General features: G+C 72.9%; 51 protein-coding genes (1 of these 51 only partly in view). 20 read left to right on the plus strand and 31 right to left on the minus strand.

Annotated features, from left to right (window positions below; genetic code table 11):
- Positions 1-17: 17 nt before the first annotated feature.
- Positions 18-1,526: a lysine--tRNA ligase gene (gene lysS, locus ACQP03_RS32325; protein ID WP_357128648.1), complete on the minus strand. Its 1,509-nt coding sequence runs from the start codon at positions 1,524-1,526 to the stop codon at positions 18-20.
- Positions 1,527-1,613: 87 nt separating this feature from the next.
- On the opposite strand from lysS, the gene ACQP03_RS32330 reads away from it, so the two are divergent.
- Positions 1,614-2,354 (plus strand): class I SAM-dependent methyltransferase, encoded by a 741-nt coding sequence (locus tag ACQP03_RS32330; protein WP_357128645.1) that lies wholly within the window; start codon positions 1,614-1,616, stop codon positions 2,352-2,354.
- 4 nt (positions 2,355-2,358) lie between these two features.
- Here ACQP03_RS32330 and ACQP03_RS32335 read toward each other — a convergent pair whose 3' ends face one another.
- The 8 genes from ACQP03_RS32335 to ACQP03_RS32370 all read right to left on the minus strand — a co-directional run bounded on the left by ACQP03_RS32335 (position 2,359) and on the right by ACQP03_RS32370 (position 9,835).
- On the minus strand, positions 2,359-3,117 hold the full coding sequence (locus ACQP03_RS32335) for a type III pantothenate kinase (protein WP_357128642.1): 759 nt from the start codon (positions 3,115-3,117) through the stop codon (positions 2,359-2,361).
- 17 nt (positions 3,118-3,134) lie between these two features.
- Positions 3,135-4,031 (minus strand): carboxylating nicotinate-nucleotide diphosphorylase, encoded by an 897-nt coding sequence (gene nadC, locus ACQP03_RS32340; RefSeq protein WP_357128639.1) that lies wholly within the window; start codon positions 4,029-4,031, stop codon positions 3,135-3,137.
- Complete coding sequence (locus ACQP03_RS32345; RefSeq protein ID WP_433459548.1) at positions 4,028-5,722, minus strand: L-aspartate oxidase; 1,695 nt, start codon at positions 5,720-5,722, stop codon at positions 4,028-4,030. Before ACQP03_RS32345 ends, nadC begins: the two co-directional genes overlap by 4 nt.
- A 94-nt stretch (positions 5,723-5,816) precedes the next feature.
- Positions 5,817-6,713, minus strand: a complete 897-nt coding sequence (locus tag ACQP03_RS32350; RefSeq protein WP_357128633.1) for a septum formation family protein — start codon at positions 6,711-6,713, stop codon at positions 5,817-5,819.
- 96 nt (positions 6,714-6,809) lie between these two features.
- Entirely contained in the window at positions 6,810-7,238 is a 429-nt protein-coding gene (gene panD / locus ACQP03_RS32355; RefSeq protein ID WP_357172582.1) for an aspartate 1-decarboxylase, read from the minus strand.
- Positions 7,239-7,282: 44 nt separating this feature from the next.
- Complete coding sequence (gene panC, locus ACQP03_RS32360) at positions 7,283-8,131, minus strand: pantoate--beta-alanine ligase (RefSeq protein ID WP_396832470.1); 849 nt, start codon at positions 8,129-8,131, stop codon at positions 7,283-7,285.
- Positions 8,128-9,102: a Rossmann-like and DUF2520 domain-containing protein gene (locus ACQP03_RS32365; RefSeq protein ID WP_357392297.1), complete on the minus strand. Its 975-nt coding sequence runs from the start codon at positions 9,100-9,102 to the stop codon at positions 8,128-8,130. The genes panC and ACQP03_RS32365 overlap by 4 nt, the downstream gene beginning before the upstream one ends.
- Before the next feature lie 136 nt (positions 9,103-9,238).
- Entirely contained in the window at positions 9,239-9,835 is a 597-nt protein-coding gene (locus ACQP03_RS32370; protein WP_357392296.1) for a TetR/AcrR family transcriptional regulator, read from the minus strand.
- A 119-nt stretch (positions 9,836-9,954) separates the two neighbouring features.
- Here ACQP03_RS32370 and ACQP03_RS32375 point away from each other — a divergent pair, with 119 nt between their 5' ends.
- The 3 genes from ACQP03_RS32375 (at position 9,955) to ACQP03_RS32385 (ending at position 13,479) form a co-directional block, all read left to right on the plus strand.
- Entirely contained in the window at positions 9,955-10,866 is a 912-nt protein-coding gene (locus ACQP03_RS32375) for an SDR family oxidoreductase (protein ID WP_357128619.1), read from the plus strand.
- Between the two features lie 94 nt (positions 10,867-10,960).
- Positions 10,961-12,295, plus strand: a complete 1,335-nt coding sequence (locus ACQP03_RS32380; protein WP_433459553.1) for an SAM-dependent methyltransferase — start codon at positions 10,961-10,963, stop codon at positions 12,293-12,295.
- Positions 12,292-13,479, plus strand: coding sequence for an NADH-quinone oxidoreductase subunit D (locus tag ACQP03_RS32385; protein ID WP_357172599.1), 1,188 nt, complete (start codon positions 12,292-12,294; stop codon positions 13,477-13,479). Before ACQP03_RS32380 ends, ACQP03_RS32385 begins: the two co-directional genes overlap by 4 nt.
- Before the next feature lie 6 nt (positions 13,480-13,485).
- On the opposite strand, the gene ACQP03_RS32390 is transcribed toward ACQP03_RS32385, so the two are convergent.
- The 4 genes from ACQP03_RS32390 to ACQP03_RS32405 form a co-directional block, all read right to left on the minus strand.
- Positions 13,486-15,336: a hypothetical protein gene (locus ACQP03_RS32390; protein ID WP_357172602.1), complete on the minus strand. Its 1,851-nt coding sequence runs from the start codon at positions 15,334-15,336 to the stop codon at positions 13,486-13,488.
- Positions 15,337-15,443: 107 nt separating this feature from the next.
- Positions 15,444-16,448 carry a glycine betaine ABC transporter substrate-binding protein gene (locus tag ACQP03_RS32395; protein WP_357132754.1) on the minus strand — a complete coding sequence of 335 codons (1,005 nt, stop codon included), beginning with the start codon at positions 16,446-16,448 and terminating at the stop codon, positions 15,444-15,446.
- A 221-nt stretch (positions 16,449-16,669) separates the two neighbouring features.
- Complete coding sequence (locus ACQP03_RS32400; protein ID WP_357172605.1) at positions 16,670-17,407, minus strand: ABC transporter permease; 738 nt, start codon at positions 17,405-17,407, stop codon at positions 16,670-16,672.
- Positions 17,404-18,090: an ABC transporter permease gene (locus ACQP03_RS32405; RefSeq protein ID WP_357132758.1), complete on the minus strand. Its 687-nt coding sequence runs from the start codon at positions 18,088-18,090 to the stop codon at positions 17,404-17,406. The genes ACQP03_RS32400 and ACQP03_RS32405 overlap by 4 nt, the downstream gene beginning before the upstream one ends.
- A 2-nt stretch (positions 18,091-18,092) precedes the next feature.
- Between ACQP03_RS32405 and ACQP03_RS32410 the strand changes: the two genes are divergently transcribed.
- Entirely contained in the window at positions 18,093-19,088 is a 996-nt protein-coding gene (locus ACQP03_RS32410; RefSeq protein WP_357132760.1) for an ABC transporter ATP-binding protein, read from the plus strand.
- Positions 19,089-19,202: 114 nt separating this feature from the next.
- Here ACQP03_RS32410 and ACQP03_RS32415 read toward each other — a convergent pair whose 3' ends face one another.
- The 7 genes from ACQP03_RS32415 to folP all read right to left on the minus strand — a co-directional run bounded on the left by ACQP03_RS32415 (position 19,203) and on the right by folP (position 23,777).
- Entirely contained in the window at positions 19,203-19,703 is a 501-nt protein-coding gene (locus ACQP03_RS32415; RefSeq protein ID WP_357132762.1) for a hypothetical protein, read from the minus strand.
- A 56-nt stretch (positions 19,704-19,759) separates the two neighbouring features.
- Complete coding sequence (locus tag ACQP03_RS32420) at positions 19,760-20,068, minus strand: hypothetical protein (protein WP_357132764.1); 309 nt, start codon at positions 20,066-20,068, stop codon at positions 19,760-19,762.
- Positions 20,069-20,120: 52 nt separating this feature from the next.
- Positions 20,121-21,335 carry an ABC transporter permease gene (locus ACQP03_RS32425; protein WP_357172607.1) on the minus strand — a complete coding sequence of 405 codons (1,215 nt, stop codon included), beginning with the start codon at positions 21,333-21,335 and terminating at the stop codon, positions 20,121-20,123.
- 118 nt (positions 21,336-21,453) lie between these two features.
- Positions 21,454-21,984, minus strand: coding sequence for a DUF3180 domain-containing protein (locus ACQP03_RS32430; protein WP_357172610.1), 531 nt, complete (start codon positions 21,982-21,984; stop codon positions 21,454-21,456).
- Positions 21,985-22,003: 19 nt separating this feature from the next.
- Positions 22,004-22,531 carry a 2-amino-4-hydroxy-6-hydroxymethyldihydropteridine diphosphokinase gene (gene folK, locus ACQP03_RS32435; RefSeq protein ID WP_433459559.1) on the minus strand — a complete coding sequence of 176 codons (528 nt, stop codon included), beginning with the start codon at positions 22,529-22,531 and terminating at the stop codon, positions 22,004-22,006.
- Positions 22,528-22,893, minus strand: a complete 366-nt coding sequence (gene folB, locus ACQP03_RS32440) for a dihydroneopterin aldolase (protein WP_357132772.1) — start codon at positions 22,891-22,893, stop codon at positions 22,528-22,530. Before folB ends, folK begins: the two co-directional genes overlap by 4 nt.
- A complete protein-coding gene (gene folP / locus ACQP03_RS32445) occupies positions 22,890-23,777 on the minus strand; it encodes a dihydropteroate synthase (protein WP_357132774.1) in 888 nt (295 codons plus the stop codon). Before folP ends, folB begins: the two co-directional genes overlap by 4 nt.
- A gap of 345 nt (positions 23,778-24,122) precedes the next feature.
- Between folP and ACQP03_RS32450 the strand changes: the two genes are divergently transcribed.
- Genes ACQP03_RS32450 through ACQP03_RS32480 form a run of 7 tightly spaced genes read left to right on the plus strand, consistent with a single transcriptional unit; the run spans position 24,123 to position 32,491 of the window.
- Positions 24,123-24,437 carry a hypothetical protein gene (locus ACQP03_RS32450; protein ID WP_053654780.1) on the plus strand — a complete coding sequence of 105 codons (315 nt, stop codon included), beginning with the start codon at positions 24,123-24,125 and terminating at the stop codon, positions 24,435-24,437.
- Positions 24,438-24,450: 13 nt separating this feature from the next.
- Positions 24,451-24,813: a hypothetical protein gene (locus ACQP03_RS32455; protein WP_204942430.1), complete on the plus strand. Its 363-nt coding sequence runs from the start codon at positions 24,451-24,453 to the stop codon at positions 24,811-24,813.
- Positions 24,814-24,859: 46 nt separating this feature from the next.
- On the plus strand, positions 24,860-28,198 hold the full coding sequence (locus ACQP03_RS32460; protein WP_396832477.1) for an ATP-binding protein: 3,339 nt from the start codon (positions 24,860-24,862) through the stop codon (positions 28,196-28,198).
- Position 28,199: 1 nt separating this feature from the next.
- Positions 28,200-30,152, plus strand: a complete 1,953-nt coding sequence (locus ACQP03_RS32465; RefSeq protein WP_396832478.1) for an MFS transporter — start codon at positions 28,200-28,202, stop codon at positions 30,150-30,152.
- The gene (locus ACQP03_RS32470; RefSeq protein WP_357132781.1) at positions 30,149-30,706 is read left to right on the plus strand and encodes a hypothetical protein; all 558 of its coding nucleotides are present in this window, start codon (positions 30,149-30,151) and stop codon (positions 30,704-30,706) included. The genes ACQP03_RS32465 and ACQP03_RS32470 overlap by 4 nt, the downstream gene beginning before the upstream one ends.
- Positions 30,703-31,878: a M23 family metallopeptidase gene (locus ACQP03_RS32475; protein WP_396832479.1), complete on the plus strand. Its 1,176-nt coding sequence runs from the start codon at positions 30,703-30,705 to the stop codon at positions 31,876-31,878. The genes ACQP03_RS32470 and ACQP03_RS32475 overlap by 4 nt, the downstream gene beginning before the upstream one ends.
- 13 nt (positions 31,879-31,891) lie before the next feature.
- Positions 31,892-32,491: a hypothetical protein gene (locus tag ACQP03_RS32480; protein WP_357132785.1), complete on the plus strand. Its 600-nt coding sequence runs from the start codon at positions 31,892-31,894 to the stop codon at positions 32,489-32,491.
- A 3-nt stretch (positions 32,492-32,494) separates the two neighbouring features.
- Here ACQP03_RS32480 and ACQP03_RS32485 read toward each other — a convergent pair whose 3' ends face one another.
- Positions 32,495-33,052 carry a hypothetical protein gene (locus ACQP03_RS32485; RefSeq protein ID WP_396832505.1) on the minus strand — a complete coding sequence of 186 codons (558 nt, stop codon included), beginning with the start codon at positions 33,050-33,052 and terminating at the stop codon, positions 32,495-32,497.
- Positions 33,053-33,246: 194 nt separating this feature from the next.
- Here ACQP03_RS32485 and ACQP03_RS32490 point away from each other — a divergent pair, with 194 nt between their 5' ends.
- Positions 33,247-35,898 (plus strand): FtsK/SpoIIIE domain-containing protein, encoded by a 2,652-nt coding sequence (locus ACQP03_RS32490; RefSeq protein ID WP_433459567.1) that lies wholly within the window; start codon positions 33,247-33,249, stop codon positions 35,896-35,898.
- A 7-nt stretch (positions 35,899-35,905) separates the two neighbouring features.
- On the plus strand, positions 35,906-36,625 hold the full coding sequence (locus ACQP03_RS32495) for a hypothetical protein (RefSeq protein WP_433459570.1): 720 nt from the start codon (positions 35,906-35,908) through the stop codon (positions 36,623-36,625).
- A gap of 36 nt (positions 36,626-36,661) precedes the next feature.
- Here ACQP03_RS32495 and folE read toward each other — a convergent pair whose 3' ends face one another.
- The 4 genes from folE to ACQP03_RS32515 all read right to left on the minus strand — a co-directional run bounded on the left by folE (position 36,662) and on the right by ACQP03_RS32515 (position 40,675).
- The gene (folE, locus tag ACQP03_RS32500; protein ID WP_357132965.1) at positions 36,662-37,327 is read right to left on the minus strand and encodes a GTP cyclohydrolase I FolE; all 666 of its coding nucleotides are present in this window, start codon (positions 37,325-37,327) and stop codon (positions 36,662-36,664) included.
- A 35-nt stretch (positions 37,328-37,362) separates the two neighbouring features.
- Complete coding sequence (gene ftsH / locus ACQP03_RS32505) at positions 37,363-39,384, minus strand: ATP-dependent zinc metalloprotease FtsH (protein ID WP_357132793.1); 2,022 nt, start codon at positions 39,382-39,384, stop codon at positions 37,363-37,365.
- A 464-nt stretch (positions 39,385-39,848) separates the two neighbouring features.
- Complete coding sequence (hpt, locus tag ACQP03_RS32510) at positions 39,849-40,424, minus strand: hypoxanthine phosphoribosyltransferase (protein ID WP_357132795.1); 576 nt, start codon at positions 40,422-40,424, stop codon at positions 39,849-39,851.
- Between the two features lie 101 nt (positions 40,425-40,525).
- Entirely contained in the window at positions 40,526-40,675 is a 150-nt protein-coding gene (locus ACQP03_RS32515; RefSeq protein ID WP_355052605.1) for a hypothetical protein, read from the minus strand.
- 138 nt (positions 40,676-40,813) lie between these two features.
- Here ACQP03_RS32515 and ACQP03_RS32520 point away from each other — a divergent pair, with 138 nt between their 5' ends.
- Entirely contained in the window at positions 40,814-41,794 is a 981-nt protein-coding gene (locus tag ACQP03_RS32520; protein ID WP_357132797.1) for a GlxA family transcriptional regulator, read from the plus strand.
- Here ACQP03_RS32520 and tilS read toward each other — a convergent pair.
- The 3 genes from tilS to dacB all read right to left on the minus strand — a co-directional run bounded on the left by tilS (position 41,781) and on the right by dacB (position 45,535).
- Positions 41,781-42,773 carry a tRNA lysidine(34) synthetase TilS gene (gene tilS, locus ACQP03_RS32525; protein WP_357132799.1) on the minus strand — a complete coding sequence of 331 codons (993 nt, stop codon included), beginning with the start codon at positions 42,771-42,773 and terminating at the stop codon, positions 41,781-41,783. The two genes, ACQP03_RS32520 and tilS, sit on opposite strands and share 14 nt — an antisense overlap.
- A gap of 10 nt (positions 42,774-42,783) precedes the next feature.
- Positions 42,784-43,854, minus strand: a complete 1,071-nt coding sequence (locus tag ACQP03_RS32530; protein ID WP_357132801.1) for a zinc-dependent metalloprotease — start codon at positions 43,852-43,854, stop codon at positions 42,784-42,786.
- Between the two features lie 136 nt (positions 43,855-43,990).
- Positions 43,991-45,535: a D-alanyl-D-alanine carboxypeptidase/D-alanyl-D-alanine endopeptidase gene (dacB, locus tag ACQP03_RS32535; protein WP_357132967.1), complete on the minus strand. Its 1,545-nt coding sequence runs from the start codon at positions 45,533-45,535 to the stop codon at positions 43,991-43,993.
- Positions 45,536-45,990: 455 nt separating this feature from the next.
- Between dacB and ACQP03_RS32540 the strand changes: the two genes are divergently transcribed.
- Positions 45,991-46,497, plus strand: coding sequence for an inorganic diphosphatase (locus ACQP03_RS32540; RefSeq protein WP_355052506.1), 507 nt, complete (start codon positions 45,991-45,993; stop codon positions 46,495-46,497).
- Between the two features lie 31 nt (positions 46,498-46,528).
- On the opposite strand, the gene eccD is transcribed toward ACQP03_RS32540, so the two are convergent.
- A complete protein-coding gene (eccD, locus tag ACQP03_RS32545) occupies positions 46,529-47,932 on the minus strand; it encodes a type VII secretion integral membrane protein EccD (RefSeq protein WP_357392931.1) in 1,404 nt (467 codons plus the stop codon).
- Positions 47,933-48,033: 101 nt separating this feature from the next.
- Here eccD and eccCa point away from each other — a divergent pair, with 101 nt between their 5' ends.
- From eccCa to ACQP03_RS32565, 4 genes are all read left to right on the plus strand, one after another.
- Entirely contained in the window at positions 48,034-52,017 is a 3,984-nt protein-coding gene (eccCa, locus tag ACQP03_RS32550; RefSeq protein ID WP_357392929.1) for a type VII secretion protein EccCa, read from the plus strand.
- 74 nt (positions 52,018-52,091) lie between these two features.
- On the plus strand, positions 52,092-53,423 hold the full coding sequence (gene mycP, locus ACQP03_RS32555) for a type VII secretion-associated serine protease mycosin (RefSeq protein ID WP_357132807.1): 1,332 nt from the start codon (positions 52,092-52,094) through the stop codon (positions 53,421-53,423).
- A gap of 52 nt (positions 53,424-53,475) precedes the next feature.
- Complete coding sequence (locus ACQP03_RS32560; RefSeq protein ID WP_357392925.1) at positions 53,476-54,267, plus strand: phosphatase PAP2 family protein; 792 nt, start codon at positions 53,476-53,478, stop codon at positions 54,265-54,267.
- Between the two features lie 37 nt (positions 54,268-54,304).
- On the plus strand, positions 54,305-55,000 hold the full coding sequence (locus tag ACQP03_RS32565; RefSeq protein ID WP_357132811.1) for a phosphatase PAP2 family protein: 696 nt from the start codon (positions 54,305-54,307) through the stop codon (positions 54,998-55,000).
- A gap of 13 nt (positions 55,001-55,013) precedes the next feature.
- Here the strand turns inward: ACQP03_RS32565 and ACQP03_RS32570 are convergent, their stop codons facing one another.
- On the minus strand, positions 55,014-56,192 hold the full coding sequence (locus tag ACQP03_RS32570) for a MarP family serine protease (protein ID WP_357132813.1): 1,179 nt from the start codon (positions 56,190-56,192) through the stop codon (positions 55,014-55,016).
- Between the two features lie 64 nt (positions 56,193-56,256).
- Positions 56,257-56,926, minus strand: the 3' portion of a protein-coding gene (locus tag ACQP03_RS32575; protein ID WP_355052513.1) for an NUDIX hydrolase. Its footprint extends 23 nt past the window's final position; the window shows 670 of its 693 coding nt (coding positions 24-693); its start codon lies off the right edge, out of view — the gene reads right to left on this strand; its stop codon occupies positions 56,257-56,259.

The raw sequence follows: 56,926 nt of genomic DNA on the forward strand, positions 1-56,926 counted from the left end.
TGGGAGTCGGCGGACGACTACTCCGGGCGGACCAACGGGAAGAGGATCGTTTCCCGAATTCCGAGGCCGGTCAGGGCCATCAACAGGCGGTCGATTCCCATTCCCATACCCCCGGCGGGCGGCATTCCGTACTCCATGGCCCGGAGAAAGTCCTCGTCGAGACGCATCGCCTCGTCGTCGCCCCGGGCCGCGAGCTGCGCCTGGGCGACCAGCCGTTCCCGCTGCACCACGGGGTCGACCAGCTCGGAGTACCCGGTGCCCAGCTCGAAACCGAGGACGTAGAGGTCCCACTTCTCGGCCAACCCCGGCTCGCTGCGGTGCGCCCGGGTGAGCGGGCTGGTCTCCTCCGGGTAGTCGCGTACGAAGGTGGGCGCCTGCAGGCCGGGGACGACCAGTTCCTCGAACAACTCCTCGGCCAGCTTGCCTGGGCCCCACTTCGGGTCCACGGCCAATCCCACCTTGTCCGCGTACTCGACCAGCCGAGCGTGTTCGGTACGGACCGTGACCTCCTCGCCGAGCGCCTCGGAAAGGACCCCGAACAGCGACACCGATCGCCACTCGCCGCCCAGGTCGAACTCCCGCCCGTCGGCGTGGGTCACCACCGTCGAGCCGCTCACCGCGATCGCCGCCTGTTGCACGAGATTGCGGGTCAACTCGCCGATCGTGTCGTAGTCCCCGTACGCCTGGTAGGTCTCCAGCATCGCGAACTCCGGCGAGTGCGAAGAGTCGACACCCTCATTACGGAAGTTGCGGTTGATCTCGAAGACGCGATCCACGCCACCGACGACGGCGCGCTTCAAAAACAGTTCCGGCGCGATTCGCAGATACAGATCGGTGCTCAACGCATTGCTGTGGGTCACGAACGGTCGGGCCGCCGCACCACCATGCAGGAGTTGCAGCATCGGAGTTTCCACCTCGATGAAACCCTGACCGTGCAGTGAATCGCGCAGGCTGCGTACCGCCGCCGCGCGGGTACGGACCATCTGCCGGGCCTGCGGGCGGACGATCAGGTCCACGTAGCGCTGCCGGACCCGCGCCTCCTCGGAGAGCGGCTTGTGCGCCACCGGCAACGGCCGCAGCGCCTTGGCGGTCATCTCCCAGCGCTGCGCCAGCACCGACAGCTCGCCCCGGCGGCTGGTGATCACCTCGCCGGTCACGCCGACGTGGTCACCCAGGTCGACGAGGCGCTTCCAGGCCTCCAGCCGCTCCGCGCCGACCCGGTCGAGGGAGAGCATCGCCTGCAACTCCGTGCCGTCGCCGTCCCGCAGGGTCGCGAAGCAGAGCTTCCCCGTGTTGCGTACGAAGATCACCCGGCCGGTGACCGAGACCTCGTCGCCGGTGGCGGTGTCGGTGGGCAGCTCGGCGTAGCGGGTACGGATCTCGGCCAGCGTGGTGGTCCGCGGGAAACCGACCGGGTAGGGCTCGACGCCCTCGGCGAGCATCCGGTCCCGCTTCTCCCGGCGGACCTTCATCTGCTCGGGAAGGTCGTCGGCGGGGTCCACTGGCACGGCGTTCTGCTCGCTCACGGCACGCTTCCTCGTCACGGGAGATACAGGGGGTCAGGCCCGAGCGTACTCAAGCGCTCCGGGGGCCGTTACCGGATACTGCCCGTCATGGTCGATCCCACTCACGCCCTCTCCTTCGGTGCCGCGGCGAGCGATTACGACCGGTTCCGACCCACCTATCCCGCCGCGGCGCTCCGGTGGGCCCTCGACGGCCTGGGCGAGGGCGGGCAGGTTGTCGACCTGGGGGCCGGCACCGGCATCCTGACGCGCGCCGTGCAGGCTCTGGGCTTCCACGTCGTACCCGTGGAGCCTGATCCGGGGATGCGGACGCAACTCGCGGTCTCCACGCCGGGCACGACGGCGCTGGCGGGCAGCGCGGAGGCCGTGCCGCTGCCCGACGGCGTGGCGGACGCGGTGCTGGTGGGGACGGCGTACCACTGGTTCGACCGGGAGCCCGCGCACGCCGAGATCGCCCGGGTGCTGCGCCCCGGCGGCCTCTTCGCCCCCATCTGGAACATCCGGGACGACAGCGTCGAATGGGTGGCGGAGCTGGGCAGGATCGCCCACCTCGACGACAAGTCGGCCGAGCTGGTCCAGCACAACACCGACTTCGGAAACGGGTTCACGGCCGTCGAGGCGCGCGAGTTCGGGCACCGCACGGTCCTCACCCCGGACGAGGTGCTGGGCATGATCCGCACCCGTTCGTACTGGCTCACCGCCTCGGCCGACGATCAGCGGCGGGTCGCGCGCGAGCTGGCCGACCTGCTGGACAGCCACCCCGCCCTGGCCGGCCGGGAAACCGTCGAGCTGCCGTACCGGACGTTGGTGCTGCGCGCCCGACGCCGCTGACCGGTCAGAGGTTGCGCTCGTAGACCATCCGCAGGCCGATCAGCGTGATCATCGGCTCGTGGTGGGTGAGGCTGCGACATTCGTTCATCACCAGGGAGGCGAGGCCGCCGGTGGCGATCACCGCCCGCACCTCGCCCAACTCCTCGGTCATCCGCTCGACGATCCGGTCCACCTGACCGGCGAAGCCGAAGTACAGGCCGGACTGGAGGCACTCCACGGTGTTCTTGCCGATCACCGAGCGGGGCTTGGTGGCCTCGACCTTGCGGAGCTGGGCAGCACGGGCGGCCAGCGCGTCGAAGGAGATCTCGATGCCCGGGGCGAACGCCCCGCCCAGGAACTCGCCCCGGCCGCTGATCACGTCGAAGTTGGTGGTGGTGCCGAAGTCCACAACGATCGACGGCCCGCCGTAGAGGGTGAACGCCGCAAGCGTGTTCACCACCCGGTCGGCGCCCACCTCCTTCGGGTTGTCGATCGCCAACTGCACCCCGGTCCGCACGCCCGGCTCGACGATCACGCTCGGCAGGTCGGCGTAGTAGCGGCCGAGCATGGTCCGCAGCGAGCGCAGCGCCGCCGGCACCGTGGAGCAGGCGGCCACGCCGGTGATCTCGACGTTGTCCCCGGCGAGCAGGCCCCGGAACATCAGGCCCAGCTCGTCCGCCGTCGAGCGGGCGTCGGTCTTGATCCGCCAGGAGTGCACCAGCTTGTCGCCGTCGAAGGTCGCCAGCACGGTGTTGGTGTTTCCGATGTCGATGCAGAGCAGCACTGTCGCAGCCTAGACAACTACTCGGTGCGCAGGTCCATCGCGATGTCCAGGATCGGCGACGAGTGGGTCAACGCGCCCACCGAGAGGAAGTCGACGCCGGTGGCCGCGTAGCGGGCCGCCACCTCCAGGGTCAGCCCGCCGGTGGCCTCCAGCTCCGCCCGGTCGCCCACCGCGGCCACCGCCTCGGCCAGCAACTCCGGAGTCATGTTGTCGCAGAGCAGGAAGTCGGCCCCCGCCTCCACCGCCTCCACGGCCTCGGCGACGGTGGTCACCTCGACCTGCACCGGCACCTCCGGGAACGACTCCCGGACCCGCCGGTACGCCGCCGTGATGCCCCCGGCCGCCAGCTTGTGGTTGTCCTTGATCATGGCCACGTCGTAGAGGCCCATCCGCTTGTTGGTGCCGCCGCCGGCCCGCACCGCGTACTTCTCCAGCGCCCGTAGGCCCGGCGTCGTCTTGCGGGTGTCCAGCACCATCGCCTTCGTGCCGGCCAGCGCGTCCGCCCAGGCCCGGGTGTGGGTGGCCACCCCGGACATCCGGCAGAGCAGGTTCAGCGCCGTCCGCTCGGCCGTCAGCAGCAACCGGGTCGGGCCGGCCACCGTCGCCAGCACGTCGCCGCGGGCCACCCGCTCGCCGTCGCGGGCCGACATCGACACCTCGACGGTACGACCGAAGCCCGTCACCTCGCCCACCAGCTCGAACACGGCGGCGGCCACCGCCAGCCCGGCCACCACACCGTCGGCGCGGGCCACCAGGTCGGCGGTGTCGGTCTGCTCGGCCGGGATGGTCGCCACGCTGGTCACGTCCAGGAAATCCGGCCCCAGATCCTCGACCAGTGCGGTCTCGACCACCCGACGTACCTGGTCCGGGTCCAGTCCGGCCGTCCGCAACGCCACCCGAGTCGACTCGATCATGAATTTTCCTCCCACTGCTGCGTCACCGCGCCCTGCGCCCCGACCGACCCGACGAGGTGGCCCCGCCACCGCTCGTCGGCCGTCGGGAAGTCCTCCCGCCAGTGGCACCCTCGCGTCTCGGCGCGCGCGTACGCCGCCGTGACCAGCGTCGACGCCACCGTGAGCAGGTTCGTCGCCTCCCAGTCGGCGGTCCGGGGTCGACCCCGCGCCGCGCCCAGCTCGGTGAGCGTCGCAGCCGTCCCGGCCAGCGTCGCGGCCGAGCGCAGCACCCCGGCGCCACGCGTCATCGCCCGCTGCAGGGTCGGCGTCGCCTCGGCCGGCACCACCCAGCCCGCACCGCCGCGCCACGCGCCGACGTCCGCCGGCTGGGCCTGCTCGGGCAGGCCGGCCGCGATGTCGTCGGCGATCCGCCGGGAGAACACCAGCCCCTCCAGCAGCGAGTTGCTGGCCAGCCGGTTCGCGCCGTGCACGCCCGTGCAGGCGACCTCGCCGCAGGCGTACAGACCGGGGATCGACGTGCGGCCCCGCAGGTCGGTGCGGACCCCGCCGGAGGCGTAGTGGGCGGCCGGAGCGACCGGGATGAGGTCGGTGGCCGGGTCCACGCCGATCGCCAGGCAGGACGCCACGATGGTCGGGAAGCGCGCGGCCAGGAAGTCGCCGCCCAGGTGCCGGGCGTCGAGGAAGACATGGTCCGCGCCGCTGGCCAGCAGCACCCGGTGGATGCCCTTGGCCACCACGTCCCGGGGGGCCAGCTCGGCCAGCTCGTGCTGGCCCACCATGAACCGCTTGCCGTCGCCGTCCACCAGGTACGCGCCCTCGCCGCGCAGCGCCTCGCTGACGAGCGGCTGCTGCGCGTGCCCCGCGCCGGGCACCCCGCCGCCGGAGGGGGTGATCAGCGCGGTCGGATGGAACTGCACGAACTCGACGTCGGTCACCGCCGCGCCGGCCCGCAGCGCCAGCGCCACCCCGTCGCCCGTGGAGACCGCCGGGTTGGTGGTGGCCGCGAAGACCTGCCCCATCCCGCCGGTGGCCAGCACCACCGCCCGGGCCAGCAACGCGCCCACGCCGTCCTCGCTGCCCTCACCGAGCACGTGCAGGGTGATCCCGCAGGCCGGGCCGAGGCCGTCCGGGCCGTCACCGGGCGCGCGCAGCAGATCCAGCACGAGGGCGTGCTCGACCAGCCGGATCCACGGGTCGCGTTGCACCGCGGCGTGCAGGGCCCGCTGCACCTCCGCGCCCGTCGCGTCGCCGCCCGCGTGCACGATCCGGTCCGCCCGGTGCCCACCCTCGCGGGTCAACATCAACGAGCCGTCCGGATGGCGGTCGAACTCGGCGCCGATCCGCATCAGCTCCCGCAGCCGGGTCGGTCCCTCCTCGACGAGGACCCGTACGGCCGCCGGGTCGCAGAGCCCCACACCGGCGATCTCGGTGTCCCGCGCGTGCGCCGCCGGCGTGTCCGCCGGGTCGAGCACCGCCGCGATGCCGCCCTGCGCCCACCGGGTCGAGCCGTCATCGATGTTGACCTTGGTGACGACGGTGACGTGCAGGCCCGCCTCCCGCAGGTGCAGCGCGGCGGTCAGCCCCGCCACCCCGGACCCGACCACGATCACGTCGGTGGTCTCCACCCAGCCGGGCTCGGGCGCGGCCAGCAGTCTGGGCAGGGCCGGCAGGTCGACGGTCGGAAGGTCCATCCCACCAGTCAACCCGAACGATCCTCGCCCGGGGCGGCGGGGGCTCAACGAGTGGTTTGGGCAACCCCGTCCGATCGGGACCGCGCCGAGCCGCTCACTTCGTCCGCACCGGCAGGCCGGCCGGACCCGCGCCCTTCAACGACGCGGTGACCGTACGGTCGCTCAACCACAGGTAACAGCGGACCCCCCGGTCACCGACACGCCAGCGCCCCGCGCCGGGCGGGCGCACCACGACCCCGCTGCGGAACCGCAGGTCGGAGTCGTCCGGCACACCCACGTAGCGGCCGAGCACGCTGCGACAGCCGTCGTAGAGGGGCGCCCAGTCGGCGTTCTTGGCCGGGTACGGCTTGTCCGGCGCGCGCCACACCCCGACGAACTCGGCGTCGTGCCGGCCGGCGCACTCCACCGGGACCAGCGTCTGCACACCGCGTCCCGCCCCGGCGCGGGTCTGCTGACAGCCCAACCGCAGCCCGCTGGCCCCCTTCAACGCGTTCCGCAGGCTGCCCGAGCGAACCACCACCGTGGCCGCCGTCTCGACCGTGGTCAACTCGGTGAGGTCGCACCGGTACCAGCGGGCGCCGGCCGTCCAACCCGGCCCGGAGGGCAGCGCCACCGACAGCCGCAGTCGCCCGGCCCGCCAGTCGTCGCCCACGTACGCAGAGGCCCGGGTGTCGCACTCGGCGAACGCGCCGCGCAACTCCACCGAGCCGGTGGCCGGCGCGGCGGGCCGTTCGGTGGGGAACGCCCCCACGTGCACGGTCTCCACCCGGTGCGGGCCGGCGCAGTCGATCGGCTGGTACGCGGCCAGCGTGACCACCTCGACGAAGTCGGCGGCCTGGCACACCCCGGCGGCCGGCGTGAAGGCCGTGGCGGGCGGCAACGCGGCCCAGTCGTCGGTCAGGTCGCCGTCGAGCCCACCGGAGGTGGCACAGCCCACCAGCAACACTGCCGTGACGGCAGTGGCGAACAGGGTCGTCATGGCACGGCGCATCGCGGCCTCCCCCAGCCACCTACCGGCTTCCGCCAGCGTGCCCAGGGTAACCGGAAATGACCTTCCGGTGACAGACCGGAATCTCCGCGCGCGAGATCAGACTCCGGACAGCGCGAGCGGGTTGGGTACCGGGTCACCGGCCGTGCCCGGCGCTGCCGTCGCCGGATCGGTGCCCAGCTCGACCACCCGGTTGTCGGCGTCCACGTGCACCACCCGCGGCCGGTACGACCGGGCCTCGGCGTCGTCCATCTGCGCGTACGAGATCAGGATGACCAGGTCACCGGGGTGTACGAGGTGCGCGGCAGCACCGTTGATGCCGATCACGCCGCTGCCCCGCGCACCCGGGATGACGTACGTCTCCAGTCGGGCGCCGTTAGTGATGTCCACGATCGCGACCTGCTCGCCGGGAAGCAGGTCGGCGGCGTCGAGCAGGTCCTCGTCCACCGTCACCGAACCGACGTAGTGCAGGTCGGCCTGGGTCACCGTGGCGCGGTGGATCTTCGACTTGAGCATGGTCCGCAGCATCGGACTGGCCTTTCGCAAAGGTGGTGGTGGGGGTACGGACGAGGTCAGGGACGAGGAGCGAGACGGATCGCCGCGTTGTCGATCAACCGGGTGGTGCCCACCCAGGCGGCGATCACCAGGCGGGCCGGCCCGGACACCGGCCCGGGCTCCAGCTCGGGATCGGTGAGCACCAGGTAGTCGAGCTGGGCCCCGGGCGTACCGGCGCCGAACGCGGCGTGCGCGGCGGTCAGCACCTCGCCCGCGTCCAGGCCGTCGTCGGCGGCCCGGGCCCCCGCCCGCAGCGCGGCGGACAGGCTCAGCGCCGCCGCGCGCTCGGGCTCGCTCAGGTAGCGGTTGCGACTGGACAGCGCCAACCCGTCCGGCTCCCGGACCGTCGGTACGCCGATCACCTCGACCGGGACGTCCAGGTCCCGGGTCATCCGCCGGACCAGGGTGAGCTGCTGGTAGTCCTTCTCGCCGAAGAACGCCAGGTGGGGGCGCGTGAGCTGGAGCAGCTTCAGGACCACCGTGAGGACACCGTGGAAGAAGCCGGGACGGCTCGCGCCCTCCAACTCGGCGCCGAGCTGCCCCGGGTCCAGCCGTACCCGGGGCTGGCCGTCCGGATACATGTCGGCCACCGACGGAGCGAAGACCAGGTCGGCGCCGGCCCGCCGGCACACCTCCAGGTCGGCGTCGAGGGTGCGCGGATAGCGGTCGAAGTCCTCGTTCGGCCCGAACTGCAACGGGTTCACGAAGATCGTCACCAGGACGTGGTCGGCCTGTTCCCGGGCCGCGCGCAGCAGCGTCTCGTGCCCCTCGTGCAGGGCACCCATGGTCATCACCACGCCGACGGTGCCCTTCAGCGCGCCCCGGGCCTCGTCCAGCTCGGCACGGGTGTGCACCACCTGCGTCATGCCGCCACCTCCCGATCCGTCCCGGCGAGCACCCCGAGCAGCGACTGCGCGTCCACCGGTCGGAGCCGGCCGGCGGCGATCGCCCGGTCGGCCGTACGCCGGGCCAGCGCCAGGTAGGCGGGGACCGACTCCGGCGCGGTGGCGGTCAGCCGGGCCAGGTGCCGCTCGACCGTGCCCGCGTCGCCCCGGGAGACCGGACCGGTCAGCGCGTCGTCGCCGAGGCGTAGCGCGTTCTCCAGAGCGGCCCGCAGCAGCGGAGCGAGCACCTTCTCCGGACGGGCCACCCCGGCGTCACGCAGCCGGTCGGTCGCCTCGTTCACCAGGGTCACCAGGTGGTTCGCACCGTGCGCGAGCGCGGCGTGGTACAGCGGGCGGTCCGCCTCGGCCACCCACTCGGGGACGCCGCCCAGGTCGGTGACGAGCCGGGCGGCCAGCGGGCGCAGGTCGGCCGGGGCCGTGACCCCGTACGAGATTCCGTCGAGGCGGGCCAGGTCGTCCGGCGTACCGGTGAAGGTCATGGCGGGGTGCAGGGCCAGCGGCCGGACGCCGAGCGCGGCGGCCGGCGCCAGCACGGCCAGACCGTGCGCGCCGGAGGTGTGCGCGACCACCTGACCCGGGTGCAGGGCGCCACGCTGGGCGAGATCGGCGACCACCTCGGCCAGCGCGTCGTCCGGCACGGCGATCAGCAGCAGGTCGGCGGCGACGCGGGCGACGGAGGTGACCGGGCGGCGGGGCACGTCGGGCAGCAGCAGCGCGAGGCGGGCGCGACTGGCCCCGGATTCACCGGCGACGGCGGCCACGTGATGCCCGGCGGCGGCGAGCGCCGCGCCCAGCACGGCCCCGACGCGGCCCGCGCCGACGACACCGACGGTGAGTGGGCGGGAGGTGGCGCGGACGCCGGTGTCGGCGCGATCCCACGACCCGGCAGGCCCGTAGGGGGCGGCCGGACGCGGGCGCAACGGTGCGCTCATGACGACGATCCAGTCCTCGAGAAGGGGTACCGGTCGATCGCAAGTATGCGCCCGGCTCGCCGAACCGGGACAAGCATGTGTGAAAACCTTCACCACCCCGGCACGGCGGGCAGATCGTGGGCAGCTCCGTTAGCGGCTAACGGAAACCGTCCACGATCTGTTGAACCGAGCCCGAGGGTGACGTGATCGCACGCAGTTCGGCGGCCACCTCGGCGATCAGGTCGCTGAGCGAGGCGTCGCTGCCGGGCGCGATCCAGCGGGCGTACGCGACCCGGAAGACCGTGGCACCCGACACGGTGGCCAGGGTGGCCGTGGTCTCGGCGAAGCCCTTGGCGCGGAGGGCGGCGGTGACCGCGGCAACCAGCGAATCCGTCTTGCGCAGTTCGCGCTCCCGGAGCTCCGGACTGCTCTCGATGATGGCCTGTCGGGCCCGGACGAGTTCCAGGCGGTCGGCGAAGACCTCCTCGGCCACCCGACCGAAGGCCGCCACCACTGCGTCGAAGGGGCCGGCGTCCAGCTCTGCCACCGCCTTGACCAGCACCTCTTCCAGGTGCCCGCTGCCGCTGAACAGGGCTTCGCGTTTGTCGCCGAAGAGTCGGTAGAAGGTGCGCTTGTCGAGACCGGCCCGCTCGGCGATGTCGGCGACGGTGGTCTGGTCGAAGCCGCGCTCCCGGAACAGCTCGAAGGCGGCCGCCTCCAGGCGGCCACGGGCGTCGGGTTGCCAGCGAGCCATGCCCCGATGGTATCCGATGTCACATTGCGACATTGCTGCGCTTGGCGATGTCGCACGATGACATCAGACGCGGTACGGTGATGTCGCAATGTGACATCGGCACTCACGAAGGACCCACCATGCGCGTATTCGTCACCGGCGCCTCCGGCCACCTCGGCTCGGCGGTCGTACCGGAACTGCTCTCCGCCGGGCACCACGTCGTCGGCCTGGCCCGCTCGGACACCTCCGCCGCCGCCATCGAGAAGCTCGGTGGTGAGGCCCGCCGGGGCGACCTGTCCGACCTCGACGTGCTCCGCGACGAGGCGGCCGCCTCCGACGGAGTGATCCACCTGGCGTTCCGCCACGACCTCATGCTCAACGGCGACCTCGCCGGCGCGGCCTCGGTCGACCTGGACGCCCTCACCGCACTCGCCGACGGCCTGGCCGACTCCGGCAAGCCCCTGGTCGGCACGAGTGGCACCGCCATGCTGGTGATGGGCGGCATCGTCGGTCGCCCCGGCACCGAGCGGGACACCTTCCCCGGCGGCGGCTACCGGATCGACGCGGAAAACTTCGTGGTCGGCCTCGCCTCCCGTGGAGTGCGCTCCTGCGTCGTCCGCCTCGCGCCCACGGTGCACAGCTCACTCGACCGGTACGGCTTCATCGCCGCCATCATCGCGAGCGCCCGACAGCACGGGTACGCCGCGTACGTCGGCGACGGGGCCAACCGGTGGCCGGCCGTGCACACGCTGGACGCGGCCGTGCTGTACCGACTCGCCCTGGAGAAGGCGCCGGCCGGCGCACGCCTGCACGGCACCGCCGATGAAGGAGTCTCCTTCCGGCAGCTCGCCGAGACGATCGGCCGCAACCTCGACATCCCGGTCCGGAGCATCGACGCCGACGAGGCGGGCGAGTACTTCGGCTTCCTGGAGCGATTCGCGCAGATGGACAACCCGACCTCGTCCACCGTCACCCGCGACCTGCTGGGCTGGACCCCGACCCACCCCGGGCTGATCGCCGACCTCGACGAGGGGCACTACTTCCGGGCGTGAACCCGCACGGCCGCGCGACGGGGATCGCAAGCCGGCACCGGACCGGTGGCCGTAGGGTCGGCACGGTGACGCCCTCCGCACTCCGCACTCGCTGATGCCGATCCCGTGGCGGGACGCGATGAGCCAGGCCCTCTACGGGCCGGACGGCTTCTTCGTGGCCGGCACCGGACCGGCCGACCACTTCCGGACCAGCGTGCACGCCTCCCCCGCCTTCGCCACCGCGCTGCTGCGCCTCCTCGCGCAGGTCGACTCCGCCCTCGGCCATCCACCACGGCTGGACGTGGTCGACGTCGGGGCTGGGCGCGGGGAGCTGCTGCTAGCCCTGCGCCGCCTTGTCGCGTCCGAAGACGCCACCGGGGCTTCCGGGGAGCCCGCCCACTCCGCCGGGGGCGCGGTCGGGGTTTCCGGGGAGCCCGCCCACTCCGGGCGGTCAGGCTTGATCCCTGCGTGGGCGGGCTCCCCGGAAACCCTGACTCCTGCGGCCGCCGTCCGTCGGTCACCCGATGGGCCGTCGTGGGTCGCCGGTCGTCGGTCGCTCGCGGAACGGATCCGCTTCACCGCAGTCGAGTACGCCAGCCGCCCGGAGAACCTGCCCAAGGAGATCCACTGGACCACCGAGATCCCCGACGGCATCACCGGACTGTTGCTGGCGACCGAGTGGCTGGACAACGTGCCGCTCGACGTTGCGGTGCACGCCGACGGTGGCTGGCGGTATGTGCTGGTCGAACCGTCAACCGGGGTGGAGACGGTTGGTGGGCCGGTCAGCACTGCTGATCTTGATTGGCTGACCACCTGGTGGCCCAGTCCGGCGAGCCCTCGCGGTGCGGACCGTGACGTGACCGGTGGTCCGGCCTCGACGGACGCGACGAGCGGAAGCGGGTCGGGCTTCGGGGCAGCCCGGCCGGCGCAGGGATCAAGCCTGACCGCCCGGAGCTGGCCGGGCTGCCCGGAAACCCCACACACCGACCACCGCGCAGAAATCGGCAGACCACGCGACGAAGCCTGGGGGTACGCGGTGGGCAGGATCAGGCGCGGGTTGGCGGTGGCGGTCGACTATGGGCACCTGCGGGAGGGGCGGCCGGTGGATGGGACGTTGACGGGTTACCGGGGTGGGCGGCAGGTGCCTCCGGTGCCGGACGCGTCGAGCGATGTCACCGCGCACGTGGCCATGGACTCGGTCGCCTCCGCCGGCGCAGCGGTCGCCCGGTGCGCGTACTCCCTGAGCTTGCAGACCGAGGCGCTGCGGGCGCTCGGGGCCGACGGCGGTCGACCGCCGCTCAGCCTGGCCGGCACCGACCCGGCCGGCTACGTGCGGGCGCTGGCCGCGGCGTCGGCGGTGGCCGAGCTGACCGACCCGGCCGGGCTCGGCGGGCACTGGTGGCTGCGCCAACCGGTCGGCATCGGGCTACCGACGGCCGTGGCACGATGACGGGCATGAGCACCGACGCCGGGGACCTCCGTGAACTGACCGTCGGCACCGGGGCCGGGCTGGTCGCCGGCACCGGCGGTCAGCAGCTCGGCACCGACATGGTGCTCAACATCGGCCCGCAGCACCCGTCGACGCACGGCGTGCTGCGACTGAAGCTCGTGCTCGACGGCGAACGGGTGGTCGCCTGCGAACCGATCGTCGGCTACATGCACCGGGGTGCGGAGAAGCTCTTCGAGGTACGCGACTACCGGCAGATCATCGTGCTGGCCAACCGGCACGACTGGCTGTCGGCGTTCTCCAACGAGCTGGGCGTGGTGCTCGCCGTGGAACGCCTGATGGGCATGGAGGTGCCCGAGCGGGCCACCTGGCTGCGGATGGCCCTCGCCGAGCTGAACCGGGTGCTCAACCACCTGATGTTCCTCGGCTCGTACCCGCTGGAGATCGGCGCGATCACACCGGTCTTCTACGCGTTCCGGGAACGGGAGACCATCCAGGCGGTGATGGAGGAGGTCTCCGGGGGCCGGATCCACTACATGTTCAACCGGGTGGGCGGCCTCAAGGAAGAGGTTCCGTACGGCTGGACGGGACGAGCCCGTGCGGCCATCGGCGAGGTACGCGGACGGCTGCCCGACCTGGACCACCTGATCCGGCGCAACGAGATCTTCCTGGCCCGTACCGTCGGAGTGGGCGTGCTGTCCGCCGCCGACGCCGCCGCGTTCGGCGCGTCCGGGCCCGTCGCCCGCGCCTCCGGCCTCGACCTGGACCTGCGCCGCGACGACCCCTACCTGGCGTACGACGAGCTGGACGTCCCGGTGGTCACCAAGACCGCCGGGGACTGCCACGCCCGCTTCGAGGTGCTGCTCGACCAGGTGTACGCGTCGCTGGACCTCGCCGAGCAGTGCCTGGACCGGGTGGACCGGCTCACCGGGCCGATCAACACCCGCCTGCCGAAGGTGCTCAAGGCGCCGGAGGGCCACACGTACGCCTGGACGGAGAACCCGCTCGGCATCAACGGCTACTACCTGGTGTCGCGGGGTGAGAAGACGCCGTGGCGGTTGAAGTTGCGCACCGCGTCTTACGCGAACGTGCAGGCGTTGGCCACCCTGCTGCCCGGCTGCCTCGTACCGGACCTGATCGCCATCCTCGGCTCGATGTTCTTCGTGGTCGGCGACATCGACAAGTGACCGGGATCAGCGCCAGCGGTCGGTGATCGGGGCGCCGCCGGCACGGGGCGCGTCGTCCTGCGGCGGGTAGCCGTACCGTTCCTCGACCCGGCGGCGGCCACCCCGCTCGGGGGCGGGTTCCGGCTCGTGGCCGCGCTGACGCGGCGGACGCCACTCGTCCGGTACGGCCACGCCACCGACCGGCAACGCCGGCCGAGGTTCGTCCTGCCGGCGCGGATCCTCGTGGCGGCGGGCGTCCTCCTGCCGGCGCGGATCCTCGTGCCGGCGCGGATCCTCGTGCCGGCGGGCGTCCTCCTGCCGGCGCGGATCCTCGTGGCGGCGGGCGTCCTCGTGGCGGACGGACGCCCAACGGTCCGCCATCCGGTACTCGGTGCCCGTGGCGTCGGCGTGCACCTCGGCCCGGCGTTCCCCGACGTGCAGCTCACGGCCGTTGTCGTCGTCGCGGACGGCCGCCCACCGGTCGCCGGCCCGAAGCTGGGACCAGTACTCGCCGGTGTCGTCCGCGCGCAGGGCGGGACCGGGCTGCGGGGCGCCGGCGCGCTCCGGCTCGGCCTGTTCCGACCAGCCACGGCGCTGCGAACGACCGTCCCACGCGGACTCGTCGGCCGGCGCGTAGGCGTCGCGCTGGTCGGTCCACTCCGGCTCGTCGGCGCGAGCCGTCCTGCGGGGCACCTCGTCGCCACGATCGGGCCCGCCCCATCCCGAACCGTCGCGGGGGCCAACCGGGGCCGGCTCCCCCCGAGAGGCGTGCTGCGTACCCCAGGACCGGTCGTCGGCGCGGCGCTCGCGGTCGTCGTCGGCGTACTCGGACCGGGGCTCCTGCGCGTCGTCCCAGGAACGGGCACGCCCCTGGGCGCCGCCGCCCCGGGTCCATTCCTGGGCCGGCGGGGTCCACTGGCCGCCGTACCCGGCGCCGTAGCGCCCACCCGACTCGGCGGGACCGCCGTCGACGACGGTGTGCCGGGTCGTGACGTGCACGGTCTCGGTGTGCCGGACCACGCCGACCGGCCGGTGCGTCGACTCCGGGCGGTCGCGCTCACGCGGGCGGTCGTACTCGCGCGGCGGGTTGTACTCCCGCGCCCGGTCGTGCTCCGGCGGGCGCGCAGTGGCGCCGTACACGCTGCCGGCGGTGGGCTCGGGAGCATCCGCGGCGCGGTGGCGGTACGCCGGTTCGTCGTCGGCACGGTCGTCGCGTCCCCACCGACCGGCCGCCTCGTCCGGTGCCGGCACCCGCACCCGAGGGGCGTCCTCGTCCGTGGCCGGGGCCGGAATCCGACCGGCGGCCTCGCCCGGAGCCGGTACCCGCACCCGGGCGGCCGGGATGTCGCCGGGGACCGGTACCCGGCTGCGGGCGGGTGGGGTGTCGCCGGGGACCGGTACCCGGCTGCGGGCGGGTGGGGTGTCGTCCACCGGCTCGACGGACGGCACGCGGGCCCGGCTGGCCGCCGCCGGCTCGGCGGCCGGGGCGGCGCCAGCGAGGGCCGCACCGGTGGCGTCGAGGCGGCGACGGACCGCGGCGATCCCCTCCTGGGCGCGCTGCGCCTGGTCGAGCGCCTGGTTACCGCGCTGCGCGGCGGCCACGATCTCGGCGCGCAACTCCCGGCGCAACTCCTCGATCTCCTCCAGCAGCTCGTCGGCCCGCGCCGATGTGCCGTCCCCATCGGGGCGCAGCGCGATGGAGAGGCCGATCAGGACCACCGCCACGATGGCGAGCACCGCCGCGAGACGCAGCGGACCGTTACCGTCAGCCACCAGGAGAATCAACGCCGCGACGGGCGCCAGCGCCACGCCGCCCCAGAAGAGCACGGTCAGCAGAAGCGGTTGACGCCGGGCGTCGGAGGTGACCGGGGCTGGCATGGGAGTGCAGCCTACCGACGATCCGCACCGGAGGGAACGGTTCCCGGACGGACGGACGCCCCCGCCCCTGCGGGGCGGGGGCGTCCGTCACACGCCGTAGCAGAGCGTCAGCTCGTGGCGAACGCACTGTCCGAGGAGAAGACCAGGCCCACACTGATCTTGCCCTCACGCAGACCGTTCTTGGTCAGCGGTCCACCCTGGTCCAGGGAGGAGAACGAACCCACCGAGAGGCCGTAGGTCTTCTCCAGGCCCGGCTTGCAGAACGGCCGCTGCTGGCACTCCGGCGGGCCGCCCAGCACGGTGGCGCTGCCGGAGCACTTCGCGGCCAGCTCGGAGAGGGTCCGTACGCCGTACTTGTCGGCGAACTCCTGGGTCACCGCGAAGGCGTTCTGGTCCTGCGCGGCGGCCGGGGCACCGAAGGTGATGCCCACCTTGTCGCCCTCGGCCTTGAGCGCCGTCACCGTGGTGTTGATGTCGGGCGAGGAGACGGGCGGGGGGTTCTGGCCGTTGGCCTTGGTGTTGAGGAACTCGGCCATCGTCGACGCGTACTCCGGGACGACCTGGACCTCGCCCTTCTCCAACGCCGGCTCGTACAGCTCCCGGTTGCCGATCTGCTGCACCTTGACCTGGTAGCCGGCGCCGGTGAGCGCGATGCGGTACAGCTCGCCCAGGATCTGGCTCTCGCTGAAGTTCGCGGCGCCGACCACGATCTCGCCACCCGGGCCCTTGGCGATGCCCGCGGTGAGGTTGTTGGCGCTGGCGAACTCCTCGGCCGCGACCTTGGGGGTCTTGCGGTCGACGTCGACCGCCTTGTTGAGCTGGACCAGCTTCGGCGTGTCGAGCGTCGCGGAGACCTTGTCGAGCGCGGCGATCAGCTGTGGGTTGGCCACCTTGCTGTTGATCGCCGGGAGGACGTTGTCGGAGTTCTGGAGCTTCTTGTCGTCGGTCAGCGCGATGAGCTGCTTGCCGGCGACCGGTGCGCACCCGGCGCCCGAGGCGCTGGTCTGGGGAGCGTCGGTGCCGGACGAGCCGGCGTCGCCACACCCGGTGAGAAGTGCTGCCCCGGCCACGACGCCGACGGCGCCGATCGCGAGACGTGTACGTGCGCGCATATGTGCCGCCCGCCTTCCGTGTCCCGGCGCGACCCGTCCCGGGCCGGCCGCGTGTCCGACGGGCGATCCTGGATGTTGGTCGCCCGCAATTCCCACCCAACATGGTCCACGGCCGACCGACAACTCGGGATGGGCTTCGTCACCGCATCGTCACCGACCGGCCCGCCGCTGGTCGCCGCTTCGGCGTCCACTCACCCGGACGGAGCACGCCCGGTGACCTGTCAGGCGCGGCCGGTGGCGTCGGCGGGTCGCGGACGGCCCGCGCGCCGCCGGCCCTGGCGCAGCGGACGCGGGGTGACCATGCGTTCGACGATCCCGAGCAGCAGCTCGGCCAGCAACGCCAGCCCGGCCACCAGCACACCGCCGGCCACGATCTGCCCACCGCCGACGGCGATGCTCAGACCGAACCCGGTACGGATGATCTCGCCGAGCCCGCCGCCGTTGACGAACGAGGCCAGCGCCGCCGTGGCGATGACCTGCACGGCCGCCGTCCGGAAGCCGGCGGCCAGGTACGGCACCGCCAACGGCAGCTCCACCCGCCGCAGCAACTGCCCGCCGGACAGGCCCATCCCCCGGGCCGCGTCGCGCGCCTCCGGGTCCACCTGGCGTACGCCGGTGTAGGCGTTGGCCAGCAGCGGCGGTACGGCGAAGACGGCGAGCGCCACCACCACCGGCGTACGCCCGAAACCGAGGAACGTCAGCGGCAGGATGGTCAGCAGCGCCAGGGTGGGGATGGCCAGCGTGGCGTTGGACACGAGCACCACCAGGCCGCCGCCCCGACCGGCGTGCCCGAGCCAGAGCCCGACCGGCCAGGCCACCAGGCAGCCGAGCGCCACCGCCAGGGCAGAGATCGTCAGGTGCTCGCCGAGGCGCTCCAGGATGCCGCCGGGGTTGGTCCAGTTCAGCGGGTCGTTGAGCCAGAGCACCCCCTGCTGCAGGGGGTTCGCGGCGGCGCTCACCGGACGCCCCGGGCGGCCCAGGGAGTGACCAGCCGGCCGACGAGCACCAGCAGCAGGTCCAGCAGCACCGCCAACGCCACGCAGAGCACCGTCCCGGTCATGATCTCGGCCTTGTAGAGGTTGTTCTGGAAGCCCGCGAAGATCAGTTGCCCGAGGCCGCCGTGCCCGACCAGCACCCCGACCGTGACCAGCGCGACGGTCGACACGGTGGCCAGCCGCAGCCCGGTCAGGATGCCGGGGATGGCCAGCGGAAGGTCGATCCGGAACAGCCGCCGCCACCGGCCGTAGCCCATGCCCTCGGCGGCCTCGCCGACCTCCGGCGGCACCTGGTTGAGCCCCGCCACCACGTTGCGGACGATCAGCAGCAGCGCGTACAGGACCAGCCCGACCAGTACGGTGGTGGCGCCGGTACCCAGGTACGGCGCGATGAAGGCGAACAGCGCCAGCGACGGAATGGTGTAGATCACTCCGGTGACGCCGAGGATCGGGCCGGCCAACGGACGGAACCAGTACGCGAGCACGGACAACGGCAGGGCGATGAGCACCGCGATCAGCACCGCGCGCCCGGTGAGGGAGGCGTGTTCGCGCACGGCGGCAAGGATCGTGTCAGAGTTGTCCCGCACGTACTGCCAGGAGAACCAGGGGTTACCCGGGTCGGCCCGGTAGCTCAGGCGGAAGGACATACGTGGACGTTACCCCGGAGGCCCCCGGCGCGGCCGAATCCCCTCGCGCGGCGTCGATCTCCCTGCAGGGCATCCAGAAGCGCTACCCGAACGGCACCGAGGCCGTTAAGGAGCTGAGCCTGGACGTCCGGGCCGGTGAGTTGGTGGTGCTGATCGGCCCGTCGGGCTGCGGCAAGTCGACCGTGCTCCGCATGATCAACCGCTTGATCGAGCCGACGGCCGGTCGGATCATGCTCGGTGACGAGGACGTCACGGACGCCGACCCGGTGCGGCTACGCCGCCGGATCGGCTACGTGATCCAGAACGTCGGCCTCTTCCCCCACCAGACGGTCCGGGCCAACGTGGCCACCGTCCCGGGCCTGCTCGGCTGGTCCCGCCAGCGGACCCGCGCCCGGGTGGACGAGCTGCTCGACCTGGTGGGACTGGACCCGAACCAGTTCGGCCGCCGCTATCCGCACGAGCTGTCGGGCGGTCAGCGGCAGCGGGTCGGCGTGGCCCGCGCGCTCGCCGCCGACCCGGTGGTGCTGCTGATGGACGAGCCGTTCTCGGCCGTGGACCCGATCGTCCGGGCCCGCCTGCAGGAGGAGTTCCTTCGCCTGCAGGCCGAGGTCCGCAAGACGATCGTCCTGGTCACCCACGACCTCGACGAGGCCGTCCGGCTCGGCGACCGGATCGCGGTGCTGTCCGAGGGCGGGCATCTCGAGCAGTACGACACGCCGGCCGCGCTGCTCGGCGCCCCCGCCACCGCGTTCGTCCGGGAGTTCGTCGGCGCCGACCGGGGCATCCGCCGGTTGGCGGTCACCCCGCTCGACCGGGATTCCCTGGAGCCCGTGCCCGGCGACGCCCCCGCCGACCTGCCCACCGTGGGGCTCGACGGCACGGCGTACGACGCCCTGGCGGCACTGCTGACGTCGGGACAGGATCGCCTCCTGGTGACCGACGACGGCCGCCCGGTGGGCGCGCTCAGCCGCCAGAGCCTGCTCGACCCGGGTCGCTAGCGGCCGGCCCACCCGGCCCCTGGCTGAGTCCGCTCGGCGTGGCGGCTGGACCCGGTCCGCTGGGCTGGCCGGCTGGCGGTCCGGTCCGCTGGGTCCGGTCTGCTGGGCTGGCGGCTAGGCCCGGCCGCCGAGGCTCGCGGTGCCGATGATCCAGCCGGTGAGGAAGCCGTAGCCGGCGCCGCTGCTCGCATCCTGCAGCGCCTTCAGCAGCGACGGGTCCGGGCCGAGGAGCGCCGCCAGCACGGCGGCGAGCCCGCCGGCCAACACGTACGCGGCCCAGCCGGAGAAGAACTGGCTGACCGGCCCGGGTACCCGGGCCACCTGCGCGGCGGGCAGCAGGTAGAGCAGCGCCACCGCCAGGAGCACCAGCGCGACGGCCCGCAGGTCGGCGGCGAACAGGCCGCCGGCCTGCCCGTCCGCGTCCAGTCGCCAGGCCGGCCAGGCGAGCAGGCGCAGGTAGAAGCCGCCCGCCGAGGTCGGGTCGGTAAGCGTCGCGGCGGCCCAACCGGTGTACGCCGGGCTGCCACAGATGCCGACCAGCAGCAGTACGGCGAGCGCGCCGGTGCCGGCGGCCGTCCCGTAGCCGCTGACCGGGCCCGTACGGACCAATCCCATGATCCGCCCAGGGCCCCTGCCGGCCGACCGGGCGGACCTGGGCTGCGTCGGGCGGCTCAGTGCTTCAACAGATAGTCGATGAAGGCGGCCCGCAGCAGCGGTGCCGACTCCTCGTAGCCGTGCCCGGTCAACTCCCGCCACAACGCGTTCGCCTCGTCGATGGTCGGGCCGATCGAGTTCGGCGCGCCGTCCAGCACCGTGGCCTCGTCCGCGTTCGGCAGATGGCGCAGCACCGACCAGTAGAAGCCCACGTCGCGGCGCTCCCGGGCCAGGGCGAACGCCCGCTCCCGCAACTCCTCCGTGGACAGCGCGTCGAGTTCCTCGAACGAGGTTCCGCCGGGCGCGGCGGGTGGTGTGTCGGTCATGCGGCGAGCCTAACGGTCGAGATCACCGCCGGCTCGGCGGACGCCACACGGCTCACCGGTCGCCGACATCCCAGCGCCGCGGGCCGTCCTCCCAGCGGGGATCCCGCCACGGGTCGGCCGGTTCCGGCGCGGGCGGCGTCGGCAGGGTCGGCGGCCAGTTGTCGGCCGACTGGGGCCGGGGCACGCTCCAACCCGAGCTGATCGTGCCGTCGCCGACGGGCTCCGGCTTCTCCACCACACCCGGCCGGGGCCGCCCGAACGTCTCGACCAGTCGGGTCGCCAACAGCCCGACACCGAGCGCCACCCCGCCCACCGCCCAGCGGCTCACCGACCAGTCGCGCTCCGGCGCGTACGCCTCGAAGACGGTGACCAGGCCGACCGCCAGCACCGTGCCGAACACGCCGCCGCGCCGGCCGTACGCGCTGGTGCCGCCGAGCAGGGACACACCGATGGCCAGCACGGTCCAGTCCAGCCCGGAAGTGGGCGTGACGACGCCGGGAGGGTTGGCGGCGAGCAGGACCCCGGCGAGCGCGGCCAGCACGGTGGAGCCGACGAGCGCCAGCGCGGTGACCACGGCGGCCAGCGCGCCCCGGCGCCGGGCCGGATCGGCAACCGGCCGGTACCGGCCCACCAACCGGCGGATCGCGCGGATCGCGCCGAACAGACCGCCGAGGACCGCGACGGCGGCGAACCCGGCGAAGAGGTAGCCGGCCGTCCGCCTCGGGTCGTAGTCCCCCTGCACCAGCACCGGCGCAGACCGGCGTTCGATGTACACCACCACGCCGGCGGCACCGGCCAGGCTCGCCGCCCACGCGGGCACCTGCAGTGCCACCACGGCGAGCGCCAGCACGAGACCACCCACCGCGGCGACCACGACCGCCGACCCCACGGACGCGGCCAGGCCCCGGTCACCCTGCTCCGCGTAGTGCAGCGCGGCGGCGACCGCCACCGGCCCGATGGCCAGGTTGGGGGCGGCGGTGCGCAGACTCAGCCCGGCGGCGAGAGCGAGCAGCCCCAGGCCGACCGCGTCGACCAGCAACGTGCGCAGGTCGGCACCGCGCAGCGCGTCCGGGTCGGCCCGCCAGAGCAGCCAGCCCAGGGCAGCCAGACCGGCCAGCAGCAGGAACTCCCAGAACACGTGCACGCCGACGCGGTCGCGGCCCGGCTCGCCGTGGGTGGGATCGTCGAAGACGTTCTCCAGGACGGCGGCGGGAACCGCGGGCGTGGGGTCGACCGACCGCTCCCGGCCCGTGTCTTCGTACCCCATGGCACCGCCTCCCCAGTGGCCGGCCGCTTCCGTCCCGGCACCCGGATGGACCGGGGCGGCCGTTGCTCTCCGATCGGAGGCACCGTACCCGCGGTGGGAGCCGGACGTAACCCCCTGCTCAGCGCTGGCCGGGGCGGCTCTCGCGCTGGTCCTGCTCGTGCTCGTCGTCCGGGCGCTCCGGGACGCGGCAGGAACGTTCCAACCACAACGCGGCGCCCACCAGCGCCAGCGACGCCAGCAACCCGCCTCCGGCGGCCGGCCGGTCCTCGGTGGCCGCCCGGGTTGTCTCCACGAAGAGCCACCCGCTGAGCCCGGCGTAGAAACCGGCGAAGATGGAGCCCGCCAGCGCCGACGCCTTGGCCAGCACCACGAACCGGGCGACCAGCAGCGGATTGACCGGATCCCGACCGGGCTTCCGGTCGATGCGGCCGCGCGTGTTGACGGCCGCGTACGCCTCCAGGACCGCGAGCGCGGCCAGCGTCACCACCGGCAGCCACGGCAGGCGGGGGATGCCGCTGTAGTAGAGCGCGCTGATCAGCAGCCAGGCCACCGCCGCCGCGGCCAGGGCCGCCACGACCAGCGTCGAGATCCGGGTGGGGCCCATCCGCGACCCGTCGGGGCCCGGCGGTGGGGACTTCGCCTGACTCATGCCGGCCGGCTCCACTGGGTCATGTCGTCGACTCTAACGTCAGTTCCGGCCGGGAACGCAGTTCCAGCGCGTCGTCGGCGGCCGGGCCGGAGGTGAGCAGGTCGGTCAGCCAGCCATGGCCGGGCAACCGCCCGTACGGTTGGATGTCGATCCACGGCCGCAGCACGAACGCGCGCAGGTGTGCGCGGGGATGCGGCAGGGTCAGCTCCTCCTCGTCGCTGAGCACCGGCTCGTCGTCGTCGCCCCACACCGCGATCACGTCCACGTCGAGGGTGCGCGGCCCGAACCGCCGCCCCGGGTCACGGACCCGACCGGCCGCGCGCTCCGCGTCGTGGGCCCGCGCCAGCCAGTCGCGCGGGGTCGCGCTCCCGTCCTGGGCGAGCACCACCGCATTGAGGTACGCGGGCTGGTTGGCGTCTCCCCACGGTGGAGTCTCGTACACCCCGGAGACCACCAGCACGGCGTCACCCAGCGTCGCGACGGCCGTCCGGAGGTGGTCCAGGCGATCGCCGAGGTTGCTGCCGAGCGACAGCACGGCCCGGGTCATCGGGTACGCGTCCGGGTCATCGTGACGGCCACGTCGGTGAACGTGTGCGGCACCGGCGCCTCCGGCTTGTGCACGGTGACCGTCGCGGTGACGACCCGCTCGTCGGCCAGACAGACCGTGAGCAGCCGGTCGGCCAGGGTCTCGATCAGGTTGACCGGTTCTCCGGTCACCACCGCCACCAGCCGCTCGGCCAGTTCGCCGTAGTGGACCGTGGCGGTGACGTCGTCGCTGGCGGCGGCCGGGCCGAGGTCCAGTTCGAGGACGGCGTCGACCACGAAATCCTGCCCCTGCTCCCGCTCGAAGTCGTACACCCCGTGCCGGCCGTGGGCCCGCAGGCCGGTCAGCTGGATCCGGTCATTCATCGGATGGCCTCCGCACGGCCGACCGGCCGGCCGTCGGGACGGACGGGCGTGAGGCGCGGCCGGCCGGTGGCGGTCCAGACGGCAAGCGCGTCCGCGGTGGCCCGCACGTCGTGCACGCGTACGCCCCACGCACCGGCCGCGACGGCCAGCACGCTGGTGGCCACGGTGGCGGCCTCGCGTTGGGCGGTTGGCCGCGGTGTGCCGTCGGCGGCGGCGAGCAGGCGACCGAGGTAGGACTTGCGGCTGGCGCCGAAGAGCAGCGGGTATCCGAGGTCCAGCAGCTCCGGTAGGCGCGCGCTGAGTTCCCAGTTGTGGGCGGCCGTCTTGGCGAAACCGAGGCCGGGGTCGACGACGATGCGGTCGGCGGCCACCCCGGCGGCCAGCGCCGCGTCGACGCGCTGCCCGAGCTCCACGCGTACGTCGGTCACCACATCGGTGTAGCTGGCCAGGTCACGCATCTGCCGGGAGTGGCCACGCCAGTGCATGAGGACCCAGGGGCAGCCGGCGTCCCGCACGACGCGGGCCATGTCGGGGTCGGCCAGTCCGCCGGAGACGTCGTTGACCACCACGGCGCCGGCGTCCAGCGCCGCCTCGGCCACCCGCGCGCGGCTGGTGTCGATGCTGACCGGCACCCCGGCGGCGCTCAGCTCGCGGATGACCGGCAGTACGCGTTCGGCCTCGGTCGCCGCGTCGACCCGGTCGGCGCCCGGGCGGGTCGACTCGCCGCCGATGTCGACCAGGTCCGCCCCGGCCTCGCGCAGACGGACGCCGTGTCCGACGGCCGCGTCGAGGTCGGCGTACCGTCCGCCGTCGGAGAAGGAGTCCGGCGTGACGTTGAGGACGCCCATCACCACCGGGCCCGGAGCCCGTACCAGATCGGTCACGACTAGACCGTACCGGTCATGACGACGGAGCTCGGCCACCCGGGTCGACCATCCCTGACGTGCGCATTGGAACAGGTGTACGATCGGTCGTCCGGGCAGCAACAGGCAGTCCCTTCGCGGCTTGTCGCAATCCGGGGCGGCCCGTACGCTTTGGAATTGGCCAGCATGGAGATGGCGAAGTCTGGAGGGAGGGCCGAAGCGGGTAAAAACCGCCCAAAGCTCGCCACCCTCCGTGGTGAGTAACGAACACAGGGTCGAAATCGCTCCGCCCTGTGAGCAGATTTCCCGCCAGGCTTGCCTACTGCACCGCCGCGGCTCCGCCGGCCGCGATATGGGGAGGTTCCAGTGATCGCCTTCGAGCTCATGGAGACGGCGTCGTCCGGCGTCGCCCACGCGCTCTCCACCCTGGCCTCGGCTCCGCTCGCGGAGCCGGCACCGAAGGGGATCGACACCAACGGTGTGGTCACCTTCTTCGCCAGCAAGATCGCGCCGATCCTGCTCGCGGTCCTGGGCGTCATCTTCATCGGTCGCGCCAGTCGGGGCGAGATTTCCAAGGTCCTGACGAGCTCGGCGATCGCCATCGTCGGGCTGGCCTTCATCGCCGGCGCGGCAACACTCTTCTTCGTCGGCGATTACCTGATCGACCTGATCTTCGAATAGGCGCGGTCACCAGATGCGGCTGCGCACCGACGACGACATCTACCGGGCCCGCCTGGTCTACCTCGGGCCGCCCGGCTACACCCTTCCGGTCCACCTGCCCTACGCCCAGTACGGGCTCTTCATCCTGCTCGTCCCCCTCTACATGTTCATCCACTGGCTGTTCACGTTGACGGTCGACCTCTTCCCTGCCTGGGAGATCGCGCTCGCCATCGTGACCACGTCGTTCATCTTCCGGCACGTTGATCCAGACCGGCCGGCGCGGGTGGTCATCCGCACCGCGCTGACCGACTGGCGACGCACCCGGGAGCCGGCGATCGAGCAGCGCGACCCGCGCCTGGTCGGCAGCCGGATCAGGATCCGGGAGGAGCTGGCATGACCGGGGGCACGTCGATCGGTCTGTTTCACGCGGGTGAGGCGGTCGCATGAGTCGCTCTTCCACGCCGGGCTCCCCGGCCGGCCGCCCGGCCGTGCCGGCCAGTCACCGTTCGCAGTCGTTTGACTACCCCGAGACCGAGGATGACGTCGCACTCGATCCCGCGCTGGTGACCTCGCCCGGTCACGGCGCGGTCGGCGTGTTCCAGGCACCCCGGCCGGTCACCCGCCGGACGCCTCCCACCGAGCCGAGCACGGTCTCGGCCGGCGACAACGCCGACATCGACTCGCCCTTCCTGGACCTGTTCGGTGGCGCGCGGCCCCGGGCCGTGACGGCGGCTCCCGCCAGCCGGCCCCAGCCGGCGATCCCGCAGCAACCGCCGACGCCGACCCGGCCGGCTCCCGAGCTGGAGCCACCGTGGACACCGGACGACCCCTCCAGCAGTGGCCACCGGATCGACACCCGTCCGACCGTCGAGCCCCGGTTGCCACACCAGGCGGGCGACCGACGGCCGATGCCGCAGCCCACGGTCGAGGTCGAGCAGACCGCCCCAGCCGCGCCCGCGCCGCCGTCCAGCGGCCCGGCGAGCCGGGTGTCCAGCAGCACATCGGCCGGGCAGACGGCGGCGCCGGTGCAGCGTCCGAGCGCCCCGGCAGAGCAGCCGACCGCGCCGGTCGACCGGCCGGCCCTGGAACGCGGGCCGCACCGGACCACCCGGACGGAGCGACCCACCGGCGCCGGCAGAGAGGTCACCACGCCCCGCCAGCGGGCCGCGAACCGTCAGGACCGGCCGATCAAGCCGGTCCGGGTCCGCGCTCCGAAAATCAAGTTCGGTGACCGGGACCCATCGGTCGAGCTGGCCATCACCGAGATCGCCGGCCACCTGACCTTCACGCCGAACACGGTGACCGCCTGGTACTGGCTGCCCGAGGTGCGCTGGGCCTTCCGCCCCGACGCCGAACGCGAGGCGCTGCTGTCGGCGATCTCCGAGCAGTACGCGGGCCTCGCCGGCTTCCGGCTGCACCTGCGCCGGACCACCCGGCCGTTCCCGGCCGACGAGTGGGCACGCACCATCGACACCCACACGGCCGCGCCGCTGCCCGACGTGCCTGGAACGACCGGCTGGGCGGACCACCTGGTCGCCGCCCAACGGCACCTGATGGCGGTCAACCACGCCGAGGGGCAGACCTACCTGGGCGTCACCTTCGCCCGGCGTTCCCTCGGCGACTCCATGACCGAACGGCTGCTCCGCACCTTCGGCCGGGGCACGGCGGAGGGCGAGCGTCGCAAGCTGGGTCGCACGGTCGAGCAGTTCGACGAGGTGCTCGGCGCGTTCGGCATGCGTGGCCGACGGGTCACCGCGCAGGAGCTGGAATGGCTGCTCTACCGCTCGGTCGCGCTGTGCATGGCGCCCCCGGGTCGCCTCTCGCCGGTGACCGACGGGCAGTGGGAGCGCGGTGACCTGCTCGCCCTGACCGAACAGGTCGAGCGCTACCGCACCCCGTACGGCTCGACCGTCAAGCTGGTCAACCGGATGACCGGCGAGGAACGGCACGTGGCCGTGCTCGCCGTCGGCCGGATGGAACCGCTGGAGATCCCGGAACGGCACGAGCCGTGGCTGCACTTCCACGAACGACTGCCCTGGCCGATGGAGATCTCCACCCGGGTCGACATCCTCGGCTCCGGTGACTCGTTCCGTAACCTCGAGCACCGGCTCCGCATGATCCGCTCCCAGCAGCTCGACTACGCCGAGCACGGCATCGACGCTCCCCCGGAGCTGGAACGCCTCGCCAAGCGGGCGCTGGTGATCGGCGACGAGATGACCACCGGCCTGCCCGTCGACTCGGCGCGCGCACACGGCTGGCACCGCATCGCCGTCGGCGGCCGGACCAGGGAGGAGTGCCTGGAGCGGGCCCGCCGGCTCATCCAGCTCTACTCCCGCGAGCTGCGCATCTCGCTGCAGCACCCGAAGAACCAGGACTGGCTGGCCCGCGAGTTCATCCCCGGCGAACCGATCGCCAACACCGGCTACGTCCGCCGGATGCCCGTCCCGCTGCTCGCCGCCGCGCTCCCGCAGGCCGCCTCCACCGTCGGCGACCGCCGGGGCGACCTGATCGGGCGTACCGCCGGCACCTGCCGTCGTCCGGTCTTCCTCGACCTGCACTTCCCCATGGAGGTACGCGAACGCTCCGGGCTCGCGGTGTTCGTCGCCGAGCCGGGTGGCGGCAAGTCGACCCTGCTCGGCGCGCTGGGCTACCTCGCCGCCCGACGGGGTGTGCAGGTGACCCTCCTCGACCCGTCCGGGCCGCTGGCCCGGCTCTGTGCCATGCCCGAGCTGCGCCCGTACTCCCGGGTGTTGAACCTGACCGGCTCCGAGCACGGCACCCTGGCGCCCTACTCGCTCATCCCCACGCCCCTGCGCAGCGAGTTCGCCAGCGGGGCCGCCGGCGACCGTGAGTTCGAGATCGCCGTCTCCAACGCGCGGGCCGAACGCCGCATGCTGGTCCAGGACATCTGCATGATGCTCGTGCCGCCGCAGGTGGCCCGGGAGGCGTCGACCGCCACCCTGTTCCGGCACGCCGTCCGGCAGGTACCCGCCGAGGAGACGTCCACCCTGGACGACGTGGTGAGCTGCCTCGGGCGGCTCGACGACGACGCCGGCAAGGAGTTGGCGAACCTCCTCCTGGACACCGCCGAGATGCCGCTCGCCATGCTGTTCTTCGGCCGGCCGCCCGAAGGGCTGCTGGGCGCGGACGCGGCGCTCACCGTGATCACCATGGCCGGGCTCCGGCTGCCCGACCTCAAGATCGAACGTGAGTACTGGTCGGCCGAGGAGGCCCTCGCCCTGCCGATGCTGCACACCGCGCACCGGCTCGCCGTCCGCCGCTGCTACGGCGGGTCGATGTCGTCCCGCAAGCTGGTCGGCCTCGACGAGGCGCACTTCATGGAGGGCTGGCGGTCCGGGCGTTCGTTCCTGGTCCGGCTCGCCCGCGACTCCCGGAAGTGGAACCTCGCCGCGCTGGTCGCCTCGCAGAACCCCCGCGACATCCTCGGCCTCGACGTGCAGAACCTCGTCTCCACCGTCTTCGTCGGCCGGATCGCCGAAGACGCCGAGATCGCCTCCGAGGCGCTGCGACTGCTGCGGGTACCGGTCAACGACGGGTACGAGGCCACCCTGGCCTCGCTCTCCGCCGCCGACAGCAACTCGGCCTCCCGCCTCGGCTTCCGGGAGTTCGTGATGCGCGACGTCGACGGCCGGGTGCAGAAGGTCCGGGTCGACGTCTCGTACGTCGACGGCCTGCTGGACCACCTCGACACGACACCCGCCGCGATCGCCGCGGCGGCCGGAGTCCTACCGAGCATCTCCCTGCCCGATCTGGAGGCGTGACATGGCTGGGGCCCGGGTTCGGATCACGTCGTTCCTGCTCGCGCTCGGCGTCCTGGCAGGGGCCACCCTCAGTTGGCCGCTGCTCGGCGCGGAAGCGGCCGCAGCCGCCCCACCCGTCACCCAGGCCCGAGCCGAACTCTGCACCACCGCCGAGTGGCAGGCCGACTTCCGGGCCTGCGTGGGGAAGCTCCAGGCGGTCAGCGAGGACGAGGTCAAGTGCCGCAACGCGCCGACCCCGGGCACACCCGACTCCGGCCTCGCCGGCTGGTTCGCCGCAGCACCACCGGCTGAGGCGGCGAACGGCATAGCCGGTCGCTACAGCCTCTATGGGTACGCGGGTTACAGCTACAACACTTACGACATCGACGGTGGCTGCGCATCGAGCGTCCTGCATCCGGATTACAAGTTCACGACGACGGTGGCCAACGGGGAGTTCATGGTCGCCACGGCGGTCATCGGCGCATCGAACGCGTTGCGCGAGCGTGCCTGGGATCCCCGTTCCATGTGGGGCTGGGCGGACCCGCTGGTCGAGAAGGCGACGAAGTCCGTCTACGAGAAGGTGTTCAGCGTCTTCGGGATCGTCACGCTGTGCGTGGTGGGCCTCTACCTACTCTGGCGCTCCCGCCAGTCGGACATGAGCAACGCGATGACCACCGCGGGTTGGGCTCTCCTCGTGATGGTCGCCGTCACCGCGCTGGCCGCCTGGCCGGTGAAGTCGGCGAACATCGCGGACGGCACGCTGATCACCAGCCTCGGTGTGGTCCACGACGCGGTAGGCCCGCAAGCAAAAGAGCCCGACCCAGGGCGATGCATTGATCCAGACCGCTGTAAAGACCTGCGCACGCCGGCCGTTCGCGCGAGCGACACCGCTACCGAGACGATGCTCTACCGAAACTGGGTCCGAGGTGTCCTCGGGTCGGCCGACAGCGAGACGGCTCGCAAGTACGGACCGGCGCTGTACGACGCCAAGGCGCTGTCGTGGGACGAGGTTGAGAAGTTGCGCGCCAACCCGGCCACCCGGGAGGCGACGATCAAGGCGAAGCAGCAGCAGTGGGCGCGGGTGGCCCAGCAGATCCAGACCGAGGACCCGGAGGCGTACGAATACCTCCAGGGCGTCCGGGACATGGACCGGGTCGGGGCGGGGTTCATCGCGGTGCTGGCCTCGGTGCTGTTCGCCATGTTCGACCTGACGGCGTCGCTTCTGGTCCTGCTGGGGTTCCTCATCTTCAGGTGGGCGGTGATCGCGGCGCCCATCCTGGGCACCGTGGGGCTGCTCCGACCGGCCAGCGCCGGTCTGCGACGGCTGGCGAACGCCGTCGTCGCCGCGATCTTCAACATCGCCATCTTCGGCACCGGGGCCGCCATCTACCTGTTCGCGGTCGATTTGATCATGAGTACGCCCACCCTTCCCGGATGGCTCCAGGTGGTCCTGGTGTGGTTGTGCGGAGTGGTCGGTTGGCTACTGCTACGGCCGTACCGGCGGATCACCCAGCTTGGCGGTAAGGACAGCAGCGAGGCGGTCAGTTCGGCCGGCTCCTGGCACCGCCGCTTCTTCCGTGACATGCGGGTCGCGGCGCGACTCGATGTCGTGGAGCCCGGCGGCACGGTGGAACCGGTGGGCGGGCGCCGCCGGTCACCAGACGCCGAGCAGACCCGGCTGCGCCCGGAGGCCCGCCGGGAAGACGCGGGCCCGACGCCGACGCCCACCCCGGCCGGCAGCCGACGCACCGACGACGTTCGGCCCGATGGTCACGAACGCGCCGACGAGGCACCGATCGGGGAGACCGGCGGTCGAGACCGTCCCGTGCCGCCGCAGCCTCGTCGCCGGCAACCGGCGACGTGGACCGAACCCGACGTTCCGGCCGAGAACCCGTCGTTCGTGGTCTATCGGCCGGGCTCCACCGAACGTGCGCCGGATCGCACCGGACCGCGGGTGCGTTCCGAGGCTCGGTGACAGCGATGCGACGGGCGCTGGAGTTTCTCTTCACCCGGGCACTGCGATCCCGGCTGGGGATGGCCGCGCTGATCGCGGTCCTCATCTTCGGGGTGATCGGAGCGGCGCGCCTGGTGTCCGGTCCGACCGACCCGACGGACGGGTTGAGCAACCGGCCGAACCGGCCGATCACCACGGTCGACCCGACGGCTGGTGACGATGGTCTGATCGCCACCGAGGCACCTCCATCGCCGGTCACTCCACCCGGTGCTCGTTCGCCCGAGCAGATCGCCGACCGGTTCGCCTCGGCCTGGATCGGCCGGCCCGGCATGACTGCCGACCAGTGGCAGGCCGGGCTACGGCCGATGTCGACGCCGGCGCTCACCGAGAAGCTGGCCGGCGCCGAGCCCGGCGGGGTGCCGGCCGAGGAGGTGACCGGCCCGCCGACGGTGCGGTCACGCACCGAGACCTTCGTCGAGGTGCTGCTACCGCTCAACACCGGCCGTCTCCGTTTGGAGCTGGTGATGGCGGACAAGAGTTGGCTGGTCGACGTCATCGACTGGGAGCGACAGTGACCGCCGGCAGAGCAGGCCGCGCTCTTCGTCGGCCGGTCCGGGCCGGCGTGATCGCCTCGGTACTCACCGGCGTACTGCTCCTGCTCTGCTGCACCGGGGGGACGGCGGCATTCTTCCTCAGTGGTCTCGGCGGCGACGAGGAGAATGGGGACGCCCTGGCCGGCTGGGGCTGCGGGCCGGTGCGTCCCGTCGACATCACCGGCGAGCTACCCCGGTTCAGCGAGTACGGTGACGCGCAGGTCCGCAACGCGGCGATCATTATCAAGGTCGGTCAGGACATGGGGGTTCCCTCGCGTGGTTGGGTGATCGCCCTCGCCACGGCGATGCAGGAGTCCGCCCTGCGCAACCTGGCCAACAGTGGCGTGCCCGAGTCGCTGTCCCTGCCACACGAGGGCGTCGGTGCCGACCACGACTCGTTGGGCCTCTTTCAGCAGCGTCCGGGTTGGGGCTCGATCGCCGAGCGGATGACACCCGCGTACACCGCCCGGAAGTTCTACGAGAAACTCGTCAAGGTGCGCAGCTGGCAACGTCGACCGCTGACCGTCGTGGCACAGCAGGTCCAGGTCAGCGCCTATCCGGACGCGTATGCCAAGCACGAGGAGCTGGCCGGCAAGATCGTGGACGCACTCGCCGGTGGTGCGGCTCGCACCGTTCAGATCAACGGCAAGGCGGTGTGCGACGCGGCCGAGCGCGGCGAGATCGCCGCCTCCGGCTGGACGGCGCCGATCTCCGGCGACGTCGGCTCCGGTTTCCGGACCGCCGATCGACCCAGCCACAACGGTGTCGACATCGGAGCGGCGAAGGGCACCGAGATCCGTGCCGCGGCCACCGGCCGAGTGCTCGTTGCCCGCTGCGACCCGGACAACAAGGGGCGCCGGAGTTGCGACGTGGACGGTTATCCGGGCAAGGGTGGCTGTGGTTGGTTCGTCGACATCCTGCACGCCGGTGGTTACATCACCCGTTACTGCCACATGGTGGTCCAGCCGCGCGTTTCGCCGGACCAGATCGTCCCCGCCGGCGAGGTGATCGGACAGGTCGGCAGCAGCGGGAATTCGTCCGGACCGCACCTGCACTTCGAGGTGCACCTGCGCAGCGACCGGTCCAGCCGGGGCGCGACCGACCCGATCCCCTTCATGCGCCAGCGGGGCGCTCCGCTGCGCGCCGCGGAGTGAGGCGGTCACTGGCATGACCGGACCGCTGCCGGACCCGTTCGCCGACCAACCCGACTGGGCGCCCCGGCCACCCCGCCCCCTGACCATCGTGCCCGCCACCGGGCGCGTGGAGCTGCGCGGGCAGCGGGTGCTCGTGGGTCTGCCCGGGCTGGGCTGGCGTGGAGACCTGCGCGCGGACGACCGGGTCGTGCAGGGTGCCCGAACCTACGTGCCGGTCATCCCCGAACACGAGTGGTACCGGGCCGAGGCCGACCAGGTCGAGGTGTTCGCGCCGCTGGTGCCGGTGGAGCGGGTGTGGGTGGAGACGGTCGGTGAACGGCCCGCAACGGAGGGCGTACGGGACACCGGCATCCGCTTGGTCTCGCTCGACGGCCCCTCCCACCGCGCTCCCACCCCCGTGTTCGAAGCGGACGCGGTCACCGGACGCCGGGTGGTGCACGTTGAGGACGGACGCGAACACCGGGACATGCGGGCGGTGACCGAAACCTACTCGGGCGCCGAGGGCGACATCTGCGTGCGGATCACGCCCGAGGTGGAGTGGTACCGCTGGGCCTGGCGTGGCCAGTCACCCACCACGCTCGAGGTACCCGTCCATCTGCTGTGGATCGAGTAGCCGTTAACTAACCTCAGCTGCGCTGCAAACCCGCCAACCATCCTGCTCGCTGACCTCGAACTGCCACATGTCAGTCAGGCTCTGCTGGGCGCCATCGACAGTAGCGCTGCGGCGGATTGTTGTTACGACGGAGGCATCCTTACCGTGCTTCTCTACAGCAAGGCTCCCCCAACTGACCATGATGGTGACGTCCAGTTGCTGCTCACGAGCAACGAGGTCGGTTCTTAGCGAGCGAACTGAATCCAGCTGCGTTGGACCTTCGCACGTATACAAATTGGCTCGAGCATCGTTGCGGTCTACGAGGAAGGCCCGCAGGTAGTTGTCGACGACCACGTCGGGGGCGCTGCGGTCCGGGGCGGCGGCGCGGTTGTAGAGCACGAAACCTGTCGCCACCCCGCCGAGCAGGAGCAGCGCGAGCACACCACCGACAACGATGAGCACGGTGCGCAGCCGGCGACGTCGCGGCTGTGGTGCCGGCGTTGGCGGGGCCGGCGGCAGCTGTTCGGACGGAGTCCGCTGGGCCGGTACGCGGGAGACCTGGGAACCGGCGGGGGGCTGCACTGATTCCACCTCCTGACGTTAACGGCTGGACGGCGCGGAGCCAATGCCTCAGATCCAGCGGATCGTGACGGACCACTCCCCACCGGTGACATCCGCGACAACACCGGCGCACCGCCGCGGTACCTCCCGGAGGTGGGGCTCTGGCTGGGATACCGTCACTGCTCGGGGAGGGGTTGCCGACCTCGGGTGAGGGGGTGGACACGGTGGCCGGTCCGAAGGCACGCACGAACCGCGCCGCGGCGCTGCACCGCCGGGCTGCCGCTGTCGTCACCGCCGCCGCCGGGATCCTCGACGAGGTGCGCCCGGCCCCTGCTGATCAGCGCCGCCAGTACGAGTTGGCCGAGCGGCTTCAGCTGGTTGCCGCGCGGCTGGCCCCGGGCTGGTCGGGAGCCGCTCTGGACTCACTCGACGTGGGCTCTCCGGCGGGTGACGGCCCACCACCGTTCGTACGGGTCGGCACGGCGGCGCCCCTGGACGACGCCCGGTTTCCCGCTCTGGTGCCGCTGGTCGGTACGGGGCATCTGAGCGTGGATGCCGACGGGCGGGAGCCTCGGGTGGCGGGCCTGCTGCGGGCCGTGGTGCTGCGGCTGCTGGGTGCCGCGCCCGCGGGCGCGCTGTTGGTACGCGCGGTGGACGCCACGGGTGCCGTGCTGACGCCGTTCGGCGCGCTGGCCGACGCCGGGCTGCTACCCCCGCCGGCGGTGGACGTGGCGGGTCTGCGCGCGGTGTTGACGGAGGCGGAGCAGTGGGTGACGCCGGGGGCGAGCGGACGGCGTCGTCACGACCGTACGCTGCTGCTGGTGGTCGCCGCGCTGCCGGAGTTGACCGGCCCGACCGATCTGGCGCGGATCGAGACGCTGGCCGAGCAGGGGCCGGCGGCGGGGCTGCACCTGGTGGTGGCGGGGTGGCCGCCGTCCGGCCCGTACGCGTCCCGGGATCCGTTGCCCCGGGCCACCTCGCTGGTGTTGCGCAACGCGTACGCGCTGCTCGGCGACCCGCCGGGCGCATCGTTCGCCAGCCCCGGGGCCGAGGCGCCGGGTGGGATGAACTCACCGGTCTTCGTGGAGACGGACCCACCGGCGGATCTCGTCGACGCGGTCTGTCGGCGGCTGGCCGCCCAGGTGGAGGCGGGCTCCCGGTTGGCGTTGGCGGATCTGTTGCCGGAGACGGGTGACGGCCGGTGGACGGCGGATGCCTCGGACAGCCTCACCACGATGGTGGGTGACGCGGGCGGTCGGCCGGTGCAGCTGGGCTTCACGGAGCTGACGCCGCACTGGTTGGTGAGTGGCCGGTCCGACGCGGGTCGTGCCGCGTTCCTGACCACCGCCCTGCTGGGGCTGGTCGCCCGGTACGGTCCGGACGATCTGACGCTCTACCTGGCCGACCTGGGCGACGGCGAGTCGTTCGTGGAGTTTCTGCAGACCGAGCGGGACCGCTCCTGGGTTCCGCACGTGCGGGCGGCGGCCATGGCTGCCGACCGGGAGTACGTCCGGGACCTGTTCGACCAGCTGACGGCCGAGGTGCGGCGCCGCGCGGAGGCGGCGGAGCGGGCCGGCGGGCAGCGCTTCGCGGAGCTGCGCCAGCACCGCCCGCTGCCTCGCATCGTCTGTGTGGTGGACAATATGCCGTTGCTCTTCGCCGAGCGGGATCGGCTGGCCACCGAGCTGGCCGCGCAGGTGGACGCGTTGGCCCGGTCCGGTCGGGCGTACGGCGTGCACCTGGTGCTGGCCGGCGCGGGTGAGCTGGGGTTGAGTGCCCGCTCGGACGCCGGGCACCGGGATTCGGCGCTCGGGCAGTTTCCGGTACGGGTGGCGTTGCCGGGTGGCGGCCCGGTGTTGGAGCCGACAAACGATTCGGCCGCCGGTCTGCCGGTGGGCAGCGCGGTGGTGAACACCGCCGGAGGGTTGGGCGGCCCACGTGGCGCGATCCGTGGTCACGAGCGGTTGATCCGCCACCCCGATCCGCTCGACGATCCGGCGGTGGTCGAACGGCTGCGACACGAGCTGTGGGCGGCCCGACCGTCGGAGGCGGTGCCGCCCGTGGTGTTCGCCGGGTACGCCCGTCCGCTGCTGGGCAACGATCCGCGTCACCGGGCGGCCCTGGCGGGGCAGGCAGGTGGCCCGGCGGCCTTGCTGGGCCGTGCGGTGGACGTGGCCCGCACGCCGGTCGCCGTACCGATGGGGCCTGCTCCTGGACGTAACCTCGCGGTGCTGGGCTCGGGCGCGGCGGCGGGTGGCCTGCTGGCGACGGCGGCCCGGAGCACCGCGAGCCACCATGCGGCGGGCACCGCCCGGTTCGTGGTGGCCGCACCCGACCAGGGGGCTCGCCCGCTGGCGGAGGCGTTGACGGCCGAGCTGGCCGCCCGTCATCCGGCCCGACTGGTGGACCTGCCAACGCTGTTGGCGGACGCCGACGACGAGCTGCCGACGTACCTGGTGGTCTTCGGGTTGGATCGGCCCGGTCCCCGGGATCTGCCGGCGGATCGGTTGCGGGCGCTGCTGCGGGACGGGCCACCGGCGGGCCGGCACCTGCTGGGTTGGTGGCGGGCGGTGCCGCCGTTCGCCGCGCTGCTGGAGCCGGACGGCGAGGTCGACAAACTGGCCGCCGTCGTGGCGCTGGACGTGCCGGCCGCGCAGCTCGCCGCCGTGTTCGGCAGGCCGGTCCAGTGGCGGGCGCGTCCGGACCGGGCGGCGCTGTGGGATGGTCCCGACGAGCGGGGCACGATCCTGGTGCCGTTCGCGGAGGAGACGAGGAGACCGGACGAAACGAGGAGACCGGACGAGACGGGGCGACCAGACGAGGCAGGGCTACCGGACGAGACGGGGCGCGCGGGCGATGCGGGTTGAGCCGGCGATGCGTAGGGAGGGTGCCGAGGTGAGGGCGACGGCGACCGGTCCGGGTCCGCAGCGGACCGCCGGTCCGGACGCTGGCACGGCGCCTGTCGACGCCTGGGCCGAGTACCTGGCGGCGGCCCGTCAGCTCGATGCGGTCCGGCGCGGCGCGGCGACCGCCGCCGGTGAGCAGGCCCGCTCGGCGGAAGCCGCCCGGGAGGAGCTGACGGTGGTGCGCGCCGGGTTGGCGACCCAGCAGGAGCGGTTGCGGGAGCGGGGCGTACCGGCGATCTCGCTGGTGCCGTCGCCACCGGAGCTGACGGAGGCCGCCCGGTCGATGGCCGGCGGCCCGGCCGCCGTCCTGGCGGCGCTGCGGACCGCACGGGGTCGGGCCGAGGCGGCGGACGCGGCGTTGGCCGCGCGCCGCGGCCTCCGACCGACCTCCTGGCCCGCGCGGGCCCGAAACCTCCTGGTGTACGGGCCGCTGGCGCTGCTGGTGCCGCTGATCCAGATCATCGTGTACGCGACGACCGGGTCGGGCCCGGCCAGCGTGCTGGCCCTGGTCGGCGGGCTGCCGATGCCGGCGGCCGCCTTCGTCGTCGGCTGGGTGTGTGTCGGCCGGGTGTTCCGTGCCGCCCCCGACGACCAGGTGGACCGCACGGTGCGCTTCGGCGTGCTGGTCTGCCTGGTGCCGGCGGTCCTGGTCACGACCGGCCTGCTGCTGGCTCTGCTGGCCGGCTGACCCACCGGCTACCCAGCCGGCGGTCGCGCGGGTGGGTCAACGGGGAAGGATCAGGGCCATCGCCTCGGCCCGCGACTTCGAGTCCGTCTGCAGGATGCCGCGCACCGCCGACGTGATGGTCTTGGCGCCGGACTTCTGGATGCCGCGCATCGCCATGCACATGTGCTCGCATTCCAGCACGACGACGACGCCGCGCGGGGCCAGCCTGCTCATCAGCAGGTCGGCCACCTGCGAGGTGAGCCGCTCCTGCACCTGGGGTCGGCGGGCGAACACCTCGACGAGGCGGGCCAGCTTGGACAGGCCGGTGATCCGCCCGTCCGGGCCGGGGATGTAGCCGATGTGCGCGCTACCCCGGAACGGCAGCAGGTGGTGCTCGCAGAGGCTCATCACGTCGATGTCGCGGACGATCACCAGCTCTTCGTGGTTGGCCTCGAAGGTGGTGCTGAGCACCTGCGCCGGGTCGACGCGCAGGCCAGCGAAGAGTTCGGCGTACGCGCGGGCGACCCGGGCCGGGGTCTGTTGGAGGCCGTCCCGGTCCGGGTCCTCGCCGACCGCGATCAGGATCTCGCGGACGGCTCTCTCGATCCGGCCGAGGTCGACCGCGTCCTCGACGGGACGACCGGTCAGCTTGCCGCTGATCAACCGGGCGGCGACGTAGTCCAGCTCGTCGTCCCCGTCGGGTTCGGTCGCGGAAACGGCCAGCTCCCCGTGGGGGGAGCTGGCCGTCGGGTCGTTGCTCAGTGCGTACCGTCCGAGTTGTTGCTGGACGGCGACCCGCCGCCGACGGACGCCTGCGCGCCGTCGGCTTCGGCCTGCGCCTTGAGCTTGTCCTTCTCCGCGGGGGTGAGCACGGGCGGCTCGGTGGACGGCTGGCGCTTGCCGAACCCGTTGTACGGGGCGAGCGGCGGGCGCTTGACCACCCGGGAGCAGATCCGCGCCATGTCGGCCGTGGAGAGGGTCTCCTTCTCCATCAGCTCGAGCACGATGTTGTCCAGGACGTCCCGGTACTCGACCAGGATCTCCCACGCCTCGTCGTGCGCCAGCTCGATCAGGGCCCGCATCTCGCCGTCGATCTCGGCGGCCACCGAGTCCGAGTAGTCCCGCTCGTGGCCCATGTTGCGGCCGAGGAACGGCTCGTCCCCGCTGGTGCCGTACTTGATCGCGCCGAGCTTGGAGCTCATGCCGTACTGGGTGATCATCGCGCGGGCCAGCTGGGTGGCCTTCTCGATGTCGTTGCCGGCACCGGTGGTCGGCTCGTGGAAGACCAGTTCCTCGGCGGCCCGGCCGCCCAGCGCGTACGCCAGGGTGTCGATCATTTCGGCGCGGGTCTGGGTGTACTTGTCCTCGGTCGGCAGCACCAGGGTGTGGCCCAGCGAGCGGCCACGGGACAGGATCGTCACCTTGTGCACCGGCGCGGCGTGCGGCAGCGCCCAGGCGACCAGCGCGTGGCCACCCTCGTGGTACGCGGTGATCTTCTTTTCCTGGTCGCTCATCACCCGGGTCCGCCGCTGCGGACCGGCGACGACGCGGTCGATCGACTCTTCGAGTGAGTCGTTGGAGATCGCGCGCTGCTCCTTGCGAGCGGTGAGCAGGGCCGACTCGTTGATCACATTGGCCAGGTCGGCGCCGCTGAAGCCCGGCGTGCGACGGGCCACCGCGTCGAGGTCGACGTCCGGCGTGAACGGCTTGCCCTTGGCGTGCACCCGCAGGATGGCCTTACGGCCCTCCATGTCGGGGGCGTCCACCGGGATCTGCCGGTCGAACCGGCCCGGGCGCAGCAGCGCCGGGTCGAGGATGTCCGGCCGGTTGGTGGCCGCGATCAGGATGACCCCGCCCTTGGTGTCGAAGCCGTCCATCTCGACGAGCAGTTGGTTGAGCGTCTGCTCCCGCTCGTCGTGGCCGCCGCCCATGCCGGCGCCACGGTGCCGGCCGACGGCGTCGATCTCGTCGACGAAGACGATCGCCGGGGCGTTCGTCTTGGCCTGCTCGAACAGGTCACGGACCCGGCTGGCGCCGACGCCGACGAACATCTCCACGAAGTCGGAGCCGGAGATCGAGTAGAAGGGCACCCCGGCCTCGCCGGCGACTGCGCGGGCCAGCAGCGTCTTACCCGTTCCGGGCGGGCCGAACAGCAGCACGCCCTTCGGGATCTTGGCGCCCAGGGCCTGGTACTTGGCCGGGTTCTGCAGGAAGTCCTTGATCTCGTACAGCTCTTCGACGGCCTCCTCGGCACCCGCGACGTCCGCGAAGGTCGTCTTGGGGGTGTCCTTGGTGATCATCTTCGCCTTGGACTTGCCGAAGTTGAGCACCCGGGAGCCGCCGCCCTGCATCTGCGACATGAAGAACAGCAGCAGGAGCACGAGCAGCGCGATCGGCAGCAGGTTGACCAGCAGGCTCACCCAGATGCTGTCCGAGGAGACCTTGGCGTCGGCCGGGCCGGTCACCCGGTTGGCCGCCTTGGCCGCGAGCACCTCGTTCCAGACCTCGTCGCCCACCTGGTACGGGAACTGGGCTTCGATCCGGTCAGTGGTGGTCTCACCGAACTTGGTCTTGTTCTTCAGGTCGAGCTGGAGCGTCTGCTCCTTGTCCTGAAAGATGACCTTGTTGATCTGTGCGGTGTGGAGCTGGTCGAGCGCAACGGAAGTGTCCACGCGGTGGTAGCTGGGACCAGCGGTGAACAGCTGACTGAGCACAACGGCGCCGAGGATGACCAGGATGATCCAGACCACCGGTCGGCGGAAGAAACGCGTACGTTCCATACTGTTGTCGAGCGCCGGAGCGCCCGCATCCTCCTGATCGACGTCCTGACCGTCTGATGGTGTCGCCGCGGTGAGCGGCGGCCGGAGCCGCCGTGCGGGCCGGCTCGACCCCGAGGCACCGAAACTGCCGCGCCGCGGTCATTCGACGGTACACCGTGTACGCGAGGAGTGAGCTTGCGAGCCCCGCAGTCGTACACAATCACAGCGGTGTACGCGAGGAGCGAGCTGGTGAGCCCCGCGGTCGTGCACCATCGAATCGGGTCCGGGTGGTAACCGGCGTGGCGGGGAGTCCGGCCCGGCCACCCGAACGTTCGGTCACGCGGTCGAGGGGCCGGACGCGGAGTTACCTCCACGCCACCGGGGTCCACCGTAACCGCAAGAGCTGAGAGCCCGCTGAACGTCTGCTTGATGAACGCCGATACGAATCGCCTTCACCCGGGTCGGCGGCGGGCCGGCGACCGGGTTCAGGAGCGGGCGTAGACCTCGGGCTTGAGCACCCCGACGTAGGGCAGTTCCCGGTAGCGCTCGCCGAAGTCGAGGCCGTAGCCGACCACGAACTCGGTGGGGATGTCGAAGCCGACGTACTTCACCGGCACCGGCACCTTGACCGCGTCCGGCTTACGGAAGAGCGCGACCACCTCGACGCTCGCCGCCGAGCGCGACTCCAGGTAGCGCAGCAGCCAGGAGAGCGTCAGCCCGGAGTCGACGATGTCCTCGACGACCACGACGTGCCGGCCGGCGATGTCGCGGTCGAGGTCCTTGAGGATGCGGACCACCCCGGAGGAGGTCGTGCCCTGGCCGTAGGAGGAGATGGCCATGAAGTCGAGTTCGGCCGGGGGGCCGCTTCGGCCCAGCGCCCGGGCGAAGTCCGCCATGAACATCACCGCGCCCTTGAGCACGCAGACCAGCAGCAGTCCGTCGCCCACGTGGGCGTAGTCGGCGGAGACCTGCTTGGCCAGTTCCGCTGTCTTCTCGCGGATCTGCGCCTCGGAGATGATCACGTGGTCGATGTCGGCGTCGTACCAGGAGCCGTCAGCCATGACTCCTAGCCTGCCGTACGTCGGATGGCCTCCGTCGGCGGGGCCGCACCTTTCGGCACGGTCCCGCCCAGGATTTTTACCGCGAAGGGTGCTAAAAGGCATCAGCTGGTACGGGACCGCCAGCGGCGGCCGTCCTCGCTGGGCTTCCAGTCGGCCGAGTCGTGGCTGTCCACGGTGAGGTTCGCCGCCGAGGCGGCGACGAGCAGGACGAGGAACAGGAGGAAGAACAGGAACTCCATGGCGGCGCTCACTTTCGCATGATTGCTGTCGGTTTCGCCGCCGGTGCGCACCGGACTGAGACCAGTCTGCGCCGACGCGCGCCGCCCGGACAGTGGCAGAGATGCCATTGGGCATCGATTTACTGCCATCTCTCGGGTTACCCTCGTCACATGCTCCGATCCGTCGCCGTCCTCGCCCTGGACCAGGTCGCTCCCTTCGAGCTCGGGGTGCTCGCGGAGGTCTTCGGCACCGACCGGACGGCCGACGGCTTCCCCGCGTACCGCTTCGACGTGTGCAGTCCCGACGGCGTTGCCGTACGCACCTCGGCGGGCTTTCACCTCACGCCGAACGCCGACCTGGCCCCGCTCGAGGAGGCCGACCTGGTGGCCGTTCCGGCACACGGTCAGGGCACCGTCGTACCCGACTGTGTGCTCGACGCGTTGCGCCGCGCCGACGCGCGCGGGGCCCACCTCATCAGCGTCTGCTCCGGGGCCTTCCTGCTCGGCGAGGCCGGACTGCTCGACGACCGGGAGTGCACCACCCACTGGCGGTACGTGGACGAGCTGCAACGCCGGCATCCCCGCGCCCGGGTGCGGTGCAACTCCCTGTACGTCCAGGACGGTCGGCTGCTCACCAGCGCCGGCACCGCGGCCGGTATCGACGCCTGCCTGCACCTCGTCCGCCAGGTGCACGGCTCGGCCACCGCAACCCGGCTGGCCCGGCGGATGGTGGTCCCGCCGCACCGCGACGGCGGCCAGTCGCAGTACGTCGAGGCGCCCATCCCGAAGGCCCCCGAGGCGCCCACCCTGGAACCGGTGCTGGAGTGGCTGATGGGGCACCTGGACCGGACGATCACGGTGGAGGAGCTGGCCGCCCGCGCCGGCATGGCCCCCCGGACGTTCGCCCGGCGGTTCCGGGCCGAGACCGGCACCACCCCGCACGACTGGCTCACCAACCAGCGGGTGCTACTCGCCCGACGACTGCTCGAGGAGACGCCGCTGAGCGTGGAGGCCGTCGCCGACCAGGCCGGTTTCGGTGACGCCGCCGCGCTGCGCCACCACTTCAGCCGCCGGGTCGGCGCCACCCCGCACAGCTACCGGACGACCTTCCGGGACCGGAGCGACGGCGCGGCGGCCCTCAGCCCGAGCTGAGGACCGCCAGTCGGTCGCCCCGACGAAGTACGCGAACACCCCCGGGCAGGTCGGTCGGACCCTGACCGTGCCAGTCGGTGACCAGGGCGTCCAGCGCCCCGACGTGCCGGTGCGACAGGGCGCCCCCGACCGCGCCCAACTCGAGGGCCCAGGCGTGCAGCACCCGACCGCGTACGGCGGCGGTGAGGCCGGCCAGCTCCGGCACCGCGAGCCCACCGGCGGGATGCCGGGATGTCACCAGCGCCCTCGCCGCGATCTCGTCGAGGGCGGTGTTGTCCGCCGCCACCAGCCGGGCGGTGCGCGCCAGGTTGGCCACCACACCCGGCCCGAGCGCCCGTACCAACGCCGGCAGCACGTCGGCCCGCACCCGGGAGCGGGCGTACGAGGGGTCGGTGTTGTGCGGGTCCTGCCAGGGGCTGAGCCCGAGGACGGCACAGGCGGCGCGGGTCTGCTCCCGGCCGATCTCGAGCAGCGGACGCAGCAGCGGAACCCCGGCCAGCTCCCGCCGATCGGGCATCCCGGCCAGCCCACGCGGCCCGGCCCCCCGGGCGAGTGCGAGCAGCACCGTCTCCGCTTGGTCGTCGCGCGTGTGGCCGGTGAGCACCGCGACCGCCTCGTGCTGCCGCGCGGCCTCGGCCAACGCCTCGTAGCGGGCCTGGCGGGCCGCCGCCTCCGGCCCGCCCGGACGGCCGGCCACGTCCACCCGCACCGCCACGACCGGCGCGAACCCGGCCTCTCGGGCCCAGGCGGCCACCGCCTCCGCGCGCCGTGCCGAACCGTCCTGCAGTCCGTGGTCCACGGTCACCAGGCCGGCGGGAAGACCCAGCCGGGGCGCCACGAACACGGCCGCCGCCGCCAGGGCCAGCGAGTCGGCCCCACCGGAGCAGGCGACCAGCACCGGCCCGCCGGACGGCAGGTGGGTCAGCGCGCGACGGACCGCCACCCGGATCGCGGCCACCGGTGGGGCGAGCGCGGCCACCGGCGGACGGTCAGCCGGCGGACGGAACGGTGCCGGCCGGGCCGTGCACGCGTGCCACCCAGGCGTCCGGGTCGCCCAGCTCCGACAGCCGGGGCAGGGTGAGCGGTGAGTTGAAGATCTGGTTGAAGCCGTCCATGCCGACGCGCTCGACCACGCCGTGCACGAACTTGCGACCCTCGGCGTACTGGCGCATCTTGACGTCCACCCCGAGCAGCCGACGGATCGCCTTCTCCAACGGGTTGCCCGCCTCGCGGCGACGGTTGAACGAGGCCCGGATCCGCTCCACGCTCGGGATCACCTGCGGGCCGACGCCATCCATCACGAACTCGGCGTGCCCCTCCAACAGGGTCATCAGCGCGGTGAGGCGGTCGAGGACGGCCCGCTGCGCCGGGGTCTGCACGATGTCCAGCACGCTCGTCCGGCTCTCCGGGTCGCGGACCGCCTCGGACAGCGTCGCGACACCGCGCCGCAGCCGCTCGACGAGATGTTCGCCGCCGCTGGACGACGCGTCCACGAACGCCTGGACCTCGCCGAGGAAGTAGGCCCGCATCCAGGGCACGGCGGTGAACTGGGTGCGGTGGGTGACCTCGTGCAGGCAGACCCACAGCCGGAAGTCCCGGGAGTCGGCTTCGAGCTTGCGCTCCACCTCGACGATGTTCGGCGCCACCAGAAGCAACTGCCCCGGGTCGGCGGAGAAGACCTCGTACTGGCCGAGGACCCGGCCGGACAGGTAGGCCAGGACGGTGCCGGCCTGCACCCCGGTCAGCCGCGACCCGATCGCCTCGGTGAGCGCGCCGGGCTGCTTGTCGCCGGACAGCCGGCTGACCAGTGGGGTGATCACCTCACGCAGCCCGGCGATGTTGGTGGCCGCCCAGTCCCGCCGGTCGACCACCCGCACCGGCGGGTGCGCCACCTGCGCCCGCAGGCCGGTGTAGTCGGCCACGTGCCCGGCGGCCTCGTCGGTCAGCCGACGCAGGTCGCCGACCACGTCGGTGGCCTCGGTGTACGACACCCGGGGGCCCGACTTGCTCAACGCCCCCGCGGTGGCGGCGGCCAGATCCCAGTCCACGAACTGCGCCATGAACCCACCGTACCCGCGTCGCGACACCCCGGGCCGGGCTCGCGTCGGCGATCGACGCCGGTCGCGGCCCCGCGTGCCGACCCGGGCCGGGCCCCGGAGCTGGTCAGCGGCAGCCGGAGCCCGCCCGTGCGGACGGTCAGCGGCAGCCGCAGCCGGCCAGTGCGGAGGCGATGCGGTCCAGCGCCGGTTGGGCGGTGTCCGTCCCGCCGGGCACCTTGTCGGTGAGCACCGCGAAGGTGAGCAGTCGGCCGTCGGCCGTGGTGACCAGGCCCGCGATGGCGTGCACCCCGGTCAGGGTGCCGGTCTTCGCGCGTACGGCACCGGCGCCGGCGGCGGTCCCCGGGGCACCCCGGTAGCGCTCGCCCAGCGTGCCGGACCAGCCGCCCACCGGCAGGCCTCCGAAGACGCCGGCCAGTTCCGGATGATCCGGACTCGCGGCCAGTCGGATCAGGTCGGTGAGCAGCGACGGGCTGATCCGGTTGCGACGCGACAGCCCACTGCCGTCGGAGAGGGTGATCTCCTCGGCGGGCAGGCCCAGCTCCGCCACCTCGGCGTCCATCGCGGCAGCGCCGCCGTCGAAGGACGCCTTCTGGTTTCGTGCCAGGGCCACCTGGCGGGCCAGCGCCTCGGCCAGCAGGTTGTCACTCTCGCTGATCATGATGTCGACCAACCGGATCAGCGGTGGGGACTGCACCACACCCAGCTCCGTACCGGCCGGCGGGGTGCCACCGGCGGCGGTCGCCAGAGCCGGGGCCGTACCCCGCTTGACGGCGCTGGTCGGTACACCGAGCAGCCGGGCGAACGACCGGCCGGCGGCCAGGTCGGGCTCGGGGACCCGCTCGGCGCCGCCGGGCTCGGCACCCGGGTCCTTGCGTGCCCCGTCGGTCATCAGCGCGGTCACCGCGCCGCCGTACCCGCCGGTCGGGATGTCGTCGTCCCAGCCGGGGCCGTACAGCGGGCCGGAGTAGACCGTGCCGTCGACGGTGACGCTGGTCGGGGCGGTGCCGCCGAGGGCGGTACGTACCTGCGCGGCCAGGTCGTCCAGGCGTGCCGCGCCGGGGTAGTAGCCCTTCTTGTTCACCGCGAGCGTGGGGTCACCGCCGCCGACGATCACCACCTCGCCCGGCTTGGTGCCGGCCACCGCCCGGGTCGGGATGCGGAATCCGGGGCCGCGGGCGGCCAGCACGGTCACCGCCGTCGCCAGTTTGGTGACGGAGGCGGGCACCGTGCCGTCGTCCGCGCCCTTGCCGTACAGCGTCTGACCGGTGGTCACGTCGGCCACCGAGACGTTCACCCGGTCACCCAGGGCGGGTACGTCGACCAACGGGTCGAGCACGGCCCGTACCGCGTCGGCGCTGGGCAGCGGCGCGTTCGGGTCGGGTCCGTTCAACACGTCCGACGGGTCCGGTTCGGCGCTGGCGCCGGCGGCGGTCGGCGCGGACGCCCCGTCGTCGCCCAGCCAGCCCGCGACCGGGCCGGGACGGGTCACCACGACACCCACACCGGCCAGCACCAGCAGCACCACGACGGCCAGCACGGTCACCAGTCGCCCGCGACGGCGCGGCGTGGTCGGCGGCGTCACCGGCGGTTCGACGTCGGCCGTCGAGGGCAACGCGGAGATCGGCGGACCCAGCGGCGGTACGCCGTACGGATCGCCGCCGGCCGGCCGCTCGCCGGGCATCGGGCCGCCCCAGGTGGGGCCGCTCGGGGCGGGTCGGACCGACGCGCGACCCGGGGGGTGCGCGCCGCTCGCGGGGCGGTCCGGGCCGAGGACCGGGAAGCGACCGTTGTTCGGTCCCGCCGGGGCCGAGCCGGACGGACGCCACGGCAGCGGCGGTGGCCGCTCGGGAACCGACTCCTCGGGGACTCGGGGGAAGTGCGCGTCCGGCACCGGGACCCTTCCGGTCGCGCCACCGGAGCCGGATCGTCCGGTACCGCCTCTGACGCCCTCGTCCGGACGGTAGTGTGAATCTTCCCTCCCCACGACCCCCTCCTCCCCCAACGAAAATCGGCTTGGGTGACACTACTTCGGTCCGAAGACTATGCGGCGGCCGGAGTCGGCGGGTGGGCATTCACCTGTCCGGAGGGCCGCCAGTGGTTCCGTTAGCCAGCGTGGGCAGACGAGGGAGCGTGCAGATGGATTTCGACGTGACGGTTGAGATCCCGAAAGGTCACCGCAACAAGTACGAGGTGGACCACAAGACCGGCCGGATCCGGCTGGACCGCACCCTGTTCACGTCCACCCAGTACCCGGCCGACTACGGCTTCATCGAGGACACGCTGGGCGAGGACGGCGACCCGCTGGACGCGCTCGTGCTGGTCCCCGAGCCGACCTTCCCGGGCTGCCTCATCCGCTGCCGGACCATCGGCATGTTCCGGATGACCGACGAGAAGGGCGGCGACGACAAGGTCCTCTGCGTCCCCTACGAGGACCCTCGTCAGGAGCACCTGCGCGACATCCACCACCTGGGCGAGTTCGACCGCCTGGAGATCCAGCACTTCTTCGAGGTGTACAAGGACCTGGAGCCCGGCAAGTCGGTCGAGGGCGCGACCTGGGTCGGCCGCACCGAGGCCGAGGCCGAGATCCGCGCCTCCTACCAGCGGGCGCGCGACGCCGAGGCGCGCGGCGAGTCCACCCACTGACGTACGACGACCGGCCGGGCCCGGGAGCTGCTCACCCGAGCAGTCCCCGGGCCTTGTCGTACAGGTCGAGCACCGCGCAGGCGACCGGCACCACGGCGACCACCAGGGCCGTGTCGGTGAGGTCCGCGACCCGCCCGAGGTACGGCGAGACCGGTCGCCGGGCGTACCCGGTGCCGGCGGCCACGGTCACCAGGCCCAGCGCCGCCCCGCCGAGGACCAGCGCCAGGCGGCCGGTGTCGTCGGCCCGGTCGACCAGCACCGCGCCCAGCACCGCGTAGCCGACGAGCCCGGCGAGCACCGTCGGCACCCGGTGCCGCAGCGCCACGAACAGCCGCGAGCGCAGCAGCAGCACGGCCGAGACCACCGCCACCAGCGCCGGGCCGGCCGTCCCACCAGCCACCCCGAGTACGACAGCGGCCCCGACCGCCAGCACCGCGTGCCCGAGCAGCATCCCGGTGAGCATCTCCTCGGTGCGGATGACCGCCGCCTGCACCCGACCCCGGTCCGGTAGGTCCCCGGGCCGCTCCGGCTCGGCCGCGGACGGGGTGGCCGGCAGGGTGATCGGCGGCAGTGGCAGCTTGCCGAGCCGGATGGCCAGCAGCGGGATCGCCCCGATGGCGAAGACCAGTGCGCTGAGCAGCACCGCCGCCGTGCCGGCGGGGGTCAGCGGCAGCGCGCCGAGCGCCGCGGCGGCACCGAGCAGGCCGACCGTGACGCCGGCCACGAAGATCCGCTGTCGGCTCGCCACCCCGAGCAGCCCGACCAGCGCCACGAGCAGCAGCGCCACCGAGCCGGCCAGCAGTTCGGCCGCGCCGACCCAGCGCACCGGTACGAGCGGGCCGACCGGGTCACCCGAGCCGACCGCGAGGGCACCGGCTACGAAGGCGTACGGAAGCGCGTACCCGCCGAGCGTCGCGCCGGCCGCGCCGTCGCCGTTGGCACGGCTGGCGACCGTACCGGCCACGGTGAGCAGCAGCGCCACCGCCGCCGCCGCGACCCAGCCGCTGCTCGACGTCGGGCCGCTGGCGAGCAGGGCGAGCAGCCCGACGGCGAGCGGTACGGCGGCGCCGGCCAGACCGGCGACCCGGGTGGCGGCGGGTGACCAGGCTCCGCCACGTCGCCGGGCGCCGTCGGCGATCGCCTCCACGACGTCGTCGTACTCCAGCTCGGGCCAGTGGGCGCGGGCCGGCACCAGGTGCAGCACCTCGCCGTCGCGGACGCCCTGCGGCAGCAGCGCCTGCGCGGTCGCCAGCAGCGCCCCGTCGGTGCGGCGCAGCACCCAGCCGCCGTGCCGTTCCCCGTCGTCGGCCAGTCCCTCGCCGGCGTGCCGGAGCACGTCGGGCAGCAGCTCGGCCAGGGGGACCTGCTCCGGCAGGGCGACGTCCACCCGCCGCTGGGGGGCGCTGATGGTGACGCGGGCCAGTCCGGTTGTCATCGACCGGTCTCCATATCGAACGGCATCGGAGGCTGCGGGGACGACAGGACTTTACCTACCATGAGCCAGGCTCGGGTTACCCAGCGCAGTCAGGAGGCCGAGTGTCCACCGTCGTCATCAAGCGCCCACCGCGTCGGCCAGCGCCGGAGATCCCCGTCGGCGAGCTGCCCGTCGACGCGCCGCCGGAGATCCCGGCGGTGGCCGGCGGCCGGTGGCAGCAGGCACTGATGGTGCTGCCCATGCTCGGCGGCACGGTGGCGATGGCGATGATGTTCGGGCGGGGCGGCGGCGCGTACTCGTACGTCGTGGGCGGCATGTTCGGGCTCTCCTCGCTCGCGATGCTGGTGACCACCTGGGGCAGCGCCTCGGGCACCCCGAAGAAGTCCGAGATGATGGCGGCTCGCCGCGAGTACCTGCGCCACCTGGCGACGCTGCGCCGTCGGGTCCGGCAGACCGCCGGACAGCAGCGCGCGGGTCTGTACTACCGCCACCCCGACCCGGGCCGACTGTGGTCGACCGTGGACAGCCGCCGGGTCTGGGAACGCCGCCCCGGCGACCCGGACTTCGCCGTGGTTCGCGTCGCCGTCGGGCCGCAGACGCTGGCCACCCCGCTGGTGCCGCCGGTCACCCGGCCGCTCGAGGAGCTGGAGCCGATGACGGCCGGCGCGCTGCGCCGCTTCCTGGACGCGTACTCGGTGGTGCCGGAGCTGCCGGTGGCGCTGTCCCTGCGCAGCTTCGCCCGGGTGCACGTGCGCAGCGCCGCCGGCAGCGGCCCGACCACCGGCGGGCCACCCACGCCCACCGGCGACCCGGCGGCGCAGGCCCTGACCCGGGCCGTGCTGATCCAGCTGGCCGTCTTCCACGCGCCCGACGAGCTGCTGATCGCGGTCTGCGCCGGCCCCGAACGCCGTGCCGCCTGGGAGTGGGTGAAGTGGCTTCCACACGCGCACCACCCCGGACGCACGGACGCGCTCGGACCCGCCCGGCTGGTGACCTCGTCGGGCGCGGAACTGGAGCGGCTGCTCGCCGACGTGGTGGCCAGCCGCTCCCGGTTCAGCCCGGCCGGTCCGGCCACCGACGGCCCGCACGTGGTGGTGGTCCTCGACGGCGGTGACCTGACCGGCGCCACCGACCTGACCGGCGACGGTGGCATCGACGCGGTCACCGTGCTCGACCTGGAGACGCCACCGCCGCGCCTGCTCGACCGGTACGCGCTGCTGCTCGAGCTGCGCGGCCGGCGGCTGCACTCGTGGTCGGTCGAGGGGCACGCCGAGGTGGGCAGCGCCGACCACCTCGACCTCGCCGACGCCGAGGCCGTCGCCCGACGGCTCGCGCCACTGCGGCTGGCCGGCACGGCCCGCGGCCCGGACGCCCCACTGGAGATCGAGTTGGGCCTTCCGGAGCTGCTCGGCCTCGGCGACCCGGAGAGCTTCACCGCCGAGCAGGGTTGGACGCCGCGCGCGCCCCGGGACCGGCTGCGGGTGCCGATCGGGGTGGGCGTCGACGGTGGCGCCATCGAACTGGACCTCAAGGAGTCCGCCCAGGACGGGATGGGCCCGCACGGTCTACTCATCGGGGCCACCGGGTCGGGCAAGTCCGAGCTGCTCCGCACCCTCGTGCTGGGGCTGGCCGCGACGCACAGCTCCGAGCAGCTCAACTTCGTCCTGGTCGACTTCAAGGGCGGGGCGACCTTCGCGCCGTTCGACCGGCTGCCGCACACCGCCGCCGTGATCACCAACCTGGCCGACGCGTTGCCCCTGGTGGACCGGATGGTCGACGCGATCAACGGCGAGCTGGTCCGCCGGCAGGAGCTGCTGCGCCGGGCCGGCAACTTCGCCAGCGTGCGCGACTACGAGCGGGCGCGAGCCGCCGGCAGCCCGCTCGCCCCACTGCCGTCGCTGCTGCTGATCTGCGACGAGTTCTCCGAACTGCTCTCCGCCAAGCCCGACTTCATCGACCTGTTCGTGCAGATCGGTCGGCTGGGTCGGTCGCTCGGCGTGCACCTGCTGCTCGCCAGCCAGCGCCTGGAGGAGGGCCGGTTGCGCGGGTTGGACACGCACCTGTCGTACCGGATCGGGTTGCGCACCTTCTCCGCGCTGGAGTCCCGCACGGTGCTCGGCGTGCCGGACGCCCACGAGCTGCCCCGCTCGCCGGGCCACGGCTACCTGCGCGCCGGCACCGATCCGTTGGCCCGGTTCAAGGCCGCGTACGTCTCGGGCGCCGTGCGCCGCCGGGCCGCCACGGCCGGCGTCCCGGCCGACGACGAAGCCCGCCTGCTCACGTTCACCACCCACGCCGTACCGCTGCCCGCGCCGACGACACCGGCCCTGCCCATGGTGGCCGAGGACGAGCCCGGCCGGGAAACCCTGCTCGACCTGCTGGTCGACCGGCTCGTCGGGCAGGGCCCGCCCGCGCACCAGGTGTGGCTCGCGCCGCTCGGTGATCCGCCGCCCCTGGACGAGTTGGTCGGCACGGTCGAGGTGGACCCGGCCCGCGGGCTCACCGTGGCAAACCCCGAGCTGCACGGAGCGCTGGGCGTGCCGGTGGCCGTCGTGGACCGGCCGTTGGAGCAGCGCCGGGACCTGCTCTGGCTGGCCCTGGACGGTGCGGCCGGGCACGTGGCGGTGGTCGGCGCTCCGCAGAGCGGCAAGTCCACGGCGCTGCGGACGCTGATCTGCGCGTTGGCGCTCACCCACACCCCGGCCGAGGCGCAGGTCTACTGCCTCGACTTCGGCGGTGGCGGCCTCGCGGCGCTACGCGACCTGCCGCACGTGGGCGGGGTGACCGGTCGCGCCGACCCGACCGCCGTACGACGCACCGTCGGCGAGCTGACCACACTCCTGGCCGACCGGGAGCGCCGCTTCGCCGAGTTGGGCGTGGAGTCGATGGCCACGTACCGGCGACGTCGGGCCGCGACGGCGACGACCGATCAGCCGGATGCCGACCCGTACGGCGACGTCTTCCTGGTGGTGGACGGATGGAGCACGCTGCGCGGCGAGTACGACGACCTGGAACCGCTGGTCACCGACCTGGCGACCCGTGGTCTGTCGTACGGGCTGCACGTGGTCGCCACGGCCCTGCGCTGGCTGGACTTCCGCCCGGCGATCCGGGACCTGTTCGGCTCCCGGCTGGAGTTACGCCTCGGCGACCCGGCCGACTCCCTGGTCGCCCGGCGGGCCGCGGCGAACGTGCCGGAGCGTCCCGGCCGGGGGGTGACGGCCCAGAGCCTGCACTTCCTGACCGCGCTCCCGCGACTGGCGGGGCCGAGCGGGGGCACCGCCGAGCTGGTCGAGCGGATCACCGACAGCTGGCCCGGACCGGTGGCGCCTCCGGTCCGACTCCTCCCGCCGGTGCTGCCGTACGCCGATCTGGATCTCACCGCCACCACCGGGCTGCGGCTGCCGATCGGTGTCGCCGAGGCCGACCTCCGGCCGGTGCACCTCGACTTCGCGGCCGAGCCGCACTTCGTGGTCTTCGGGGACGCCGAGTGCGGCAAGTCGTCGTTCCTGCGGGCGCTCGCCACGTCGATCACCACCCGGTTCACGCCGGAGGAGGCCCGGGTCATCCTGGTGGACTACCGGCGCAGCCTGCTCGGCGCGATCGAGACACCGCACCTCATCGGCTACGGCACCGCGGCCGCGCACACCGCGGACCTGGTCGAGTCGGCCGCCGGTTACCTGCAGCGGCGGGCGCCGGGGCCGGAGGTCACGCCGCAGCAGTTGCGCGATCGCTCGTGGTGGTCGGGGCCGGAACTGTTCGTGCTGGTCGACGACTACGACCTGGTGGCGACCGGGCCGGCGAACCCGTTGCGGGCGCTGGAGGAGCATCTGCCGCACGCCCGCGACGTCGGCCTGCACCTGGTGCTGGCCCGCCGTTCCGGCGGCGCGGGTCGGGCCCAGTACGAGCCGATCGTGCAGCGGCTGCGGGAACTCTCCACCGCCGGACTGGTGATGGCGGGCAGTCCGGAGGAGGGCGCGCTCGTCGGGCCGGTACGACCCGGGCCGCTGCCAGCGGGCCGTGGTCGGTTGGTCACCCGGCGAGAGGGCGTACGCCTCGTTCAGCTCGCACATTTGCCGCCACCGTGACCTGTCTCCGCGGTTCCCCCCGTGACGCGTGGGGAAACCGGTAATCTCCGATCGTCATGGTTCCGTCGGGATGAATGGCAGTGGATGTGACTGGGGTTCGGCACAGCGCTCCGGCGGTGGCCCGGCGGGCCGGCCGGGCGCTGCTCGGCATGGCGGCGCTGGCCGCTGTCGCGGTTCCGAGCGCCGCACCCGTCGCCGCGCCGAGCAGCGGCGGGCAGCTCGCCGGCGCGTCGGCCGCGTTCGCCCCCGGTGACAGCGTCTCGCGCACCGACCAGGTTCGTGACGAGCAGTGGCAGCTCGACGAGCTGCGGGCCGACACGGCCTGGCGCACCTCGACCGGTCGGGGCGTGACCGTCGCCGTGGTCGACTCCGGCGTGGACGCGAACCATCCCGACCTGGCCGGTCAGGTGCTGCCCGGGCTCGACCTGGTCGGACCGGCCGGCGGAGCCGGTCCCGATCCGGTGGGCCACGGCACCACGGTCGCCGGTCTGATCGCCGGGCGCAACGACGACAAGCGGGGCGTGGTCGGCCTGGCACCGGATGCCCGGATCCTGCCGGTACGCGTGCTGGACGAACGTAACAAGTACGACGACGCGCTGATCGTCGCCAAGGGCGTCCGGTGGGCGGTCGACCACGGCGCCCGGGTGATCAACCTGTCGCTGGGCGGCAGTGGCGACAGCCCGGCCCTGGCCGCGGCCCTGGACTACGCGTTCGTCCGCGACGTGGTGGTGGTCGCCTGCACCGGCAACCTGGCCACGTCGACCGACTCCAAGCCCTGGTATCCGTCTCGCGAGCCGGGCGTCATCGCGGTCGCCGGGTTGGAGCGCAACAGCGACAACCTGTGGTCCGGGTCGATCACCGGTCGGGCGACGGTGCTCACCGCTCCGGCCACCGGCCTGGTCGGCGCCCGTCCGACCGACGGGTACTGGCGGGTGCAGGGCACCAGCTTCGCCGCGCCGCTGGTGGCCGCCACCGCCGCGCTGGTCCGGTCCCGCTACCCGGACATGCCCGCCGGCCAGGTGGTCAACCGGCTCGTGGTCACCGCCCGGGACATCGGCCCGACCGGCCGGGACGACCGGTTCGGGTACGGGGTGGTCGACCCGGTGGCCGCGCTGACCGCGGATGTCCCGCCCGTCGCCGCCAACCCGCTGGACGATCAGACCTCGCCCGGCGTGGTCGGCTTCGGGCCGGCGCCCGGTTCGGGCGACGACGACCCGGTGAGCGGCGCCGGCAGCGACCCGCTCGGCTTCACCGCTCCCCGGCAGCAGACGGGGTGGACGGCACGACCGGCGGGCGTGCCGGCCGAATCCGCGCCGGAGCGACTGTGGACCGGCGCCGTGCTCTTCGCCGCTCTGGTCACCGGCGCGGCGCTGATGGTGCGCCGGTTCCGCCAGCGCGCTCGCTGAACGACGCACCGGGCAGGCCTGATTGCCCGGCGGGTGGGGTAGAACCGACCGCATGAGTACGCCCGCCACCCGTACCCTCGCCACCGACCGACGCCCGTCCTGGGGGCGGCGTCGCCTCGACCCGGACCACTCGTTGGGGCTGCGGCTGACCCTGGCGGCGACGGCGGCGTTCCTGGTGCTGGTGCCGTTCGCCCTGCTCGCGCTGCTGGTGCTCGGAGCGTGGGCGCCGCTGCACCGGCTGGACTCGACGGTCACCGACGCGCTGCACGAGCACGCGGTGGACCATCCGGCCTGGGTCGTGCTGATGCGGGTGTGGAGCGAGGTGTTCGCGCCGATGCCGCTGCGGGTCGTCGTACTGCTGGTGGTGATCTGGCTGGTGCGCCGACAGGCCCGCCGGTTGGCCCTCTGGGCGACCACCACCATGGTCGTCGGCGGACTGATGGGCCCGCTGCTCAAGCTGCTCGTCGGCCGGGACCGGCCCGAACTGCTCGACCCGGTGGCGCGGGCCGCCGGCTACTCGTTCCCCTCCGGGCACGCGCTGAACGCCACCCTGGCCGCCGGCGTGCTGCTGCTGGTGTTCCTGCCGTACGTCCGGCGCGGGGCCGCGCAGGTCGCGCTCTGGGTCGCCGCGTTGCTGGTCACGCTGGTGACCGGGCTGAGCAGGGTGGTGCTCGGCGTGCACTTCGCCAGCGACGTGCTCGGCGGTTGGCTGCTCGGCGTGGCGGTGGTCGCGGCGACCACCGCCGCGTTCACCAGTTGGCGGGCGCACACGGGCCTCCGGCCGGTGCGGCCGACCCGTGACGGCGTCGCGCCGGAGGTCGAGCGGCAGCCCGACGCGACGTGAGGCGTGACGAGGACGCCGACCGGGTATTGGCCGGCTCATGTCCGACACCGTGGTCCAGATCGTCCGGCGGGTGCTGCTGCCGGTGTCCCTCCTGTTCGGCGTCATGGTGCTGCTCGGGGTGCTGGTCACCCGTGTCTTGAACCGAACCTGGCCGTTCACCGTCGAGGACGCGGTCAACCGGGAGTTCGCCGGTGACCGCACCGGCGGCTGGAACGACGTCTCGCTGGTGTTCAGCACCCTCGCCAGCACTCAGATGATCGTCGTGGTCACCGTGCTGGCGGCGCTGGCGCTGCGGCTCTGGCTGAAGCGCTGGCGGGAGCCCTTGTTCCTGTGCGCGGCCGTGACCGCCCAGGCGCTGGTGTTCCTGCTGACCACGATGGTGATCGACCGGCAGCGGCCCGCGGTGGAGCACATGGACACCTCACCGCCCACGTCGAGCTTCCCCTCCGGGCACACCTCGGCGGCGGTCGCCCTCTACGTCGGCATCGCGGTGCTGATGGCCCTGCGGGCGCGCAGCACCGGCGCGAAGGTCGCCTGGTGGACGCTGCTGCTGATGGTGCCGGTGGGCGTGGCGCTGACCCGCATGTACCGGGGGATGCACCACCCGAGCGACGTGACGGCGTCCTTCCTCAACGGCGGCGCCTGCGTCGCGATCATGGCGCGGGCGATCCTGGACCGGGGACTGCGCTGGGGACGCGCGAAGCTGCCGCTCGCCGAGCCGGCCCGCACCTGATCCGGTACGGCGCTCAGGTGCACTCGCCGGTGGCGACGGCCCGGTTGCGCTCGGCACCGGCCAACGCCACCGGGCGGGCCTCGGCGGCGGTCACTGCGAAACCGGTGTTGGGGTCGTCGGCCGCCGCCGCGAAGATGACACCGAGCACCAGGCCGTTGGCCGACAGCAGCGGGCCGCCCGAGTTGCCGCTGCGCACCAGGGCCCGAATCGTGTAGATCTCCCGGGTGACGTCCCCGGAGGAGTAGATGTCCGGGCCCTTGATCCGGTCGACGTCACGGACCCGGGCGGACTGCGCGTTGTACGGCCCGTCGAGCGGGAAGCCGAGCACGATGGCGTCCGAGCCGCTGCCCGCGTTGCCGGCGGCGAACCGCAGCGACGGGCCGGGAAGCCCCGGCACCAACAGCACGGCCAGGTCCCGGTTGGGGTCGTACACCACCACCTGGCCGTCGTACCGCTCGCCGCCCAGCTCCACGGCCACCGAACGGGTGCCGGCGACCACGTGCGCGTTGGTCATGACCCGGTCGTCGGCGTACACGAAGCCGGAGCCCTCGATCCGACGCGAGCAGCTCGGCGCGGAGCCGAGCACCTTGACCACCGAACGCTGACCGTTGACCACCACCTGGGAGCCCGCGAGCGCCGGGTCGGGCGGCTCGACCTGCCGGGCCCGGGTGGGCGCGAGGCCACCGAAGACGTCCGGGAAACCGTCGGTGTCGACGGTGTCCTCCAACGCGGTCGAGAGCCGGTGTGCCTCCTCCGGCAGGATCCCGTTCACCACGCTGATCAGCGCGCTGTTGCGTACCGAGGCGGCGAGCCAGGGCACCGACGACGATCCGAGCGGTACAGCGACCAGCCAGGCCAGCAGGAGCACCGCGAACAGCGAGACGAAGGCCCCACCGACGTCGTCGATGCGCCGACCCACGTCGCTGGTGATCGTCTTGCGCAGGTGCGAGCCGAGCCAGCCGGCGAGCGCCTGCCCGATCACCGCCAATCCGAAGATCGCCACCAGTGAGATCAGCACCCGGGTGCCGGCGTCGACGAACTGCCGGGCGAACAGCGGCCCGAGTTGCAGGCCGAGCAGGAGACCCAGGAAGAAGCCGGACAGCGAGGTGATGCCGATGACAAAACCCTGACGGTATCCGCTGATCGCGAACACGAGCATGAGCAGCAGCAGGACGAGATCCACGACGGACACGGGGTCCAGCGTACGGGCACCGCGCCCACCTGATGACCATCGCTTGCGGAAGGTGACCGGGTGGTCAGCGCAGGGCGGTCTCGTCGACCTCGTCGGTGCCGGCCGACGGCGCGGGAGTGGCGCCCGTGGGCGGCAGGTCGACGAGCCGGCCGGGCGACCACGGGCGGGCCCAGCCGCCCATTTCGAGCAGGGCCGCCAACACCCCGGCGGTGAAGCCCCAGACGAGCATGCCGCGCGACGAGAACGCCGGCCCCACCCAGCCGCTGGGATGGCGGACCCGCAGCCGGTTGGCCGGGTCGACCAGTTCGCGGATCGGCAGTCGTGCCACGTGGGCCACCTCGGCGGGCTCCCGGGGGTGCACCGGATGCGGGTCGTGCCACCAGGCCAGCACCGGGGTGACCACGAAGTCGCTGACCGGAATCCACAGCTTCGGCAGCTCGGCCAGCACGGTCACGCTGGCCGGGTCGAGCCCGACCTCCTCGTTGGCCTCGCGAAGCGCGGTGGCGCGGGCGTCCGCGTCCTCCGGGTCGGCCGCCCCGCCGGGAAAGGCTGGCTGGCCGGCATGGTTACGCAGGGTCGCGGCCCGTTGCAGGATCAGCACGTCCGGTCCGGTGTCGGGCTGCTCACCGAGCAGCACCAGCACGGCGCTCTCCCGGCCACCCTCGGCGGGGGTGGTGAGGCGGGTGAAGTCCTCGACGCGGGCCGTGCCCAGTCGACTCAGCAGCGGGTCGATC

Origin of the sequence: Micromonospora sp. CA-248212 (assembly GCF_050948405.1) — a bacterium.
In the GTDB taxonomy this organism is placed as follows: domain Bacteria; phylum Actinomycetota; class Actinomycetes; order Mycobacteriales; family Micromonosporaceae; genus Micromonospora.

Bases quoted from the DNA above. Each gene is read 5' to 3' on its own strand.
- ACQP03_RS32330 (WP_357128645.1), top strand. From the start codon at position 1,614: ATGGTCGATCCCACTCACGCCCTCTCCTTCGGTGCCGCGGCGAGCGAT.
- nadC (WP_357128639.1), bottom strand. From the start codon at position 4,031: ATGATCGAGTCGACTCGGGTGGCGTTGCGGACGGCCGGACTGGACCCG.
- ACQP03_RS32345 (WP_433459548.1), bottom strand. From the start codon at position 5,722: ATGGACCTTCCGACCGTCGACCTGCCGGCCCTGCCCAGACTGCTGGCC.
- ACQP03_RS32350 (WP_357128633.1), bottom strand. From the start codon at position 6,713: ATGCGCCGTGCCATGACGACCCTGTTCGCCACTGCCGTCACGGCAGTG.
- panD (WP_357172582.1), bottom strand. From the start codon at position 7,238: ATGCTGCGGACCATGCTCAAGTCGAAGATCCACCGCGCCACGGTGACC.
- panC (WP_396832470.1), bottom strand. From the start codon at position 8,131: ATGACGCAGGTGGTGCACACCCGTGCCGAGCTGGACGAGGCCCGGGGC.
- ACQP03_RS32365 (WP_357392297.1), bottom strand. From the start codon at position 9,102: ATGAGCGCACCGTTGCGCCCGCGTCCGGCCGCCCCCTACGGGCCTGCC.
- ACQP03_RS32370 (WP_357392296.1), bottom strand. From the start codon at position 9,835: ATGGCTCGCTGGCAACCCGACGCCCGTGGCCGCCTGGAGGCGGCCGCC.
- ACQP03_RS32375 (WP_357128619.1), top strand. From the start codon at position 9,955: ATGCGCGTATTCGTCACCGGCGCCTCCGGCCACCTCGGCTCGGCGGTC.
- ACQP03_RS32380 (WP_433459553.1), top strand. From the start codon at position 10,961: ATGCCGATCCCGTGGCGGGACGCGATGAGCCAGGCCCTCTACGGGCCG.
- ACQP03_RS32385 (WP_357172599.1), top strand. From the start codon at position 12,292: ATGACGGGCATGAGCACCGACGCCGGGGACCTCCGTGAACTGACCGTC.
- ACQP03_RS32390 (WP_357172602.1), bottom strand. From the start codon at position 15,336: ATGCCAGCCCCGGTCACCTCCGACGCCCGGCGTCAACCGCTTCTGCTG.
- ACQP03_RS32395 (WP_357132754.1), bottom strand. From the start codon at position 16,448: ATGCGCGCACGTACACGTCTCGCGATCGGCGCCGTCGGCGTCGTGGCC.
- ACQP03_RS32405 (WP_357132758.1), bottom strand. From the start codon at position 18,090: ATGTCCTTCCGCCTGAGCTACCGGGCCGACCCGGGTAACCCCTGGTTC.
- ACQP03_RS32415 (WP_357132762.1), bottom strand. From the start codon at position 19,703: ATGGGATTGGTCCGTACGGGCCCGGTCAGCGGCTACGGGACGGCCGCC.
- ACQP03_RS32420 (WP_357132764.1), bottom strand. From the start codon at position 20,068: ATGACCGACACACCACCCGCCGCGCCCGGCGGAACCTCGTTCGAGGAA.
- ACQP03_RS32425 (WP_357172607.1), bottom strand. From the start codon at position 21,335: ATGGGGTACGAAGACACGGGCCGGGAGCGGTCGGTCGACCCCACGCCC.
- ACQP03_RS32430 (WP_357172610.1), bottom strand. From the start codon at position 21,984: ATGAGTCAGGCGAAGTCCCCACCGCCGGGCCCCGACGGGTCGCGGATG.
- folK (WP_433459559.1), bottom strand. From the start codon at position 22,531: ATGACCCGGGCCGTGCTGTCGCTCGGCAGCAACCTCGGCGATCGCCTG.
- folB (WP_357132772.1), bottom strand. From the start codon at position 22,893: ATGAATGACCGGATCCAGCTGACCGGCCTGCGGGCCCACGGCCGGCAC.
- ACQP03_RS32455 (WP_204942430.1), top strand. From the start codon at position 24,451: ATGCGGCTGCGCACCGACGACGACATCTACCGGGCCCGCCTGGTCTAC.
- ACQP03_RS32460 (WP_396832477.1), top strand. From the start codon at position 24,860: ATGAGTCGCTCTTCCACGCCGGGCTCCCCGGCCGGCCGCCCGGCCGTG.
- ACQP03_RS32465 (WP_396832478.1), top strand. From the start codon at position 28,200: ATGGCTGGGGCCCGGGTTCGGATCACGTCGTTCCTGCTCGCGCTCGGC.
- ACQP03_RS32480 (WP_357132785.1), top strand. From the start codon at position 31,892: ATGACCGGACCGCTGCCGGACCCGTTCGCCGACCAACCCGACTGGGCG.
- ACQP03_RS32495 (WP_433459570.1), top strand. From the start codon at position 35,906: ATGCGTAGGGAGGGTGCCGAGGTGAGGGCGACGGCGACCGGTCCGGGT.
- ftsH (WP_357132793.1), bottom strand. From the start codon at position 39,384: ATGGAACGTACGCGTTTCTTCCGCCGACCGGTGGTCTGGATCATCCTG.
- hpt (WP_357132795.1), bottom strand. From the start codon at position 40,424: ATGGCTGACGGCTCCTGGTACGACGCCGACATCGACCACGTGATCATC.
- ACQP03_RS32520 (WP_357132797.1), top strand. From the start codon at position 40,814: ATGCTCCGATCCGTCGCCGTCCTCGCCCTGGACCAGGTCGCTCCCTTC.
- ACQP03_RS32530 (WP_357132801.1), bottom strand. From the start codon at position 43,854: ATGGCGCAGTTCGTGGACTGGGATCTGGCCGCCGCCACCGCGGGGGCG.
- dacB (WP_357132967.1), bottom strand. From the start codon at position 45,535: ATGCCCGGCGAGCGGCCGGCCGGCGGCGATCCGTACGGCGTACCGCCG.
- ACQP03_RS32540 (WP_355052506.1), top strand. From the start codon at position 45,991: ATGGATTTCGACGTGACGGTTGAGATCCCGAAAGGTCACCGCAACAAG.
- eccD (WP_357392931.1), bottom strand. From the start codon at position 47,932: ATGACAACCGGACTGGCCCGCGTCACCATCAGCGCCCCCCAGCGGCGG.
- mycP (WP_357132807.1), top strand. From the start codon at position 52,092: ATGGCAGTGGATGTGACTGGGGTTCGGCACAGCGCTCCGGCGGTGGCC.
- ACQP03_RS32560 (WP_357392925.1), top strand. From the start codon at position 53,476: ATGAGTACGCCCGCCACCCGTACCCTCGCCACCGACCGACGCCCGTCC.
- ACQP03_RS32565 (WP_357132811.1), top strand. From the start codon at position 54,305: ATGTCCGACACCGTGGTCCAGATCGTCCGGCGGGTGCTGCTGCCGGTG.